Genomic DNA, 57,671 nt, shown 5'->3' on the forward strand with positions numbered 1-57,671 from the left:
GTCTTAAGTAGAAAATTCTACTTCTGATCGCGCTCTTTTTGTGGGGGGATTACCAAAATACTTCAGATTCTCAAGATGCTGCCGCAATGACTTAACGATCCCAAGAAGCTTTCCAGTTACCTTTGTCAATGCCTGAAGCAGAGCTTTATCGTACTTGGCGAACTTAACCGCACGCAAAAATTTCAAGACATCGCCCTTGATAAATTTTTGCAGGAAGAGCACGAGATCCACCAGCGCCGACGCTTTCTTAATAAGCATGAGCATGACACCACGCAGCGCGGCTGCAAGCTCGGAACCCGCGATCCCGGCAACAACAGCGCCAACACCTGCGGCGGCGGCACCGCCAGCTGCCATCGCTAGTGGCAGGGCAATGGTGATGAGGCAGGCACACAAAAGTACCCACTCCATCAGCTCCTCACGCTTTTCAGGATGATTAGCCAGCCTCAACACTACAGCGACAGCATCACGTGCACTGGTAACGATCACAACGCCTGGCAAGAAACTGACGAGCATGTCTGCAATCACAGCGGAGAGCGGTCGATTATCTGCAAACTCACCGAAGAATACTGATTTCAGCCAACTCATACCGCCAACGATATGATTCCAGCCCTCTTCCAGTATCGAGTCGGCATCTGACTGCGGAGGCTTCTTGCTCATACCTTCCCCTCCATACTGCCCGGCGTCCAGTTCAGCAACTCATCGATGTCCTCATCCATCTCGCACGACACCGTAGAACTTGCTTCCAGGGGCCGGTAGTCGTATTCGATCTTTGCCATCGTGCCGGCTGGGACACCGCTGATACGGGCTATACCTTCCGCGTCGAGCGTGCCTTTACGCGTACTGCCGTCGCTCAGCGTCGCTTTGAAAGCCGCGCCTGCCAGCGGCGCGCCCCAATCGGTCAGATGACGAAATTCGAGATCGGTCTTTTGCAGTTCCGATTTCTGCAGATGCGGCATCACATAATTGCTGGTCCCTGGCCCAGGCATCAGGTGCATCGACGCATTCGCAGTCCATTTGCCTGGCGTAGTGTTGGTGATGCCACTTGCATCGATCTTGATCGACGATCCTCCGGCGGAGATCATCACCTCATCCTTTGCATGGATTTCGATCCTGGATGTTGTCGACAGCAGGCGAAGTACCTTCTCTGCAATGATGTTCAGATCATCGCTCTGCGCCTGGACTTCAACCTTCCCTTTCGCCGCGAACAACTTGATACCTGCGTTGGCTGCGAACAGACTAATCTTCTCCGCCACACTTGCAAACAGGCTTTTACCAACAGCGATATTGGCATCCCGGCCGGACGACAAATTCACCGATTCGCCGGCGTGCACATGGGTGCTTTTGGTACTTGTAATGCCGATGTCCGATGCCGACGCTGTCAGCAATACCGGCTCTTTAAAACGATTTGCTTCCGTCTGGCCGTCGCCGGTGTAGCGGTCCTCTGTTGCATCGATAAATTGGTCTAGCGCCTCTTGTCCCGCCAATGATTCAGCGCCTGATTTGGCTGCCGCATCTGAAAGCGTTTTGGTCAGAGAAGCGCCGGACTTCAGCAACCCCGTGGCATCGGATGCATCCAGCTGGGTTCCTTGTGCACCCGGTCGGCCAAAGGTACTGATGTACAAGCCTTTATAGGTGACGATCGCGCCGAAATCATCGGTGCTGAGAGAGAACCCCGAACCGAAGAACCGTTGGCGCGCATTGCCGCTCTGGCTCACCAGGTAACCGAGGTTCAACTGCGTATGCGCGCTGGTGCTGTATAGCTGCACCCTGTTCTGACCTGTAGTGTCGTCAAGGACAAGCTGATTGAAGCCGCTCCCGTTAAATTCCTTCGACTTGACGCCGGAAAGCCTGCCGTTCGTGTGCCACTGTGGTCCCTGGTCTTCGTTATAGAGACGCCCGGTAATGACAGGCCGGTCCGCATCGCCACCCAGGAAGGTGACGATCACCTCTTGTCCTATGCGTGGCACGTTAATGCCGCCCCATCCCTGGCCGGCATTCGGGTAGCTGACCCGTACCCAGCAGGAGGCGCGTTCGTCGCCGGGATTCAGGCGATCCCAGCGCAAGCGGACTTTGACGCGATTCAGATGGTCGGTATATATCTCCTCCCCAGCCGGACCGACCACGACCGCGGTTTGCGGATGAACCTCCGGTTTGACGTGTTCCGTTGGACTGCGGTACGGTACCTTGCGTCGCTGGACCTCAAAGCGGTTGAAGCAATGGCCTGTCTGCCCGGTGTCGATCTTCCTCTCGCCACCTGGCTCAGTCTGACCGGCGCCTCGTCCAATGGCCAACTTGAAAGCGTTGACCTGCCGCAGGAGGCTTCCAGGGAAATCCCTGGACCGGTTCGACAATGGCAGATTATTTTCGATACACCATTCGACGGCAATGACGATAAACTCCCGGTCTTCCTTTACATCATCCTGGTGTATCGGATGATGCTCAAGCGAGAACCACTTGCCCACCGAAAGAGAACGTACGGCCGAGACGCCGAAGAATCGCTTCATGCTCGATTCCCACTCCTCCATGCGAATGCGCGCTTGCGGTCGCCCTGCTCCGGCAGCAAATAGGTATAAGCGCCGGTGTATTCGTACACCTCCAGTTGACTTGGCAAGTCACCATGTTCCGGGAGAACGGCGCTGACGCTCTCCTTGGGCGTGTTAGGAGATTTGTAATCGTCGGTCTTACTGGCATAGCGACTTGGCGCCAGGTTGCGGCTTGCACTCCAGTGCACGATTTTGTGTGCTTCGTCGACCGTGCCGGCACCGTGAAATTCGATGTGCCGCTGGCTGACCGGCTTGAGCTGGTCAGTTGTATCCGTGATAACCAGTATATGGCCTGCACCGGCTGCATCCTGCTCGTGGTAACCATACCACCCTTCCTCTTCCATCAGGCGGTGAGCAAAATGCCAGTCGGTTTCGTATTGCGTACAGTAGGACCGCGGGGTAGCGGGCCGGCTGAGATCGAAGCGGAAGTTACCCTGCGCTTGGGAATGTTTTGAAAATACATCGGTCAAGATGTCGTCGGCCGTCTTGTCCTGCCAGATGCGTGCGTCGCGCCGAAATCGCAGGAAATGCAGCCATGGTGCAATGGACATCTGGCAGTAGGTCAGCTGTCCATCGCTTCCGAGGCGTTTGACCGAGTATGCATAGCCGTGCACCGGCAGATAGCTGCGATCAGCCTGTTGAAGCCATAGCGTCACCGGTTTGGCGATCAGCGTCTTGAGTTCGATGTCATCGTGCACGCAAACGAGATCGATCGTGTACTCGTAGCTTCTGCCAAGCCGCTCATTGGCGAGCACCCGTTGCGGCAGGAGCACATCATCGCCGAGGACAGTAGTGAGTTTGATGAGGCGATTGTGCTGGCCAATAAGTGCTTGGCCAAGAGCGGCGAGTGTATTCAGATCGGCCATTGGAAGGATTACCCCACATGCAGATGTCGATGACGAGCGGCCAGCGAGCGCACCTGACGTACACGACACAGACCGAACGCTTTGACCAAAAATATAGCGAACGCATCGTACCGATCGGTTTTTTACCTGTCCATGCGATCTGAATAGAACAGTTGGCACAGTTGATCTAGCTCCGCATTTCCATCGAAAAGACAAATGATCAACAACAGGTCGAGGCAACTGGGAGGTGGTCCTCATCGCTGCAACAGCTTGCGCTGACCCGAACACTGAATATATGATTCGTATATGGATCATATAATCAGGAGAAATTCATGGGCATCGTAAACATCGACGACGAACTGCACGACCAGATGCGCAAGGCCAGCGTGGTCTCGTGCCGCTCGATCAACGCGCAAGCCGCGTTCTGGATCAAGATCGGCATGCTGTGCGAGATGAATCCGACCGTCAGCTTCAACGAGATCGTCGCGCGTGAACTGCGCGCCGCGGGCGTGGTGCCGCAGTCGGTCAAGGCCGCCTAGATGGTCAAGCGACCGGAAGAAATCGCGCTGATGGCGCAGTCGGGCAAGCTGCTGGCAGACGTGTTCACCCACCTCGATGGCCTGGACCTGATTGGCATGTCGACCATGCAGGTCAACGACCTGGTCGACGCCCTGATCGTCGACACGCTCAAGGCGCGCCCCGCCAGCAAGGGACAATACGGTTACGCCTATGCGCTCAATTCTTCGCGCAACCACGTGGTGTGCCACGGCGTGCCGTCCGATGCCGAGGTGCTGAAAAGCGGCGACATCGTCAACTTCGACATCACGCTGGAGAAGCACGGCTACATCGCCGACTCCAGCAAGACCTACCTGGTGGGCCAAGTCGGGCCGCTGGCGCAGCGCCTGGTGCAGACGACCTATCAGGCGATGTGGCAAGGGATCAAGGCGGTGCGGCCCGGCGCCAGGCTGGGCGACGTGGGGCATGCGATCGAGCGCCACGCGCGCAAGCACGGCTACTCGGTGGTGCGCGAATACTGCGGCCATGGCATCGGGCGCGAGATGCATGAAGAACCGCAGGTGCTGCACTGGGGCCAGCCGGACACCGGCATCGTGCTGCGCGAAGGAATGGTGTTCACCATCGAGCCGATGCTCAACCAGGGCCGGCGCGGCGTGCGCACCGAAGACGATGGCTGGACCGTCGTCACGCGCGACGGCCAGCTGTCGGCGCAGTTCGAGCATACCGTCGCCGTGACCCGCCACGGCGTGCGCGTGCTGACCCTGCGCCCCGACGAAAAGACGCCGCACTGAAGCGACGGCGCGCGTCGCTCAGCCTCCTTCCGGATCGGCGTCGCGCGCCACCAGCACCCGGTCGATCAGGCCATACCCGGCCGCGTCGCGCGCCGACATGTAATTGTCGCGGTCCGAATCCTTCTCGATCCGCGCCAACGGCTGGCCGGTGCGTTCGGCCAGCAGCGTGTTGAGGCGATGGCGCTGGTACAGCACTTCGCGCGCCTGGATCTCGATGTCGGCCGCCACGCCCTGCGAGCCGCCGTGCGGCTGGTGGATCATGATGCGGGCATTCGGCAGCGCGTAGCGTTTGCCGGTGGCGCCGGCCGCCAGCAGGATCGCGCCCATGCTGGCCGCGAAGCCGGTGCACAGCGTCGACACGTCGGGCCGGATGAACTGCATCGTGTCGTACACGGCCATGCCGGCGTACACCGAGCCGCCCGGCGAATTGATGTACAGCGCGATGTCCTTGTCCGGATTGTCCGACTCCAGAAACAGCAGCTGGGCGACGATCAGGTTGGCCGATTGCTCGGTCACCTCGCCTACCAAAAAGATTACCCGCTCCTTGAGCAGGCGCGAGTAGATGTCGAAGGCGCGTTCGCCGCGCCCGGATTGCTCGATCACGGTGGGCACCAGGCCCAGTCCGAGCGGTGGTTGTGGGGTCATGCCGGTCCTTTCGAGGAGAGTCGCGGATCGCGCTATCGATCCGATACCGCCATGACGCCCGCGAATCCTCGCGCGTGACGCCGAAAAAATATATGCTTGCCGTGTCACGTCCCGACGCTCCCATGCATCATGCAGCACCAGCCATGCAACCGGGAGACCCACGATGCCACGCACGCCAGACCCTGACGCCGCCCTGTTCGAGCAGCTGCGGCCGCGCTTGACCGCGATCAGCCGCCGCATCGTTGGCAGCCAGGCCGACGCCGAGGACATCGTGCAGGACAGCTTCATCAAGTGGCAGCACGCCGAACGCCAGGCGCTGGCGACGCCGGCCGCATGGCTGACGACCGTGGTGCGGCACGGATCGATCGACCACCTGCGCCGGCGCCTGCGCGAAGAGACCGCCCTGCACGGCGCCGACGCACCGGCCGCCGAAGCGCTCGTGCCCACGCCGGAAGACCGGCTGCTGCAACGCGCCGAGCTGGGCGCGGCGCTGGCGCGCATGCTGGCCTGCCTGTCGCCGTCCGAGCGCCTGGCGCTGGTGCTGCATGAGGTATTCGACTGTCCGCATGCCGATATCGCGGCGGTGCTCAGCACCAGGGTCGACGCCGCGCGCCAGCACCTGGCGCGGGCGCGCCGCCGGCTGCGCCAGGCCGTCAGTCGGGACGACGGCAACATGACGCCCGACGACAAGCTGTGCCGCGACCTGATCCGCCGCTTCCACACGGCGCTGGACGGCGCCGATATTGCCGCCATGACCACCCTGCTGGGTGGTGAACAACCACTGGTCATCAGCGATGCGCCGCAACCACGTGCGCATGCCGGCGCGTCCGCCAATGACGCCTGCTACCGGCTGGCCGTCATGGCTTGAGCGCGCACCAACACCTCCGCCTTGCGTCCAGTGCGGACGCCGCCTGCCTTCAAAACACGCCAGCCCATGCGGCATGCATGGCGCTCGCGTGCCCGTTTTTGCGCCAGCCCGCAATGTCCATTCAACATAATTGCAACAAGAAAATATTAACTTGCATTCAATAGAAATATAGCAATACTATTGCCCTACGCGCGTTGTATTGATTGCATCATCCGAGGCGCTGTCGCAGTACCACCGTAAGGCGTTCCACCGCAATACGTATCACCGCAATACGTATCACCGCACCACGTACCACCGCAGTACGTATCACCGCAGCAAGACAAAAAGACGGCAGCACGGAAAACCACACCCCACCAAAGCAGGACATCAGTCCCGAAAGGTCTACGCATGAGAACGAAGCCTTCGAGCTCGCCGCAACACGGCGCGCCGCATCAAACGCATCCCGCCCAGCGCACCAGCTCCACCCGCTACCGCACCCTGGCCCTGTGCATCGCACTCGCCTTCGCCGGCGCGGCGCCGGTGGCGCACGCCTTCCAGGCCGACGCCACGGCGCCGGTCACCCAACGCGCCGCGCCGTTCTGGCAGGACACCACCATCGCCCTGTCGGCGACCGCGCGCGGCAAGACGCCGGCGTTCAAGCTGCGCCGCCTGCGCGCCGCGACGCTCGACCTGGCCGGGATCCAGTCGCAGTTGGCTGGGGCACCGCTGGCGCGCGGCGAGCGCGCGCTCTCTGCCGGCCTCACCATTTCACTGCCGCATCCGGCCGGCGGCTACCAGCGCTTCACGCTGGTCGAATCGCCGATCATGGAGCCGGGCCTGGCCGCCAAGCACCCGGGCATCAAGACCTATAAGGGCAAGGGCGTCGACGATCCGGACGCGACGCTGCGCATGGACGTCACGCCGCTCGGCCTGCACGCCTCGGTGCGCTCGCCATCCGGCGGCTGGTATGTCGACCCGTACTACCAGAACGACACGGGCGTCTATGCCAGCTACAGCCGCGGCGACCTGCAGAACCAGCACGGTCCGCTGATCGAAGGCGACCTGGATGAAGCCAGCCTGAGCCTGTCGCGCTCGTTCTACAAGGAAGGCGAAGCGGTCGACATACGCGGCGCCGGCTTCGCGCCGGGCGCCTCGGTCACCCTGTCGGTGCGCGGCGAAGGCGACAGCGGCGCGCTGCACAACGTGAATGCCGTGGCCGACGAGAAAGGCAGCATCGCCGTCACCCTGCCGGCCGGCGCCGTCAGCCTGGGCGCCTTCGAGCTGAGCGCCAGCGATGGCCGCAACAGCACCAGCGCGCCGTTCCGCGTGATCGATGAAGAGATGTCGCCGCTGGCCGCGACCGGCAACGTGCTGCGCACCTATCGCCTGGCACTGGTCACCGACCCGTCCTACGCCAATTACTTCGGCGCCGCCAACGTCACCGCGGCCAAGGTCACCCTGATCAACCGCGTGACCCAGATCTACGAAGACGAAACCTCGATCAGCCTGGTGCTGATCGACGCCACCGACAGGCTGAATCTGAACACCGCGGCCGAGATGACCGGCACCGACGGCCCCTGCGGCGGCGCGGCCTGCTTCACCCCGAGCCAGGCACAGACCTGCAGCAGCAGCACATTGTCGCGCAACCGCGTGGTGGCCGGCCTGCTGGCGGGCGCCAGCAACTTCGATGTCGGCCACATCGCCCTGGGCCTGAACGGCGGCGGCATCGCCAGCCTGGGCGTGGTGGGCGGCAACGCCAAGGCGCAGGGCTGCACCGGTTTGCCAACCCCGGTGGGCGACTTCTTCGCGGTCGACTACGTGGCGCACGAGCTGGGCCACCAGTTCGCCGGCAACCACACCTTCAACGGCGTCAACGGCAGCTGCGCCGGCGGCAACCGCAGCGCGGCCAATTCGGTCGAACCGGGCAGCGGCTCGTCGATCATGGCCTACGCCGGCATTTGCAGCAGCGACAACCTGCAGCCGCACAGCGACCCGTATTGGTCGCAGCGCAGCTTCGACGAGATCGTCGCCCTTACCACGAGCCCGGAAAGCATCCTGAGCGAAGTGCAGATGGCGGTGCTGCGCGGCTTCGCCACCAACGGCCAATCGTTCCAGCTCAGCTACAACGGCAGCCTGTCGGCGCCGATCGTGCGCGGCGAGAACTTCAACATTACCGGTGTCAGGGCAGCAATCGAGGGCATTGCCGGCTGGCCGGCCGGCGCCATAGCGACCGTCAGCGTCCTTAGCGACACCGGCTTCACCATCAATTTCGGCGGTACCCTGGCCGGCATCAACGTGCCTGCCCTGGAGCTGGTCAGCTGCAGCGGCGATTGCAGCGGCTTCGTCGGCGAGATCACCGCCGGCGGCGCCACCACCCGCCGTGGCGCGGTCTCGGACAGCGGCAACAGCGCACCGGTGGTCAGCGTGCCGCAGGGCTACACCATCCCGGTGCGCACGCCGTTCGCCCTCACCGGCAGCGCGACCGATGCCGACGACGAAGCCCTCACCTACATGTGGGAGCAGAACGACCGCGGCGGCCCATCCGGCACCGGCCTGGTGAGCAACATCAAGACCAACGGTCCGCTGTTCCGCCAGTTCGGCACCCGCGCCGTGGTCACCAGCAGCGGCACGCTGGAATACTATTCGCCGGGCCAGAACCAGGTCACCACCAACCCGACCCGCGTGTTCCCTGACATGGTGCAGATCCTGGCCAACAACACCAACGCCGAAAGCGGCGCCTGCCCGGTGGCCAGCGCCACGCCAACGGCGGCGCAGATCGACTGCTTCTCGGAGTTCCTGCCGACCGCCGCCTATGTCGGCTACACCGGCGTGAACGCGTCGCCGGCCTCGCTCAACTTCAAGCTGACCGCGCGCGACGGCCGGGGCGGTGTCAACAGCGCCACCACGACCCTGGTGCTGGCGCCGAACGCGGGCCCGTTCCTGGTTACCGGGCTGGATAACGCGGACGTCGTGCTCGCTTCCGGCACCAGCCAGACCGTCACCTGGAGCGTGGCCAACACCAACACCGCACCGGTCTCCACCCAGAACGTGAAGATCACGCTGTCGGCCGACGGCGGCGCCACCTGGCCGTACGTGCTGGCCGAGAGCGTGCCGAACACCGGCAGCGCGACGGTGACCTATCCGGCGCTGGCGACGACGCAGGCGCGGGTCAAGGTGGAAGCGGTCGGCAACGTGTTCTTCGACATCAACAACACCAACTTCACGCTGCGCCTGGCGGGCGACGCCAACGGCGATGGCGCCATCAATTGCGCCGACCTGTCGCTGGTACGCGCTTCGCTCGGCAAGCGCACCGGCCAGGCCGGGTTCGACCCGCGCGCCGACGTCAATGGCGACGGCGTGGTCGATGCGCGCGACCTGAACTTCGTGGCGCAGCGCACCACCCCAGGCCTGTCGTGCTCGTAAGCGGCGGCGTGCATTAACGACGTTCCGCCGGGTGTGCGCACCTGGCGGTCTTGAACAAACATTCGCCTTCGGGCCAAGGAACACACATGAAACTCTGGAAAAATCTCGTCGCCGCAGCCTTGCTCGGCGCCTGCGCCCAAGCCTGGGCCGACCCGATCCTGTCGTTCGACACCGGCACCAGCCCGGTCACGCTCGGAAGCGTGCAGGACTACGCGGTCAATATCGCCGACGTGAGCGACCTGTACACCTACCAGTTCTCGATCAACTACGATGCGCGCTACCTGCGCGCGGTCGGCATCTCGGAAGGCGGCTTCCTGGGCACCGGCGGCAGCACCTTCGGCGAGCCCGGCACCATCGACAACGGCACCGGCACCATCTCGTTCGTCTTCAACACACTGTACGGCGGCGGTCCGGGCGTATCGGGCAGCGGCATCCTGGCCAACATCCGCTTCGAGGCGATCGGCGTCGGCACCAGCGCGCTGTCGTTCTCCGACCTGCTGGTGCTGACCAGCACCGGGACCGATATCGCGGTCACTGCGGCGGCGGCGCAACTGGCAGTGGTGGACGGCACGGCGGAAGTGCCGGAACCGGCCAGCATGCTGCTGATCGGCGCGGGCCTCGCAGGCGTGGCGGCGCTGCGCCGCCGCGGCATCGCCGCGCGCGCATAAGATTCGCTGAGGGAGTCAAGCCGCCCGCTGCGCATGCAGCGCGGCGGCTTTTTTTTATTGGCGCTGTCAACGTTAGATATGGATGAGGATTGAACTGCTGAGCTGATCAACGGTCCAACACCTATCGTCGTCGATAGGGGAGGATCGTGAAGGCGCCACGGTTTGCGAAGTTTTTCGCGCAGCTCCCACTGCTTAACCAGCCGCAGCGGCTGCAAGTGCTCGACGCCCTGCATCCGGCGGCTGGGCTCGATCGGATCATCGCTCTCATCGGAGAAATCCGCTCTGCCGGACGTCGCTGTCCCCGTTGCAACAGCGAACATTGGCACCGGCATGGCCGCGCCAACGATCTGCAGCGTTTCCGGTGCCGCGCCTGCGGCCGCACTTTCAACGACCTGACCGGCACGCCTCTGGCGCGGCTCAGGCTGAAAGGCAAATGGCTCGATTACCTGAGCGTCTTGCTGGACTCGCTGACGGTACGCGCCGCCGCCAGGCGGGTCGGCGTCCATCGCAACACCGCGTTTCGCTGGCGCCATCGCTTTCTCGAGCGCGTCAAGGACGACCGGCCGGCGCAGCTGAGCGGAATCGTCGAGGCCGACGAGACATTTCTTCTCGAATCGCAGAAGGGCTCACGCAAGCTCGACCGCATGCCGCGCAGGCGTGGCGGCAAAGCCGCCCTGCGCGGCATTTCGCACCACCTCGATTGCATCCTGGTGGCGCGCGACCGCAACGGCAACACCATCGACGCCGTTACCGGCCGCGGCGCCCTGAAGGCATCCCAGCTGGTCCGGCACCTGCTACCGAAGCTCGACGCTCAAGCGTTGCTCGTCACGGACGCCAATGCCGCCTACCGGCGCTTCGTACGTGAGTACGGCATCGCGCACCAGGCAGTCAATCTGCAAGCCGGCGCACGGGTGCGCGCGAGCGCCCGGGGCGCCATCCATGTGCAAAACGTCAATGCCTACCATCGACGGTTCAAGGAATGGCTGGCGCGCTTTCATGGCGTGGCCTCATGCCGCCTGCCGAACTACCTGGGCTGGCATTGGGCTCTTGATGGCGGCCGAATCGCTTCTGTCGAGCAATTACTGCGCATCGCATTCGGATTCATCCATATCTAACGATGACAGCGCCTTTTTACTTGGCCAGGTCGGCCAGCTTGCCCAGGCAGCGGCGCTGGAAGCCGTTCAGCCCATCGACCACCAGGCTGTCGTCCTCGTCGATGATCTCGGCATCCAGCAGCAAGCGCAGCTTGGCGATGCGGTCGCCCTGGGCCAGGGCCTGCGCCAGGTGCGAAGGGTCCGGGTCGCCCACGCGCGCGATGGCGTCGACCACGTCGGGCGGGAAGTCCCAGTGGCTGGCGATCACCGACGACAGCTCGCGGCTGGCGGCGAACAACTCGATCCCGAATGCGCCCGACCCGGGCACCTTGCCGCCTTCGCCGTGGCGCTCGGCGATGCGCAGCGCCACCTGCAGGCCGAGGTTCTGCATCAGCCCTGCCAGGAACGATTCGAACACGCCGGCCGCCAGGCCCGGCGCCATCACGCTGGACGCAAAGGCGCAGCGCTCGGCGTGGCCCCAGATCACCGGCGCCAGCTGGCGTGCCACGCCCTGGCTCTGGGTGCGCACCAGCGGACGGAAGGCGATCCGCGCCAGCAGCATGCGCAGACCGTTCAGGCCCAGCATCGTCACCGCGCCATCCAGCGTCTCGATCGGCGTCACCGGACGGTAATAGGCGCTATTGGCTTCGCGGATTACCTCGGCCACCAGCACCAGATCCTGCCCCACCTGGCGCGACAGCGCGCCGGTCGAGATGTTTTCGTCGGAGAGGGCGGTGAGCAGCTGCGACACCAGTTCGGGAATACGCGGCACCAGCTCGGACGCGGTGCCCGGATCGAGTGCCAGCGCCTTGAGTTCGGCGATGACCTGCTCTTCGGTTTCGCGCGGCGCGTTGTAGCCGGCGGATGCGGTGAGCCAGCGGTAGAAAGCGCCATCCAGGTCGGCGCTCAGCTGCTCCTGGTCGTCGCGCGACAGCGTCATGCTGGCCATGGCGCCGGTCTCGGTTTCTTTTTCTGTCCCGCTCAACAAGCGGCCAATCCATTTCTTCATAGCGCCCCGCCGTGCTTCAGCAAATTTTCCAATTGTAATGCCATCCAGAAACAAAAAGTCATTACACGAAAAAGATTTATTGTTCATTAGCAAGCTATGCGGTCTCTCTGGGACTGTGATGAGCTGCATCAAAGTCTTCATTACCCTATTGCGAACGAGAATCATTATCATTTAGTATACGTCGCAAATGAGAAGCATTCTCATTGAATGAAGCTCACTTAACGACGAGCCATCGATGCGCCTTCGGCGCCAGCGTGGCGTGTGATAACTCTTTCGACAGGACACCATGGCAGCCTCTCCTCCCGGCCTGCGCCTTCTTCCCAAGCTCATCGCTTCCACCCTGGTTTCGACCTTCGCGCTGGCCGCGCCGGCGCATGCCGGTCCGGCCGGCGAGACCGCTAACCATGCTGCCGACGTCGCCCCGTCGGCGACCGAAGCCGGCACCATCGTCGTCACCGGCCAGCGCCTGGACAAGACCGGCAGCGTGACCGTGCTCGACGAAGCGGCGCTGGCGCGCCGCGGCGTGACCGACATGCAGAACATGGCGCGCTACTCGCCGCTGGTCAGCGTGCCGGGCGCGGCCAGCGGCAGCGGCAACGTGTGGGATGGCGCCGGCAACACCGGCTTCAATATCCGCGGCGTCGAAGGCAACCGGGTTGGTCTGGAACTGGATGGCATCGAACTGCCCGAGGCGGCGCCGAAACCGGATGCGTCGACCCTGAACAGCTTCGGCGTCGGGCGCGACTACTTCGATCCCGAGACCTTCCGTTCGGTGACCATCGTCTCCGGCACCGCGCCGGCCGGCACCGGCGCCCAGGGGCTGGGCGGCAACGTCTTGTTCGTGACCAAGGCGCCGGAAGATTACGTCAGCGCCGACAAGCCGCTCTACGCCGACTACAAGTTTGGCTACGACGGTTCCAGCGAGATGCGCATGCATGCTGTCACCGGCGCCGCCCAGTCGGGCATGCTGCAGGCGCTGGCGGTGCTGGTGCACCGCGACGGGCGCCAGATGGAGTCAAAAGGCAGCGCGCCGGTCAATCCCGACGACTGGGATTCGGACGCGCTACTGGCCAAGCTGGCCTGGTCGCCATGGGCCGGCCACCGCTTCACGGCCACGGTCGATGCCTTCCGTTCGCACCACGAGCGCGAGTACCGCAACAAGCAAGGCAGCTCGTATCCGGACGGCTCCACCATGGATTCGCGCATCCGGCGCGACCGCGCCAGCATCGACCACCTGGTCACCGGCGGCGGCAGCTGGTTCGACACGCTGGAGAGCCGCCTGTACATCCAGGACAGCATCACGCAAGACAGCACGCTGGCGCGCTACATCACCGGCAACCAGCCGACGCTGCGCGACATCTACACCGCCTTCGACAACCGCAGCGTGGGCTTCGCCAGCAATGCGACCAAGCGCCTCGATGGCCACACGCTGGCCTATGGCTTCAGCGTGGAGAAAGCCGACATCAGCCGGCCGTGGCGCGAAGACCGCCTGATCATCGCCACCGGCGCGCATCAGGTCACCAACAAGAACCGCATGGCCGACATGGATTCGCTCAAGCTGGCCGCGTTCGTGCGCGCCGACCTGGCCGTCTCGAACTGGCTGACCGCGACCCCGGGCGTGCGCTACAACTGGCGCGAACTGAAACCCGACAACCTCGACAACTACGCGATCGGCATCCCCAGCGCCAGCCGCGAGCTGCAGAAGGAAACCGACGGCTACGCCACACCCAGCCTGAGCTTCACCGCACGCGTGGCGCCCAACCTGGACGCCTATCTGCAGTACAGCCGCGGCACCCGCCTGGCGTCGGCCTCGGACCGCACCGGCACCTACGATTCGCTCAGCTACACGGCGGTCGGCAACGCCTATGCAGTGATCGGCAACCCGAACCTGGACAAGGAAACCAGCAACGCCTATGAGCTGGGTCTGAAGGGCAAACTGGCGCGCGGCCTGCGCCTGCACGCCTCGGTGTTCGAGACGCGCTACAAGAACCTGATCGAGTACGCGATGCAGGCGCCGGACCCGGTCAACTACCCCACCATCACCTTCGGCCTGTACCGTCCCGAGAACATCGGCAGCGCGCGCACCTGGGGCGGCGAGCTGACGCTGGACGCGGACCTGGGCCAGTGGAGCGATTCGCTCACCGGCGCCAAGCTGACGCTGGCGAGCGGCGTCCAGCGCAGCAAGGCGCGCAACGACAAGACCGGCGTCGAAAGCGCGCTGGCCTCGACCCTGCCCAAGAAATCGAGCCTGATCGCGGCCTGGGACGACCCGGCACAGCGCGGCGGCGCCGCCTTCGCCGTGGTCTACGTCGGCGCCAAGCAGGCCGCGCCGGACCCGATCGCCGGCGTCTCCACCGCGCGCTTCGCGGTCCCGTCGAGCACCGTGATGGACCTGACCGCGTACTGGAATATCAATCGCCACGCCGCCATCACGGCCGGCATCTATAACCTGGCCGACCGCAAGTACTGGGACTACGCCTCGGTGCGCGGCCTGCCGGCCGCCACGGGCGCGACCTCGGTCGCGGCCGCCGACATCGAACGCCTGGCGCGCCCCGGCCGCTACGCCGCCGTCACCTTCAAACTGATCTACTGAACCGAGAGAGAGACCCATGAAAACCAATCGACATATCCTCGCCGTTGCATTGATGCTGGCCCTGGGCCAGGCCCACGCCGCCCAGCCGCTGCTGGACCAGTGGAACGCGCTGCGCGCCCAGCAGCCCAAGCTGCAGACGCGCGACGCTGCCCGTCAGCTCAACGTGTCCGAGGCCGAACTGCTGGCCACCGGCATCGGCAGCACCGTCGTGCGCCTGCGCGACACCGAGCACGCGCCGCGCGAGATCATGCGCCGCGCGCTCGACCTGGGCAAGGTGATGGCCCTGAGCCGCAACGAGAACGGCGTGATCGAAACTACCGGTGTCGCGCGCCGCATCAAGCGCGAGGACGAGACGGCGCTCGACAGCGCCGACGACACTGAGCGCCAGGCGCGCATGCTGAATATCGCCGGCGGTTATCTGGGCGGGCCGATCGACCTGCGCTTCCAGTTCGTGCAGTGGAAATATGTTTTCGCCGTCACCCAGCCAGGGCGCGACGGTGCGGTCAATCGCAGCCTGCAGTTCTTCGACGCCAGCGGCAATGCGGTGCACAAGATGTATGTGAGGAGCGAAGCCGGGGTGCCGGTGTTCGACAAGATCGTGGCCGACTACAAGAACCCGCGTCAGGATGCCAAGCTGGGTGTGACGGCCGCCACACCGAAGACGCCGGAGAAACCGGACAGCCAGATCGATGTCGCCGAATTCCATAACGCTTGGCAGGACATGACCGACGTCCACCAGTTCAACCGCATCCTCTCGGAATTCAAGCTCACGCGCGAACAGGCAATGCGTCTCGCGCCCGCCGGCATGACCACACGCGTGACGCCGCTGGCGGTGCGCAACCTGCTCGAGGGGGCATCCAAGAACGGCGTGGCGATCATGGCCTTCCTCGGCAACGGCGCGGTGACCCAGATCTACAGCGGCAAGATCGACAAGGTGGCGGCGGCTGAAGGCTGGTTCAATGTGCTCGATCCCGATTTCAACCTGCACCTGCGCGACAGCGCGTTCAGGAGCGGCTTCGTGGTGCGGCGCGCCGGGATTACGTCGGTCGAGTTCTATGACGACCGGGGCGATCTGGTGGTGACGTTCTTCGGCGTGCGCGAGCCGGGCAAGCCGCAGCCGAAGGCGTGGATCGATCTGGCGGCCGGTTTGCCGAAGGCGTAAATCACGCCGGTTCGAGCAGTGCTTCGACCTGCCGCATGCGGTGCGGCAGGTCGCCTTGCAACAGCACGTAGCCGATCCCGCGCGCGGCCAGCGTCTCGAGCAGCATGCTGTGCACGCGCTGGCGCACTTCTTCCGATTCGCGCTGCAGCCCGTCCGGCTCCCACGGCGTATCGGGCGCGGTGACCAGGGTCAGAGCGTAGTCGTGGCACGTGTCGAATGCTGCCAGTTGCGCATCCACCCTGCCCCAGTACACGCGGCTGTACAGCGCTGTCATCAACGGCGTGGTGTCGCAGAACAGGAAACGATTCGCCTGCGCTGCGGCCGCGTCTTCTCGCTCACGCTGGGTACGGGCGATGCCGAACTGGTCTTCCTCGTACGGGGTGCGGGCGTGGGTGTCGACGAACTCGCGCAGGTATTCCGGCACCCATACGGTATCGTAACGGCGCGCCAGCGCTTCGGCCAGCGTCGATTTACCGGACGATTCGGCGCCCAGGATCGCGATGCGCTGCACGTTCATGCGCGCTCCCGCGCCAGCGCCGACCAGGTGCGCAGGCCGGCGATCGCCAGCAGCACGAACACCCCGTACAGCACTGCGGTGAGCACCAGTCCCTTGTACAGGTACAGGCCCACGTACAGGATATCGACCGCGATCCAGACATGCCAGTTCTCGACCTTCTTCCTGGCCAGCAGCAGCTGGCCCACCAGGCTGCCCGCCGTGAGGAAGCCGTCCGCGTGCGGGACGTCGGTGTCGGTGAAGTTGTCGAGGAAGGTCGAGAGCAGCACGAAGCCGACCAGCCAGGCCGCCAGCGCCCAGACGCGGTGAGAGGACTTCAGGCGCGTGACCACCAGCGGCTGGTGATCCGAACCATGCAGCCACTGGTACCAGCCCCAGATCGAGGCCGCGACGAACACGAACTGCAGGCCCATGTCGCCGTACAGGCGGGCGTCGAAGAACACCGCCGCATAGGTGGCCGACGACACGATCGAGAACAGCCAGGCCCAGTGTTTCTGGCGGATGTTCAGGATGACGGTGACGGCGGCCAGGACGAAGGAGATCAGTTCGAGCGGTGTCGTGGTGAGGCCGGCGATGGTGAGCGTGTCGTTCATGCGATTGTATGAGCAGCTACAGCGGAGAAAACATCGTTAGCGTATAAACGTCATCCCCGCGGAGGCGGGGACCCAAGTCCTTTGCGTCGCCACTGCGCTTGATGTGAGTGGTGTACGTGCAAACTTGGGTCCCCGCCTTCGCGGGGATGACGTGCATAGTATGGCGACGGCAAGCCGGTTACCTCCCGGCCCGCATCGTCAGCCGACGATCACTTCTTCGGATACTTGATCGTCATTTCCTTCAACAGATTATCCGCCCGATCCACTTCCTTCATCACCCACAGCATGTAGCGGATATCCACGTGGATCGCGCGCGTGATCGCGGTGTCGAAGTACCAGTCCTTGGTGATCGATTCGTAGGTCGAATCGAAGTTCAGCCCCACCAGTTCGCCGTTCTTGTTCATCACCGCCGAACCCGAATTGCCGCCGGTGGTGTCGGCGCTGGACAGGAAGTTGACCGGCACCGTGCCCAGTGCACGGTCCTTGAACACGCCGAAGCGCTTCTGCTGGATCGCCTGCTTCAGGTTGGCCGGCACGATGAACGGATCCTTGCCGGTCTCTTTTTCCAGGATGCCGTCCACGGTGGTGAACGGGCCCTTGGTCAGGCCGTCGCGCGGCGAGTACGGCGAGACGGTGCCGTAGGTCACGCGCAGCGTCGAGTTGGCGTCCGGGTAGACCGGCTTGCCCTGCGACTTCTTCCAAGCGATGACAGCCGCCATGTACTGCGGGATCACGCGTTCCAGGTTACCGTCGATGTCGTTGCGGCGGTTTTCCAGTGCCATGCCGGCGTCGTGCAGGCGCACGGCGAGCTGGATGAACGGGTCGTTCGACAGGCGGAAGGCGTCCGGATCCTTGCCGATCCAGGCCAGGCGGCTGGCGGTGTTCGACAGGTCGCTGGCCTTGTACATCGCGGCCAGCATGTTCGCCTGCGGCAGCAGCGCGTCGATGCCTTGCGGGCGCAGCTTGGCGTCGATGCGGGCGTAGCGCGCCAGCGCAGCCTTGTAGCGCGCTTCGTCCACGCTCGGCACGAACGACTGCTCCAGGCGCGTCAGGCGCGCGCGGATGAACGACAGGTCGCGCTCCTGGTAGCCGGCTTCGCGCTGGGCGTCCGGCTTCTGGCGCTCGAGCGCCAGGCGGTACAGGGTGCGCGCGCTCCTCAAGAGGTCGCTGTGGGTAGCCTCAAGCCACGCCGCTTCCTGGCGCGACGCCGCCATGTCCTGGGCGATCACGCTATCCAGTTCCGCCAGCAGGTTGGCCGAACCGCTCGGGTGGCTCTTCTGCCAGGCGCGGAACTCGGCATCCTGCACATCCTTGATGGCGGCGATGTCCTTGCGCGCGAAGCCGTCCAGCAGGCCTTGCGTCTTTTTGAGCACGTTGTTCAGGCCCTTGGCCACACTGGCGTAGCGCACGTCCCAGGCCGGGTTGCCCTGGGTCGCGGCGGCGATCACGGACAGGTCGGCGGTGATGGTTGCCACCTTGGCCGGGAAGTCGACGTCGCGCGCGAAGCGGATTTCGCTCGGCAGCTTGTAGCGGCTGGTGCGGCCCGGGTAGCCGGCCAGCAGGATCGGATCGCCGTTCTTCAGGCCTTCGGCCGAGACCACCAGGAAGTCCTTCGATTTGTACGGCACGTTGTCCGGCGACGGATCGGCCGGACGGCCATCCTTGCCGACGTAGGCGCGCAGGAAGGAGTAGTCGCCGGTCTGGCGCGGCCATTCGTAGTTGTCGATGTCGCCGCCGTAGTTGCCGATGCGGTCCGACGGCGCGTACACCAGGCGCACGTCGCGGATCATCAGCTGCTTGATACGGTAATACTCGAGACCGCGGTGGAAGGCCGGCACCGAGCAGCGGTACGCCTTGTCGGTCTCGCACTCGGCCACCAGCGCCTTGACGCGCGACTCGACCAGCTCGTGGCGCTCGCGCCCCGACAGGTTCGGCGACAAGCCCTTGAGCACGCGGTCGGTCACGTTCTCGACCTTCTCGGTCACGTACACCAGGGTGTTCGGGCCGCCCGGCAGTTCCTCGGCGCGGGTCTTGGCCAGGAAGCCGTTGATGATGTAGTTCTTTTCCGGGGTCGCGTTGCGCTGGATGGCGCCATACGCGCAGTGGTGGTTGGTGACCACCAGGCCGTCGGGCGACACGAACGAAGCCGAGCAGCCGCCCAGCGAGACGATCGCGCTCATCGGATGCTTGGACAGGTCGGCCAGTTTCTCGGCCGGCATGGTAATGCCGATGCGTTTCAGTTCGGATTTCAGCTGCGGCAGCTGATGCGGTTGCCATTGGCCTTCGTCGGCGAATGCAGTGGCCGTGGCGCCCAACAGGACGACCGGCAAGACGATGGATTTGAACAAGGTGGACCCCAGGATGAAAAAAAGCAAGCCCGGAGTATATCGCCGTTGGGTTATAGTCGGGGGTGTTTTCTGGCGTAAAGACAATGCCCGGCGGCGCCCTTGACGGCGGTTTGAAGCGGCCTCGTCAGCACGGCGTCACATTCGAATGGCACTATCGAAGGTTAATTAATTTGACGTTATCGATAGAAATACCAGGAAGGCACCAGCACCATGACAAGCGACGCGCCGCTCTACCGACACCGCGTACATTTCCTGTCCCAGAACTTCTTCATCAAGGATCACCGCGCGGAATTGCTGCTGCACGCGCACAAGTACGACTTCGACATCGTCTTCTATAGTGAGCTGGCGCAGTTCGTCGCCGCGGTCGGGCTTGACACCGGCGCCAGCCTGTTCGTGATCGACCTCGACGCCCTGCACAATATGCAGTCCGACCTGGGAGACGGCCGCAAGACCCTGATGCTGGGCGAGCTGCTCGCGCGCCTGCCGCCGGGCCGCGAATACGTCTACCTGCAATCGGCGCGCCAGGGCGGGCGCTTTTTGCTGCAGCAGCGCCTGGTGGACAGCAACTGCCTGGCCTACGCCGAAAAGCCGATCGCCAATGACGTGCTGGTGGATAAACTGTTTAACCTGTTCGTGCAAAAGAAGCGCGGCGACACCGTGCGGCTGGTGGCGCTCGGCGCGGCCGGCGAACTGGACGACGCGGCGCTGCTGCGCCAGCAGGTCGAGGTGATCCACCACAAGGAAGCCACCACCCTGCACCTGCGCGTCAAGGAACTGCAGCCCGACCTGGTGCTGATCGGCGACAGCGAATTCGTGCGCCTGGACGCCATCGCGCGCGTGCTGCGCAAGAACATCGAAGCCGATCCGGTGCGCGAGACCGTGCTGCTGCAGCGCAGCCCGGACCCCGCCCTCACCCGGCGCGCGCTGGCGAGCGGCTTCGACGCCATTCTGCACCGCAGCGACCTTGATCTGCTCACCGCGCAACTGGTCAACCGCGCCGGCAAGATCCGCGTCAACAAGGACCTGATCGGCAAGGACCGCGCCACCGGCCTGTTGAACAAGATCGGGCTGCAGCGCAAGACGCAGGACCTGATCCGCCAGGCCACGCAGGAGAACAAGCCGCTGGCCTTCGCCGTGATCGACATCGACAAGTTCAAGACCATCAACGACACCTGGGGCCACCACTTCGGCGACATCGTGATCAAGCGCCTGTGCCTGTCGCTGGCGCCGCACATGGGCGAGCGCGACCTGCTCAGCCGCTTCGGCGGCGAGGAGTTCGTGGCGGTGTTCTGGGATTGCACTTTGCCGGCGGCGTGGCAGCGGCTGGATGCGATGCGCCAGGCCTTCGGCGCGATCGCGTTCCAGGTCGGGCGCGCCGAGACGCGCTGCTTCTCGTTCAGCGGTGGGCTGGCGGGTTTTCCGGAACAGCGCAGTGAAAACGAATTGTTCCTGCGGGCCGATGCGATGCTGTACACGGCTAAGGAGAGTGGGCGTAATCGCATCTGCCCTGCGCCGTGAGCGGGCCAATCGCCACCGCTTACTGCTTTTGCAATTAATGTTTAATGCAACGCGTCGGCAATGTGTTGTGTACTAATCACTTCCGATAATGAAGTGCGCCGCGGTAGCGTTGCAAGCAGGTGAGAGACAGTCGCTTGCAATCCAAAGCGGAAGTTTTGGAAGGCTTTCGGCGTGCTAGTCAGATGTCTGTCCTTTGGCCTAACTCCAAATTTCTTCAAGCTCAGCCGCAAGGTCATTGAATTCACTTCCCCAGCCGCACTCCATGGAAAGCTCTTGGAGATTTGCTGTTGGCAAAATTATAGACCTTACGCCACCCGTAGACGGGGAGGCCAGGATCGCATCAATATCTTGGATCGCCTTGCTGCGATCTCCGTACATGTACCCGTCTCCACCTGCTTCTACCCTCGCTTTCAGCTTGAGAAGGAGGGTTCACGTCGCTTCGTCAATATCCATACGGTCTAAAAAATAATGCTGCGCGTGATAAGAAACTATTCCGCTTTTGGCCGAATTTGGTAGTTAAACTCATCGTAAGTGGGAACCAACCCAGAAGACTTGCATACTGTCACAACGGGTTGGTTCTCACCGGAGAAGACCCGATGAACAGCCTAAGAGTCACAAGCCGGGCTCGATTCGCAAATTCGCTGAGCCCTTGTCAATAGCGTACATCGTTCGATGCCAATCGTCACGGGAAAGTCGATCAACGCCTTTCTAGCGATGTAGAAAATCCGGCCGTAGCAAACGCGCGTCAGATAGCCAACGCAGCTACACTGATCATTCTGATTCACGGCAAGCATGCCAACGCCATTACAGGCAGCGACTTCATACGGAAACCGATCATGCGCCGCAACCACTCAAGCAATTGCCGCACCTGCCCCACCCGACGTACGCTACCCATCTTACTGGCTTGCCTGTCGGCACTGACGCTACTGTCATCCGCCAGTATCGACGCCGTAGCACAGCCAGTGGCCGCCGATACGCGCTATGAACGCATCGCGCCCAGCCCGGATGGCATCGGCAAACGCTACATGGGCCGCGAGATCGCTGGCGTGATGGGATGGGAAGGCGCGCAATGGCTCGAGCGCGAGAGCCGCGCACACGAGGAGCGGCCCGAATTGCTGTTGCGGGAACTTGCGCTGGCACCCGGCATGACGGTGGCCGATATCGGCGCCGGCACCGGCTACTACACCTGGCAGCTGGCGAAAAAGGTCGGGCCCGGCGGACGTGTGTATGCAGTCGACGTGCAGCCGGAAATGATTCGCATGCTCGACAGCCAGATGGCAAAGCGCGGCGTGCGCAACGTGGTCTCGGTGCTGGGCAGCGAAACCACCGTCAAACTGCCGCCGTCCAGCGTTGACCTGGCAATCATGGTCGATGTCTATCACGAGCTCGCCTATCCCGCGGAAGTCCTCGACAGCATCGTCGCCGCCCTCAAGCCGGGTGGGCGTGTCGTCTTCGTCGAATATCGCGCCGAGGATCCGGCAGTCGCGATCAAGCCACTGCACAAGATGAGCGAGACGCAGATACGGCGCGAAGCCACGGCACATGGCCTGAAATGGGAACGCAGCATCAAGTCGCTGCCGATCCAGCATGCGATCGTGTTTCGAAAGCCTTGAGCGCAGAATGCGTTAGTCAGTAACGGATAGCTTGATCGACCTGCGACGTGACATTTGGTGAGCTTGGGCCAAAGTGCGCTTGTTAAAATCGCTCTTCCTCTTCGTTATGGCCCTATCGATGCGTCCGATCGCCCTCCCCTTTGTGCTGCCGCTCCTGTTCGTCTCTTCCATGGTCTGCGCGGCCAACACCACCCAGGTCTTTCACGATCAAAGTGGACTACATTATGTCGGTCCGCTCGACGAACAGGCTAATGCCAAACTGTTCGCCTTGTACGACAGCCTGAAGGACAAACCGGACACGCTGGCGATCCGAAGCAAGGGCGGGCCGACCACTGAGGGCATGGCGCTGGGCCAGTGGGTCCACGACCACAAGCTCGACATCAAGGTGCTGGAGTATTGTCTTTCGTCCTGCGCCAACTACGTGTTCCCGGCGGGGGCGCATAAGGTGGTCAGCAACTTTGCCGTCATTGGTCTGCACGGTGGTTTGAGCAGCACGAGCTTCAGCTACGGCGAATCCACAAAAAAGATGCTCGACGCGATGCCGCCGAAGGAATGCCAGACGCTGATCGATCAGATGACCGCGTCGATCAAAGGCGACGCCGTCAAGGAACAAGCCTATCTAAAAGCGCTCGGCGTGCGCGCGGATTACGTCACGCTGGGCCAGGAAGAGCGCTACCAGAAGCTCTACCGTGACGACCCGAAGGTACTCGGCTGGACCTACTCGCTGGAGGATTTTGGACGCATGGGCATCCACGACATCTCGGTCATCAACCCGCCCTGGCGGCCGGGTGCAGCGCTGAAGACCGTAACGTTCGCGGTGATCAAGCTCGACGAATAAGGCCTGGCGCAGGAATGCGCTCCGCTCTCAGTAAGGCCAGCGCCTGTTAGCTGGGCACAACCGCGCTCAGGCCAGCAAGCCCGCCAGCGCCGCCGGCGCACGATCAGGCGTGATCGCATGGTACTGGCGCCGCACCAGCGCCTCACCGTACTCGCGCTCCAGCCGGCGCAGCGCGAAGTGGCCGCGGCTCATGTTCTGGAAGTGGTCCATGAACAGCAGGTTGATGGTCGCGCCGCCGACCGCACCCAGCGCCGGCACCATCATGGTGGCGGCCTTCTGCGTCACATGCACCTGAAAGCGCGCGGCCACCACCGCGATCAGGCGCAGCAGCGCCGGCGCGGTGGCCACATTCACTGACTTGGCCGCCAGCGCCTGGGTGGCCTCGGTCACGGCGCGCGCCAGCGCGATGCGCATCGCAAAATATCCCGATTCGGCGGCGTCGTCGCCGTCGCTCGGCCCGCCCAGCGCCAGGATGCGCAGGCATTCGATCTGGGTGGCGGCCTCGCCCGGCGCTTCGCCGTTGGCGCGCGCGATGTCGGCGATCGAGCGCAGCATGATCACTGTCGACAGCGGCAGCTCGACCAGCAGACCGGGCAAACCGAACGCCCCGCCGACGCCGCCCGAAACGCTGGCCGCGAATTTGTGCAGGCGCGGTGACGCGGTCTTTTGTTCATCGTCGCCCAGGGTGAACAGCGCGCCGCGCATCGCGTGCTGCAGCGCGTTCTCGGTGGCGCTGCCGACGCGCTTTTGCCACGACGCCGGCAGACGGTCGATGGCCGACTCGATCGGCGAGCCGACCAGGTTGCTCATGCGGGCGGCCAGGCCGGGGTTTTCCAGCAGCCGCTTGGCTTCGCGCAGCTGCTTCAGGTGTTCGGTGCTCATCCTCATGGCGATCTCCTCACAAAGCCCGGCCGCGCGGCCGATTCTTCAGCCGGCGCCGTCCAGCGCGCCCAGCTTGCCCAGGCAGCGCCGCTCGAAATTATCCAGGCTGCCAGATACCAGCACGTCGTCCTCGTCCACCACGTGGGCGTCAAGCAGCAGGCGCAGCTTGGCGATCTGGTCGCCGCGCTCCAGCGCGCCGGACAGCGCGGTGGCATCGAGACGGCCGACGCCGGCGATGCCGTCCACCACGTCCTGCGGAAATTCCCAGTGTCCGGCGATGGTGGCCGACAGCTGGCGGCTGACGTCGAACAGGCGCCGGCCGAATTCGCTCGAACCGGGAATCTTGCCCTCGTCGCTGGCGCGGCCCGCCAGGCGCAGCGCCACGATCAGTCCCAGGTTCTGCATCAGGCCGGCCAGGTAGGATTCGAACACGCCGGCGCCCAGGCCGGGCGCCATCAGGCTGGCCGCCAGCGCGCATTTCTCGGACTGGTTCCAGATCGTCGGCGCCGCCTGGCGCGCGAAGCCGCCCTCCTGCATCTGGATCAGCGGACGGAAGGCGATACGCGCCAGCAGCATGCGCAGGCCGTTCTGGCCGATCATCATCAGCGCAGCGTCGAGCGACTTGACCGGCTGCAGCGGCCGGTAATAGGCGCTGTTGGCTTCGCGGATCACCTCGGCCACCAGCACCAGGTCGCGCTCGACCTGGCGCGCCAGGTCGCCGGCCGAAACGTTGTCGTCGGCCAGGTCGCGCAGCAGTTGCGGAATCAGTTCCGGGATACGCGGTACCAGGCCGGCGGCCGCCGCCGGGTCGGCCGCCAGCGTGCGCACCAGGTCGAGGATGTGTTCCTCGGCCTCCGGCGTGGCCTGGTAGCCGCTGGACGCGGTCAGCCAGCGGTAATAGGCGGCGTCGACTTCCAGGGACAGTTGCTCCGCGTCGGCCCCGGGTTCGGCGGCGGCCGGCGCTTCGCTGCGCGCCGCCTTGTCATCCCCGCCCAGCATACGATCGATCCATTTTTTCATAGCGTCAGTCCTGCATCAGATAGCGGCATTATATGCCCGCGGCATGGCCGCACGTGGTCACGCTGCCGCTTCGGCGCCGACGCCGGTGGTGACGAAGCGCTCGCGGTACATCTTGGGCGTGATGCCGAGTTTTTTCATGAACACGCGCCGCATGTGCGCTTCGTCGTGAAAGCAGGCGCGCGCGGCCACCGTCTTGAGCGGCAGGTCGAGACTGGCCAGCAGCCGGGTGGCGCGCTCGAAGCGGCTGGCCTCGATGAATTCCTGGGTGCTCATCCCGGCTTCCTGCTGGAACACGCGGGCAAAATGGCGCTCGCTCATCATCGCCTTCTCGGCCAGCTCGGCCACCGGCAGGCGCTGGTGCAGGTTATCCAGGATCCAGGCCTGCAATTCACGGATGTTCGGCCGCGCCGTGCGTTCGCTGAGCAGGTGCGCGCTGAACTGCGACTGGCCGCCGGGACGCTTCAGGAACACCACCATCTCCGTCGCGACCTCGAGCGCCAGCTCGCGGCCGAAATCGCGTTCCACCAGCGCCAGCGCCAGGTCGATCCCGGCGGTCACGCCGGCCGAAGTCCAGATGGTCCCCGAGCGGATGAAGATGGCGTCGGCATCGACCTCGACCGCCGGATACTGCGTGCGCAGGCGCTCGGCCACGCTCCAGTGGGTGGTGGCGCGCTGGCCGTCCAGCACCCCTGCCGCGGCCAGGAACAGCGCGCCCGAGCACAGCGCCGTGAGCTGGCCGATGCGCGGCGCGGCGGCGGCCACCCACTCCACCAGCGCCTGTCCTTCGGCCAGCGCTGCATCGATGTGGCGCGCACCGACAATGATCGCGTTGTCCGGCAGGGCCAGCGCGTCAAACACCTTGGTGGCATCGAGCGACATCAGGGTGTCCGAGCGCACCGGTCCGACGCGTTCCGAGGCGATGCGCACATCGTAGCCGGCCGGCTTGCCGCGCCGCTGCAGGTGCAGGTTGGCGTACTCGAACACCGACATCGGTCCGATCGCTTCCATGGCCTTGAAGCCGGGGTAGACGATGATGTCGACGGTGATGGCCGCCTTGATGATGGATCGGTGCATGGAGAGAAACGCGGCAGACTGACGATCCGGTCATTATTGCACCAAATCCTGCCATTCTCCGGCCCTGCCCTGGCGCCCGCGCGACGGCGGCGCCAGAATCGCGTCATTCCATTTGACTCGACACGAACAACCCATGAAGACCAAAGCAGCAGTAGCATGGCGCGCCGGCGCCCCCCTGACCATCGAAGAAGTCGATCTGCAGGGCCCACGCGCGGGCGAAGTGCTGGTGGAACTGAAAGCCACCGGCATCTGCCACACCGATTACTACACCCTGTCGGGCGCCGACCCCGAAGGCCTGTTCCCGGCCATCCTGGGACATGAAGGCGCGGGCGTGGTGGTCGATGTCGGCCCCGGCGTGACCACCCTCAAAAAGGACGACCACGTCATTCCGCTGTACACGCCGGAATGCCGCCAGTGCAAATTCTGCCTGTCGCGCAAGACCAACCTGTGCCAGGCGATCCGCTCGACCCAAGGCCGTGGCCTGATGCCCGACGCTACGTCCCGTTTCTCTCTCGACGGCAAGCCGCTGTTCCACTACATGGGCACTTCGACCTTTTCCAACTACATCGTGGTGCCGGAGATCGCGCTGGCGAAAATCCGCGAGGACGCGCCGTTCGACAAGGTCTGCTACATCGGCTGCGGCGTCACCACCGGTGTCGGCGCGGTGCTGTTCTCGGCCAAGGTCGAAGCCGGCGCCAACGTGGTGGTGTTCGGCCTGGGCGGCATCGGCCTGAACGTGATCCAGGCGGCCAAGATGGTCGGCGCCGACAAGATCATCGGGGTCGACATCAACCCGGCACGGGAAGACATGGCGCGCAGGTTCGGCATGACCCACTTCATCAATCCGAGGATGGACGACAATGCGGCCGGCAACGTGGTCGACGCCATCGTCCAGATCACCGACGGCGGCGCCGACTACAGCTTCGAATGCATCGGCAACACCACCACCATGCGCCAGGCGCTCGAGTGCACCCATAAAGGCTGGGGCCAGTCGTTCATCATCGGCGTAGCCGAAGCCGGCGCCGAGATCGCCACCCGCCCGTTCCAGCTGGTGACCGGGCGCGAATGGAAGGGCTCGGCCTTCGGTGGCGCGCGCGGGCGCACCGACGTGCCGAAGATCGTCGACTGGTACATGGAAGGCAAGCTCAATATCGACGACCTGATCACGCACCGCCTGCCGCTGGAACGCATCAACGAAGGCTTCGACCTGATGAAGTCGGGCGAATCGATCCGCTCGGTCGTGCTCTACTAAGTTTATTGAACCAGCGCCGCCTCGTTCCAGCCGCCGCCCAGCGACTGGATCAGCGCCACCGCCGCCGTCTGGCGGTCGGCCTGCACCTGCACCAGGTTGCGCCGCGCATTCAGCGCCGTGACCTGGGCCTGCACCACCTCGGTGTAGCTCACCTGCCCCGCCTTGTAGCGGTTCAGGATCTGCTCTTCGACCATCCCCGCCGCTTGCGCCGCCTCGGCGCGCAGCACCTGCTGCTGGGACAGCACGCGCGTCGCCGCCAGCTGGTTCTCGACATCGGCAAAAGAATCGAGCACCACCTGGCGGTAGCGCGCGACCGTTGCTTGATGCCTGGCTTCGGCCCCTTCCACGCTGGCGCGGGTGGCGCCGGCATTGAACAGGGTCTGCGCCGCCGACAGGCCGAACGACCAGGCCGCGGCGGAGGCCGAGAACAGATCACCCACGCGGCTGGTAGTGTTGCCGTAGGCCGCGCTCAGGCCGAAGTTGGGAAAGTAGGCCGAGCGCGCGATGCCGATGTCGGCATTCGCCGCCGCCACGTCGCGTTCAGCCGCGGCGATGTCGGGACGGCGCTGCAGCAGCGTCGACGGCACCCCGGCCGGCACCTCCGGCACCGCCACCTGCCACGGCGCGGGGGCGATCGAGAAGTCGGACGGCGCGCGCCCGACCAGCACCGCGATCGCATGTTCGAGCTGGGCGCGCTGGCGCTCCAGGCCGAGCGCGTCGCTGCGCGCGGTGGCAAGCTGGGTCTGGGCCTGCAGCACGTCGGAGCGCGCCGAGACCCCGGCCGCGAAACGGTTCGAGGTAATCTGCAGCACCCGTTCGTAGCCTTCGATGGTCGAGGCCAGCATCTCGCGCTGGGCGTCGGTCTGGCGCAGCGAGAAGTAGTTGATGGCCAGTTCGCCCTGGGCCGCCAGGCGCGCGCTGGCCAGGTCGGCGGCGGTAGCTTGCGCGTTCGCTTCGGATACCGTGACTGCATTACGCAGGCGGCCGAACACGTCCGGCTCCCAGCTGGCCCCGATCTGCACCCGGTAAGCATTGTCGGCGCTGCGCTCGCCGCCACCGGCACGGTCGGCGCCGGCGCTGAGCGACACCACCGGGAACAGCGAGGCGCGCTGCTGCGCCACCAGGGCGCGCGACTGTGCGTAATTGGCCACCGCCACCGCCACGTTCTGGTTCGCGGTCTCGACCTGGGCCGCCAGGCGATCCAGTTCCGGATCGGCGAACAAGGTCCACCACGGGCCGCGTTCGAGCGCATCGGCCGGCGCGGCCGGCACCCAGCCGGCGAGCTCCTTGAAGTTGGCCGGCAGCGTGCCGGCTTGCAGCGGCTCGGGACGCTGGTAGGTCGGCCCCACCGTGCAGCCGGCAATGGCGGCAGCGACGGCGAGAAGGGTCAGACGATAAGGAACAGTATTTCGCATAGAGATCAGGTTTTCGCTAGGGACGGACCGTCGTCCTGGTGGGGATGGCGGGTCAGGGCTGCTTCGCCCGGCTTCTTGGTGCGCAGCTTGTCCATCAGGACGTAGACCACCGGCGTGGTGAGCAGCGTGAGCAGCTGGCTGGCGATCAGGCCGCCGATGATGGCGATGCCCAGCGGACGGCGCAGCTCGGAGCCTTCGCCGAAGCCGATCGCCAGCGGCAGCGCCCCCAGCGCCGCGGCCAGGGTCGTCATCAGGATCGGACGGAAGCGCAGCATGCAGGCTTCGCGCACCGCCTCCATGGCCGAGAGGCCGCGCGCGCGCTCGGCTTCGAGCGCGAAGTCGATGATCAGGATCGCGTTCTTCTTGACGATGCCGATCAATAGGAACACCCCGATCAAGGCGATGATCGAGAACTCCATCTTGAACAAGAGCAGCGCCAGCACCGCGCCGACGCCGGCCGACGGCAGCGTGGACAGCACCGTCACCGGATGCACCAGGCTTTCGTACAGGATGCCGAGCACGATGTAGATGACGATGATCGCGGCCGCGATCAGCATCGGCTGCTCTTCGTTCGACTCCTGCGCCGCGCGCGCCTGGCCCTGGAAGCTGCCGCGTACATTGCTCGGCATGCCGATGTCGGCTTCGGCCTGGCGCACCGCCGCTTCGCCGTCGGCCATGTTGAAGCCTTCGGCCAGGTTGTACGACACGGTGGTGGCCAGCTCGCCGTCCTGGTGGCTGACCGAGGTCGGGGTCGAGCTCTCGGCGAACTTCGCCACCGACATCAAGGGCACCATGGTGGCGGCGCTGCTGGCCAGCGCCTGGCCGGCGGACGGGTCGCGCGCGGCGGTCAGGTTCGACGTCGAGGCGCCCGCGCCCGCGCTGCCGGTGGCGGCCGGGGTGCCGATGGTGCCGGTGGCAACACTCGTTCCCGTGCCGCTCGACGCCGTGGTGGTGCTGGCGCTGTTGCCGCGCGCCGGCACGTACACGTCGCGCAGCGCTTCCGGCGACAGCGCATAACGCTGCGCCACGCCCATCACCACGTGGTACTGGTTCAGTTCATCGTAGATGTTCGCCACCTGGCGCTGGCCGAAGGCGTTGTACAGCGCATTGGTGACGTCGCGCGTGCTGATGCCCAGGCGCGAGGCGGTCTCCTTGTCGATGGTGACGAAGGTCTCGACGCCGTTCTCGGCCTGGTCGGTATCGACATCGACCAGCGCCGGCTGCGCCTTCATCGATTCGGCCAGGCGGCTGGCCCACTGCTTCAGGTCTTCGGCATTGTCGCTCTTGAGCGTGTACTGGTAGGTGGAGTTGCTGGAACGCCCGCCCATGCGCAGGTCTTGCACCGGATTCAGGAAGATGGTGACGCCGGTGACTTTCGCCAGCTGCGGACGCAGGCGCGCGATCACGGCCTGGGCCGCGACGTCGCGCTCGTCCACGGGTTTAAGGTTGACGAACATGAAGCCACCGCCGGCGCGCCCGCCGCCGGTAAAGGCGACCACGGTATCCACCGCCGGGTCCTTGCGGATGATCTCGACCAGCTGGCGCAGCTTCTGCTGCATGGCCTGGAACGAGATGCTCTGGTCGGCGCGGATGCCGCCGTTCATCTGGCCCGAATCCTGCTGCGGGAAGAAGCCTTTTGGCGCGCTTGAAAACAAATACACGTTGAGCGCCACCGTGAACAGCAGGATGATCATCACCAGCAGTTTGCTGTCCAGCGCCCAGTCCAGTGCGTGCTCATACACACGCAGGATGCGGCCGAAACCGTTCTCCGACCAGCGTGCCAGGCGGCCCGGCTTCTTTTCCTTGTCTTCCTTGCGCAGCAGCCAGGCGCACATCATCGGCGTGGTGGTCAATGAAATCACCAGCGAGATCATCACCGCCGCCGACAGCGTCACCGCGAATTCGCGGAACAGCCGTCCCACCTGCCCACCCATGAACAGCAGTGGAATGAACACCGCCACCAGCGACAGCGAAATCGACAGCACCGTAAAGCCGACCTCGCGCGCGCCGAGCAGCGCCGCCTGCATGCGGTCCATGCCGTTCTCGATATGACGCGCGGTGTTTTCCAATACCACGATGGCGTCGTCGACCACAAAGCCGGCGGCCACCGTCAGCGCCATCAGCGACAGGTTGTTGAGCGAGAAGCCGAGCATCCACATCACGCCGAAGGTGCCCAGCAGCGAGACCACGGTGGCCACCGCCGGCACCACGGTGGCGCGCAAGCTGCGCAGGAACACGCTCACCACCAGCACCACCAGCACGATCGACAGGATCAGGGTGAACTCGATCTCGTGCAGCGAGGCGCGGATCGAGTTGGTGCGGTCCGAGGCCACCGCCAGGTTGATGTCGCCCGGCAGCTGCGCCTGCAGCGTCGGCAGCAGGTCGCGCACGCCGTCCACGGTTTCGATCACGTTGGCGGCCGGCTGGCGCGTGACCAGCACGATCACCGCCGGCTCGCCGTTGAACAGGCCCAGCGTATTGATGTTCTCGGGTCCATCGAACACCTGCGCCACATCGGACAGGCGCACCGCGGCGCCGTCGCGCCAGGCCACCACCAGGTCACGGTAGTCGGCGGCGGTGCGGCCGTCGCCACTGGTGGCGGGCTGCGAATAGATCTGCAGGCGGTTGCCGCCGTCGACGATCTCGCCTTTCGGGCGGTTCGGATTGCTGGCCTGGATCGCGGCGCGCACGTCTTCGCTCGAGACGCCATAGCGGTTCATCGAATATGGCACCAGCTCGACGCGCACCGCCGGCAGCGAGCCGCCGCCGATCTCGACTTCGCCCACGCCCGGCACCTGGGCCAGGCGCTGCTGCACCAGGTTCGACACCGCCTCGTAGATCTGGCCCGGGGTGCGGGTCTTGGAGGTCAGCGCCAGGATGATCACCGGCGCGTCGGAGGGATTGGCCTTGCGATAGGTCGGGTTGCTGCGCAGCGTGGCCGGCAGGTCGGCGCGCGCGGCGTTGATCGCGGCCTGCACTTCGCGCGCGGCCGAATCGATCTTGCGATTCAGTTCGAACTGCAGGTTGATGCGGGTCGAGCCGGTGCTGCTGCTCGAAGTCATCTCGTTGACGCCCGCGATCACGCCTAGTCTTCGTTCGAGCGGCGTGGCCACGCTCGACGCCATGGTCTCCGGGCTGCCACCCGGCAGCGAGGCCGATACCGAAATGGTCGGATAGTCGACCTGCGGCAGCGGCGACACCGGCAGCACGAAGAAGGCGGCGATGCCGGCCAGCGCCAGGCCCAGTGTCAAGAGGACCGTGGCGATCGGACGCCGGACGAAAGGAGCCGACAGGTTCATGCGCCCGCCTGTTCAGTTTTATGCGGAGCCTTGCCGGTCCAGCGCCGCGCGGTACGGTCGAACGCCAGATAGATCACCGGCGTGGTGAACAGCGTCAGCAGCTGGCTCAGGATCAGGCCACCGAAGATGGCCAGGCCCAGCGGCCGGCGCAGTTCGGCGCCCTCGCCCCAGCCCAGCATCAGCGGCACCGCCGCGAACAGCGCCGCCAGCGTCGTCATCAGGATCGGACGGAAGCGCAGCAGCGCGGCTTGGCGGATCGCGTCGAGCGGCGACTTGCCCTGCTCGCGCTCGGCCTCGATCGCGAAGTCGATCATCATGATCGCGTTCTTCTTGACGATGCCGATCAGGAGGATGATGCCGATGATGCCGATCACACCCAGCCCCTGGCCGCTGACCCACAGCGCCAGCAGCGCGCCGACGCCGGCCGACGGCAGCGTCGACAGGATGGTCAGCGGGTGGATGTAGCTTTCATAGAGCACGCCGAGGACGATGTAGACGCACACCACCGCGGCCAGGATCAGCCACAGCTGGTTCGACAGCGAAGCTTCGTAGGCGCCCGAGGCGCCGAGGAAGGTCATGCTCACCGATGGCGGCAGCTTGAGCTCTTCGGCGGCGGCGCGGATCGCATTCACGGCCTGGCCCAGCGATGCGCCGGACGCGGTATCGAAACCGACAGTGGCGGCCGGGTACTGCGCCACGTGGTTGATCTGCAGCGGCGCGGCACGCTCGCTGACGGTGGCGATCGCCGACAGCGGCGTGGGCGAACCGGAACCGGTGCGCAGCTGCAGGCGGCTCAGGGCGTCGAGCGACATCGCTTCGTCCTGCTGCGCTTCCAGGATCACGCGGTATTGGTTGGTCTCGGTGAAGATGGTCGAGACGATGCGCTGGCCGTACGCGCTGTACAGGGCGTCGTCGATGGCCGATGCGGTGATCGACAGGCGCGAGGCGGTGTCGCGGTCAATGTCGACAAAGGCGGCGGCGCCCACCGCGCCGGCGTCGGTGACGGCATTGCGCACCTCGGGCACGCTGCCCAGCTTCTGGGTGAGCTTGCGCGCCCACTCGTTGACGGTTTCGCTGTCGGCGCCTTCGATCGACAGCCGGTATTGGGTCGGGCCGCTTTCGGCGTCGATGGTCAGGTCCTGGGTCGGCTGCAGGAACAGCGTCAGGCCGGCGACGTTGGCCACACGCTTGCGCAGGCGGGTCATGATCTCGTCCTGGTTGCCGCGGTCGGCCTTCAGGTTGATCAGCATGGTGCCGGTGTGCAGCATGGAGTTGTTGGCGGCATCGACGCCGACATAGGAAGCGACCGAGGCGACCTCGGGGTCGGCCATGATCTGGCGCGCCGCTTCCTGCTGCAATTTCGCCATGTCGGTGTACGAGATCGACTGGCGCGCCTGCACGCGGGCCTGCAGCTGGCCGGTGTCCTGGGTCGGGAACAGGCCTTTCGGGATGACCATCCACAGCAGCGCGGTCAGCACCAGCGTGCCGAGCGCCACCAGCAGCGTCAGGCCCTGGCGCGCCAGCACCCAGCCCAGCGCCACGTCATATTTCTCGATCACGCGATCGAAAAAGGCCTGGAACTTGACGGCGAAACGGCTCGGCTTTTCCTGTTCATGGCTACGCAGCCAGCGCGCCGACATCATCGGCACCAGCGTCAGGGACACCACCGCCGAGATCAGGATCGTGATCGCCAGCGTCACCGCGAATTCGCGGAACAGCCGTCCCACCACATCGCCCATGAACAGCAGCGGGATCAGCACCGCGATCAGCGACACGGTCAGCGAGATGATGGTGAAGCCGATCTGCGCCGCGCCCTTGATGGCGGCCGCCATCGGCTTCTCGCCTTCTTCGATGTAGCGTGCGATGTTCTCGATCATGACGATCGCATCGTCGACCACGAAGCCGGTGGCGATGGTCAAGGCCATCAATGACAGGTTGTTCAGGCTGTAGCCGAGCAGGTACATCACGCCGAAGCTGCCGATCAGCGAGATCGGCACCGACAGGCTGGCGATCACGGTCGCGCGCAGGCTATGCAGGAAGGCGAAGATCACCAGCACCACCAGCACCACCGCCAGCACCAGTTCGAGCTGCACGTGGTGCACCGAGGCGCGGATGCCGGCGGTGCGGTCGCTCAGCACGTCCATGCGCAGGGCGGTCGGCAGGCCGGCCTGCAATTCGGGCAGGCGCGCCTTGATCGCATCGACGGTGGCGATCACGTTGGCGCCCGGCTGGCGCTGGACGTTGAGGATGATGGCCGGCTTCATATTGGCCCAGGCACCCAGGCGCACGTTCTCGGCGCTGTCGACCACGCGCGCCACTTCAGTGAGCTTCACCGGGGCGCCGTTACGGTAGGCGACGATCAGGTTCTGGTAGTCGGGCACCGTGACCAGCTGGTCGTTGGCGTTGATCGCGTACGAACGCGTGGGGCCGTCGAAGCTGCCCTTGGCGCTGTTGGCGTTGGCCGAGGTGATCGCGGTGCGCAGCGAGTCGAGGCCCAGGCCGTACGAGGCCAGCGCCTCGGTATCGGCCTGAATACGGACTGCGGGACGCTGGCCGCCGGACAGTGACACTTGCCCGACGCCCGACACCTGGCTGATCTTCAGCGCCAGGCGCGTGTTGACCAGGTTCTGGACTTCGGTCAGCGGCAGCGTGTCGGAAGTGATGGCCAGGGTCAGCACCGGCGCATCGGCCGGATTGACCTTGGCGTACACCGGCGGCGCCGGCAGGTCGGTCGGCAGCAGTGAGCCGCCCGCATTGATCGCGGCCTGCACTTCCTGCTCGGCCACGTCGAGGGTTTCGCCGAGGCCGAACTGCAGGGTGACGATCGAGACGCCCGAGGCGCTGGTCGAACTCATGCGCGTGAGGCCTGCCATCTGGCCGAACTGGCGCTCCAGCGGTGCGGTGACGGTGCGCGCCATCACTTCCGGGCTGGCGCCGGGGTACAGGGTCTGGACCTGGATGGTCGGGAAGTCGACCTGCGGCAGCGCGGACAGCGGCAGGAAGCGGTAGCCGACCAGGCCCGAGAGGACGATGGCCAGCATCAGGAGGGCCGTGGCGACCGGGCGCTGGATGAACGGGGCGGATGGGCTCATGCGTGGGCCTCATGCGGTGCGGCGGATCCGGCGCCGGCATGACCAGGGAACCACAACATCATTGCTGCGCTCCCTGCGCCGGACGGCCTTGACGTTGGCCTTCGCCCTGCGCCGCGCCCTGCCCCTGGCGACCGCCCTGTCCACCCTGCCCGCGCGCACCGGCCGGCTTATCGCCCGGCAGTACCACACTGGCACCATCGCGCAACCGGTCCGCGCCTTCGGTAATCACCTGCTCTCCCGCCCTCAGCCCGGTGCGGATCTGCACCTTGTCCACCGTCGATTCGCCGCGCGTCACATTGCGCAGAGAGACGGTACGCGCCTGTGGGTTGAGCACGTACACGAAGTCGCCGTTGGCGCCGTGGCGCAGCGCCGTCACCGGCACCATTACCGCGTCGGGGATGTTGTTGACGGTCAGGCGCAGGTTCACGAACTGGCTCGGGAACAGCTTGGCGTCGCCGTTGGCGAAGCGCGCCTTGGCACGCACGGTGCCGGTCTGGGTGTCGACCTGGTTGTCGAGGGCGATGAAGCTGCCGACGGCCAGGTTCTCGGTGCGGGTGCGGTCCAGCGCGGTGGCCGGCAGCTTGGCGTTCTGTGCGATGCGCTGCTGCAGCAGCGGCAGATTGTCTTGCGGGACCGCGAATTCGACGTCGATCGGCGCCAGCTGGGTGATCACGGCGATGCCATTGGCGTCGCCGCTGCCGACCAGGTTGCCGACGTCCACCGTGCGCAGGCCGACCCGGCCGCCGATCGGGGCGCGCACCGTGGCGTAACCCAGGTTCAGCTGGGCGGTGCCTTCGGCCGCCTTGTCGGTCATGACGGTACCTTCCAACTGCTTGACCAGCGCGGCCTGGGTGTCGACTTCCTGGCGCGCGATCGAGTCCTGTTCCAGCAGGGTGCGGTAGCGGCCCAGGATCACGCGTGCGCTTTCCAGCTGCGCTTCGTCGCGCTGGCGCTGGCCGCGCGCCTGCAGCAGCGCCATCTCGAACGGGCGCGGGTCGATCGTGGCCAGCACCTGGCCGGGTTTCACCAGCTGGCCTTCGGTGAAATGAATTTTCTGGACCACGCCGGATACCTGCGGGCGCACGGTGGCGGTGGCCGCCGCGACCACGGTGCCGAGTGCGTCGAGCGTGACCGGGATATCCGCCGTCTCGGCGGTAGCGACACCGACCGTGGTGGCCGGGCCGCCACGCCCGCCACCGGGCCCACCGCCGCCCGGGCCCCCGCCGCCGGGACCACCGGCACCCCTGCCCGCCCCTGCGCCGCCCGGGCCGACGCCAGGCCCGGCCGGCTGATGCGTCAGCGACCAGGCCAGCCAGCCGAGCGCCACCATCGCCAGCACGGCGATGACGCTGCCGACGATGCGGTTGCGGCGGGTGCGCGCGGGTCGGGTGCCAGGAGGAGTGATCGGGGAATGCTGGTCCATGCTTGTCCTTGTTCGTTCGATATGTATGCCAATTGCACAATACGGCTCACAATGACTTTAGCATGGGCCTTTCCAACGATATGTTTCGTAACGTACACTGAGTTGTCCAATAATTAGCCACTAAACTAGCCCGGCGGCCGACGCTTAACGCCGATTTACACCGTTCGCTGCCGAATGAACGACGTAAACGCAAAACGGGCGCGGAAATCCTCCGCGCCCGTTGTCACTTTGTATGATTCGGTTACAAAGTCGCTACATAACTTAGAGCTCGCCGCACAGGCAATGCACCACCGCCGCAAACGGCTTGCGCTCATCGCTCAGCGACGACAGGAAGGCCATGTCCTGCGCCACCTTGGTCACCGGGCCGGCCGGGATCGCATCGTCGATCAGGCCCAGCTTGACCTGGATCGTCATCGCCTGCGCCGCCGAGGCGCCCGCCATCTGCAGGAAGCGCTCGACCCGGGTCACCGGACGCTCGACATAAACCACGCGGTAATCCTTGTCCAGCTTGGCGCGGCCGGCGGCCGAGGCCAACGCATCGTTGTAGCTGCCCAGGCGGTCGACCAGGCCGCGTTCCTTGGCCTGGGCACCGGTCCACACGCGGCCCTGGCCGACTTCGTCGATCTTCGCTTGCGTGGTCTTGCGCGCTGCCGCCGCCTTGCCGGTGAACTCGCTGTAGACGTTGTTGATGCTGCTTTGGACCAGCTGGCCGAAGCGCGGGTCGAGCGGGCGCAGCGGGTTGTAGGCGTCGGCCAGCCAGGTGGTGGTCACGCCGTCGGTGTGGATGCCGAGCTTGTCGACCACCTTGTCGGCGGTCGGCAGCAGCGCGAACACGCCGATCGAGCCGGTGATGGTGGCCGGGTCGGCGATGACTTCGTCGGCCGCCATCGAGATCCAGTAGCCGCCCGAGGCCGCCACGCTGCCCATCGACACCACCACCGGCTTGCCGGCGGCGCGCGTCAGTTCCAGCTCGCGCCGGATCAGTTCCGAACCGTAGGCGCTGCCGCCGGGCGAATCGACGCGCAGCACCACGGCTTTCACCGAATCGTCCTCGCGCGCCTGGCGGATCAGGTTGGCCGTGCTGCGGCCACCGACCACGCCCGGGCCGCCGGAACCATCGGTGATCGAGCCCGCGGCCACGATCACGCCGACCGCGTCGCCAAAGGCGCGCTGCGGGTGGCGCGACAGGTAGTCGTAGAACGACACCTGGCGGAAGCTTTTGATGTCTTCTTCATAGACGCCGCGCTTGATCATCAGGGAGCGCAGCTGGTCGCGCGTCATCAGGCCGTCGACCAGCTTGGCGTCCAGCGCCACCTTGGCCGCGTTGCCACCGGCCGCTTCCATGCGCTGCGGCAGGTTCTCGATCATCGAGGCCAGCGCGCCGTCGGGCAGCTTGCGGTTCTTCTCGACCAGGCCGGTGTAGCCCGACCACAGCGCGTTGTACAGGTAGGCATCGGCTTCGCGCGCCGCCTGCGACGGGCCGTTGGCGATGTACGGCTCGGCCGCGCTCTTATAGGTGCCGACTTTGATCAGGTTGACCGTGACGCCAACCTTGTCCAATGCGTCGCGATAATAGTTGCGGCGACCGCCGAAGCCTTCGATCAGCACCATTCCCATCGGATGCACATAGACTTCGCTGGCGTGCGATGCCACCAGATAACGCTTCTGGTCGTACTGACCGCTCCAGGCCACCACCTTCTTGCCCGCCGCTTTCACGCGTCCCAGCGCGGCGCCGAACTCGCGCAGCATGGCCATGCCGCCGCCATCCATCTCGTCCAGGATCACCACCACGCTCGAGATGCTCGGGTCCTTGGCCGCGGTGTCGAGCGTCAGCAGCACGTCGCGCAGTCGCACGGTGCGCTTGCTGTCGCCGCCGACGTTGTCGAGCACGGTGTCGCGCAGCGTGGTCTCGTACTGCTCGACCAGGTCGCCTTTGACCTCAAGCACCAGCGCGGTGTTGCCGGCGATCGGCTTGACGCCGCCGCCGAAGAACATGGCGATGATGGCGATCAGGATCAGCAGGAACAGCAGATTGAAGAACGTACGGCGGGTGACGTCGAGCGCGGTCCACAGGAACACGAACCCGCGCCGCAGCGCACTCAGGGGCTTGAAGGCCATCGAAACTCCATTAGAAGGTTGGTGCAAACATAAAGCAACACGGGCAGCTGTGCGTTTCTATGCAGAGGCCGCCGCCGGACGTTCGCCGGCCGGCATGCGGCGCGAAATCGCCAGCAGGCCGGCAAACACCAGCGCCCCGTTAACCATAAGCAATTCCAGCCCGAGTCGGTAAGAGCCGAGCAGGTAAGCTTGATTGTACTCAAGGATTGCGCACAGCAGTGGTGCGCCGACTGTGACAAACGGTACAAAACGGTCGATCGGCATCCGCCGCGTCATCATGCCGAAGGCGAACAGGCCCAGCAGCGGGCCATAGGTGTAGGCGGCCAGTTTCAGAATCACACCGATCATGCTCGGGTTATCAGCCGCCTTGAAGCCCATCACCAGCAGCAGGAACAGGAAGGCGAAGCCCAGATGCACGCGGCGGCGCAGGCGCTCGGCAGCGTGCTGGCTCAGGTCGCTGCGCCGCTTGATGCCGAGGATGTCGATGCAGAACGACGAAGTCAGCGCCGTGATCGCACCGTCCGCGCTCGGGAACAGCGCCGAGATCAGCGCGATCAGGAAGATGATCTGCAAGGCCGCCGGCATGTGCCCCATCACCACGGCCGGGAAGATCTTGTCGCCGCTGGCACTCAGGCCGACGGTCGGCGCGTACAGATACAGCAGGCCGCCCAGGAACAGGAACGACAGCAGCACCACCACCAGCACCGCAGTCAGGCTCAAGAGGTTCTTCTGCGAGTCCTTCAGGGTCTTCACCGAGATCGTCTTCTGCATCATCTCCTGGTCGAGCCCGGTCATGGCGATGGTGATGAAGGCGCCTGCCAGAATCTGCTTGAGGAAGAAGTTGGGGCTGTCGATGTCGAAAGTGAACACATGCGCCAGGCCCTGCGCGCGCATGCGCTCGAGGCTGTCCGGCACCGACAGGTTCAGTTCGCCCAGCAGGAACCAGGCGCAGGCGAACAGGCCGAACAGCATGCAGCCTGTCTGCAGGGTATCGGTCCAGACGATGGTCTTGACGCCGCCCTGGTAGGTGTACATCAGGATCATGCCCAGCACCACCAGGGTAGTGATCCAGAACGGTATGCCCAGGCTGTCGAGGATGACGGCCTGCAGGATGTTCACCACCAGGTACAGGCGCGCGGTGGCGCCTAGCAGGCGCGAAATGATGAAGAAGCCGGCGCCGCTCTGGTAGGCGCGTCGCCCGAGGCGCAGGTCGAGGTAGTGGTAGATCGACGTCAATTGCAGCCGGTAGTACAGCGGCAGCAGCAGCCAGACCACGGCCAGGTAGCCGAGCACGTAGCCGATCAGGATCTGGGCGTAGCCGAAGCCGTCGAGGCCGACCGCGCCCGGCACGCTCACGAACGTGACGCCGGACAGCGTGGTGCCGACCATGCCGAAGGCGACCAGCATCCAGTTGCTGCTCTTGTTACCGATGAAGAAGCTGTCGTTGTTGGCGCCGCGCGAGGTGACGTGGGCGACGCCGAGCAGCAGCAGGAAGTAGGCGATGAGGATGCAGAACAGGAGCAACGGGGACATGGTGACGCGGGGAGGAATCGTTATTTTGCCCGGCAATATACAGCAAACGGAGTTCCCGTTCGCGGCCGCCCTTCCCTGCCTGCGATGCTTACGCTTCTTCGCCGGTGACGCGCTCGAACGGACCGATGCACATCTCCATCGACTCGTCGGCGCACATCACGAACAGCGCGCCGGAGGGATGAAAGCGGACGAAATTGGTGACGCTTTTACCAACCGCCATCACCTCGCCGGAGCAGTCCTTCTTGCCGTTGTCCTTGACGATCTTGTCTTCGAGCCGGTAGAACCCCTTGGCGCTGGGACGTTCGGGGATCGAAAACCGGCTCTCGGACACTTCGGCCGCGCTGGTGACCAGGGTGGTGCCGTCGGCGCGGAAGCGGTAGGTTTCGGTACAGCTCAGTTCGGGCAGGCTGAGGCGCCAGATGCCGACGATCGGGTGGCTGGGCGATAGCGCGGGCGCCGCCGCGGCCGGCGTGCTCAGGGCGAACAACAACACTGGTGCGGCGAACAGCGCAGGCAAACGCATGGCAGGCTCCGAATCGGAAATGCCTGCCCGACAATCGGACAGGCGAAGCCATTATTGCAGCGGTGCTGCGGAGGCGGCGCACGCGCCGCCTCCTGGTCAAACGGCCGGGATCAGCCGTTCTCGGTGCCGGCCTTCGGCTTGGCCGGGCGGCGGTTGCGCGGGGCGGCTTTGCGGGCCGGCGCCTTGTGCGACGGACGGGCCGACTTCTTGCGCGCCGGCTTGGCGTCGTCGCTGTCGGCAGCGGCGTCGGCTTCAGGTGCCGCTTCCTCCACCACAGGCGCTGCCTTGGCGGCAGGCGCTTGCGGCACCTCGGCGACGCTCGGCACGGCCACGACTTCTTCCGCCACCGGTGCTTCGGCCACTGCCGCCACCTTCTTCGCCGCCGGCTTGCGCGGCGTACGGCGGCGCTCCTTGACCGGGGCCGGCGCTTCCTCGACCACCGCGGCCGCTTCCGGCTCGGCGTCGACGGTCACCGGCGTCGCTTCCACGACCTCGGCCGGTGCGGTTTCCACCGTTTCCGGCGCTGCGGCCACAGGCGCTTCGACTTCCTGCGCCACCGGCTCCAGCAGTGCCGGAATCGCCTGGCTGGCCAGGGCTTCGCCACGACCACCCTGCTTGCGGCCACGGCCGCCACGGCCACGGCGGCTTTCCTTGGCCGGTTCTTCGCCGGTGCCTTCGACCGGCGCCGCGGCGTCGATCATGTCCTGCACCACGGCGTCCGGCGCCTGGGTGGCATCGGCAATCGCAGCATCAGTCGCCGGCACGGCAGCCGCCGCGCCCGCGCTGCGGTATACATAGGTACCCGACTTTTCATCGCGGCCGAACTCGAACAGCCCGCGCGTCTGCGCTTCTTCCAGCAGGTTGCCGAAGGTGCGGAAGCCGTAATAGGTTTCCGAGAATTCCGGACGGCGGCGCTTGAGTGTGTCCTTCAGCAGCGAGGCCCAGATTTTGCCGGTGTCGCCGCGCTCGGATACCAGCGCGTCGAAGGTCTCGACCACCATTTCCAGCGCCTGCACCTTGCGCGCCTCGAGTTCTTCCTTGCGCTTGTCGTCGCTGGCGCTGCCGCGCTTGGCCGCCTGCGGCTGGCTCTTGCGTTCGTCGCGTTTGGCAGCCGTGCGGCGCTGCTCGCGCACCAGGTCGTCATAGAAGATGAATTCGTCGCAGTTGGCCACCAGCAGGTCGGAGGTCGATTGCTTGACGCCGACGCCGATCACCTGCTTGGCGTTTTCGCGCAGCTTCGACACCAGCGGCGAAAAGTCCGAGTCGCCGCTGATGATCACGAAGGTGTCGACGTGCGACTTGGTGTAGCACAGGTCGAGCGCGTCGACCACCAGGCGGATGTCGGCCGAGTTCTTGCCCGACTGGCGCACGTGCGGGATTTCGATCAGCTCGAAGTTGGCTTCGTGCATCGGCGCCTTGAAGGCCTTGTAGCGATCCCAGTCGCAGTACGACTTCTTGACCACGATGCTGCCCTTGAGCAGCAGGCGCTCGAGCACCGGACGGATGTCGAATTTCTCGTAGTTGGCGTCGCGCACGCCCAGTGCGACGTTTTCGAAGTCGCAGAACACCGCCATGCTGATGTTGTCGGAAGATGAGGCCATGAGTTGTTGTTTTCTAGTAAATATGAAACGAGCTTCCAGCGATTATACGCAAGCCGATCCGTTATCCGTCATATGGCGCTGTCGTACGCGGCGCGGTTGCTGCCGCCCGGCCCGCGCCGGCATCAGGCAGTACCGCGCTTTGCAGGCTTTGCCGCAGCAGTTCGACCGTGCGCCGTACCGGTTCGCTCTGGCGCGCGCCAGCGAACAGGCCGAAGTTGGCCTTCAGCGGCGGTTCGCCCGGCGCCGCCAGTGCCAGCGTACGCATGGTGTCAACGCGTATGCATTCGGGCGGCAGCAGCGCCACGCCCAGGCCGCTTTCAACCGCCGCCGTCACCGCGCTGATGTTCTGGCTGGTGAAGGCGACCCGAAAGTCGCGCCCGGCGCGCGCCAGCGTGTCGAACATCACGCTGCGCTACGCGCACGGCTCGCCGAACACGACCAGGTCGAGCGGCGCATCGGGATCGAACGGCTCGTCGATCGCACACGCCCACTGCAGCTCGACGGTCCAGGCATGCAGCGGATCGAGGTCGAACGCCGAAGCGACGCCGACCGCGATATCCAGGCCGCCGTCGCGCCAGCGCGTGGCCAGCGCTTCGCCATGGTCGATGAAGATCTCGAGTTGCAGACCGGGACAGGCGCGGCGCAACCTGCCCAGCGCGGCCGGCAGCGCCGTCACCGCGATGTCGTCCGACAGCCCGACCCGCACCAGGCCGGCGACCGACTGCTCGCTCAGGCGCGCCGCCGCCGCATCGCCCAGCGCCAGGATGCGGTTGGCGTAGCTCAGGAACAGTTCGCCGTCGGTGGTCGGCACCATGCCGCGCCCGGTACGGTGCAGCAGGCGCTTGCCGGTCAGGCGTTCGAGGCGCCGGATCTGCGTGCTCAGGGCCGATTGCGCCCGGCCCGCCTGGTCGGCCGCGCGGCTCAGGCTGCCCTGCTGGCAGACCGACACGAAAGCGCGCAGCAATTGTGGTTCGAAAGCGTCTGCTATCACATTGAGATAAAGTCTGAATCAACGTTTTCAGTCTAGTTATATAACTGGCCCTTGTCTATGCTGGCGTTTCCGATCGCTGTCGATCGACCAAAGGAGAATCCATGACCGCCCTGCAAAACCGCCGCATCCTGCTCGCCGCACACCCTGACGGCCGTCCGCTGCCATCCGACTTCCGTACCGAGACCGTGCAGGTTCCCGAACCGGGCGACGGCGAACTGCTGCTCGAGATCCTGTACCTGTCACTCGACCCCTATATGCGTACCCGGATGAACGCCGGCGCCACCTATGCCGAATCGGTGCCGCTGGGCGGCGTGATGCTGGGCGCCACCGTGGCCCGGGTCAGGCACTCGCGCCACCCGGACTGGCGCGACGGCGACATCGTGCTGTCCTACTCGGGCTGGCAGGAATACGCGATCTCGGACGGCAGCGGCCTGCGCCGCATCGATCCGTCGGTCGCGCCGATCTCGACCGCGCTGGGGGTGCTCGGCATGACCGGCTTCACCGCCTATGTCGGGCTGGAAGAAATCGGCCGTCCGGTGCCGGGCGAGACGGTGGTGGTCGCCGCCGCCAGCGGCGCGGTCGGCTCGATCGTCGGCCAGATCGCCCGCATCCGCGGCGCGCGCGCGGTCGGCATCGCCGGCGGCGCCGCCAAGTGTTCCTATGTGAAGGACGAACTGGGATTCGACGCCGTGATCGACCACCGCGCGCCCGACTTCGCCGAGCAACTGCGCGCTGCCTGCCCGGACGGCATCGACGTCTATTTCGAGAACGTGGGCGGCAAGGTGCTGGAAGCGGTCAAGCCGCTGCTGAACCAGTTCGCCCGCATTCCCGTGTGCGGTCTGATCTCGCAATACAGCGACCAGGCGACCGACGCCTCGATCAGCCTGTCCGACACCTTGTTCAAGAGCTTGACCGTGCGCGGTTTCATCCAAACCGACTTCATCGAGCGGCACCAGGCGGCGTTCCTGGAACAGGCGGCGCAGTGGATCAAAGATGGCGAGCTGCGCTGGCGCGAGGACGTGGTCGATGGCCTGGACAGCGCGCCCGCGGCGTTCATCGGCATGCTGGACGGGCAGAACTTCGGCAAGCTGGTGGTGCGCGTGCGCGACTGACCGATCGCACTTGCCGGCAGGGGCGGCGCTATACTTTCCGGTTTGCAATCGCACGACGAACCGTATCCATGGCCGCCCCTACCCTGACCGAATCCGCCACAACGCTCAACGACCGGCTGTTGCAGCGCTATGTCGAAGCAGTCGATGCGGAAAACTTACGACTGCTCTACCAGGACACGCGCCTGTCCGGCCTTTTCGTCGCCACAGCCAGCGAAAGCTATCTGCGCAGCAAAGTGCGGATCATGATCGTGGGACGCGACACCGCGGGTTGGAAAGGCGCGGACGCCGTGCCCGCCACTGGCGCGCAGATTGACGTCGCGGCCTACCTCGAACGACAAATGGCGTACCACAGGAAGAAAGTCGGCACGGTGAAGGCAACGTCGACTTTCTTCCAGTTCTACCGGCGCGTGGCGCAGATGGTCGCCGCACCCGATGACCGCCATTTGAAGGATGCGCCCGTGTGGGCCAATCTGTTCTGCGTCGACAGGAACAAGTCGCGGCCGGACCGCGCGCCAGGACCGGCAAGCGCCAGGATCCTGGACCTGTCGGCCCGACTGCTGCGCATCCAGATCGCCGTACTGAGACCGGAGCTGATCGTCTTCACCACCGGCAGCAGCTGCGACAGCTACCTCAAGTCGCATTATTTCGACAGCCTGCTGAATTCCGAAGTCCACAACCCCAAGCGCTTGTGGGAGTTCCATATTGCGCTCGCCGACGACACCGGCAACGCCTTCACGGTGCGCGCTTTCAGGACGCCTCACCCGCGCCACCGTGCGTCGGACGATGCGCGCGCGGCGGTGGTAGCCGAAGCATTGTCTCCCGGTGCGATCGCGCGCTACAAGGAGTCGGTCGGGCGCCCGTCGATCAGTGGCATTGGGCTAACGCCACCAATCGCGTAAAGCCCAGCCAGCAGCACTGCGCCGCACCCGAATTCGCCCAGATTGTGACTCACACAATTGCTCGATTAACACGATCCGCTTCTGCCCTATAATGCGCCATCGCTAACCGGCAGCAGAAACGATGCTTCCCCCAGACCTTTTCGAGTCCGCCTTCAACAATTCGCCGTTCGGGCACTACCTGCTGTCGCCCACGCCCGATGCGGTGATCCTCGCGGTCAACGACGCCTTCCTGAGGGCGTCCAGCCGCACGCGCGAGGAACTGGTCGGCGCCAGCCTGTTCACAGCATTCCCGAGCAATCCCGACGATCCGGAAGACACCGGCGAAGCGCGCCTGCGCGCCTCGTTCGCCAAGGTGCTGGCGAGCGGCCAGCCGGATACCCTGCCGGCGGTGCGCTACCCGATTCCGGTCATCCTGCCCAACGGCGAGAGCGGCTTCGAGGAACGCTTCTGGACCGCGACCAGCACGCCGATCTTCGGCGCCGACGGCAGCATCGTCTGCATCTCGCACAGCAATAACGACGTCACCGAACAGGTGCGCTCGGAGGCCGCGCTGCGCGAGAGCGAGCGGCGCTACCGGGCGCTGACCAATGCCACGGCCGAAGTCATCTATCGCATGAGTCCCGACTGGAGCCAGCTGCGCCACCTCGAAGGGCGCGGCTTCCTGAAGGATGCCGCCGCGCCACGGGCCTATTGGGTGGGCGACTACGTGCCGCCCGAGGAACAGGAACTGGTCAACCGCGAGATCGCGCGCGCGATCCGCGAGCGCTCGATGTTCGAACTCGAACACCGGGTGCGGCGCGCCGACGGCAGCAGCGGCTGGACGCTGTCGCGCGCGGTGCCGATGTTCGACGCCCATGGCACGCTGGTCGAATGGATCGGCGCCGCCAGCGACATCAGTGAGCGCAAGGCGGCCGAGGAACGGCTGCGCGAAGCCGACCGCCGCAAGGACGAATTCCTGGCCATGCTGGCGCACGAACTGCGCAATCCCCTGGCGCCGATCGGCGCCGCCGCCGCGCTGTTGCAGCGCATGAAGCCGGACGAAGCGATGCTCAAGCGCACCAGCCAGATCATCGGGCGCCAGGTCGGCCACATGACCGAACTGATCGACGACCTGCTGGACGTCTCGCGCGTCACGCGCGGGCTGGTGCAGCTCGATAACGCACCGCTCGACATGGACGGCGTCATGCACGAGGCGGTGGAACAGGTGATGCCGCTGGTGCAGGCGCGCCGCCACCAGCTGTCGCTGCAGCTGCCGCCGGCCGGCACGCGCGTGCTGGGCGACCGCAAGCGCCTGGTGCAGGTGCTGGCCAACCTGCTCAATAACGCCGCCAAGTACACGCCCGAGGGCGGGCGCGTGGCGCTGAACGCGGTGGTGCGCGCCGGTGAACACGGCGACGATCTGTGCGTCGAAGTGCTGGACAACGGGATCGGCATGGCGCCCGAACTGGCGGCGCGCGCCTTCGAGCTGTTCGCGCAGGCCGAGCGCTCGTCCGACCGTTCGTCGGGCGGCCTCGGACTCGGGCTGGCGCTGGTGCGCAGCCTGGTCGAACTGCACGGCGGCAGCGTCGCCTGCGAGAGCGGCGGTCCGGGCGCGGGCAGCCGTTTCTCGGTGTGCCTGCCGCTGCTGCAGGATGATGCCGCCACCGCGCCCGATGCCGGGCATCAAGCGGCGCCGGCCGCCGCCGGCGCGCTGAGTGTGATGGTGGTCGACGACAATGTCGATGCAGCCGTCACGCTCGGCATGCTGCTCGAATCGCAGGGGCACCGGGTGCTGGTCGAACACCACGCCCACGACGCGCTGGCACGGGCCCAGGCCGACGCGCCGCAAGCCTGCCTGCTCGACATCGGCCTGCCCGACATGGACGGCCTCGAACTGGCGCGGCGCCTGCGCGCGCGGCCGGAAACCGCCGGCGCGCTGCTGGTGGCGGTTACCGGCTATGGCCAGGAAAAGGACCGCGCCCAGGTGATGGCGGCCGGGTTCGACCATCACATGGTCAAGCCGATCGACACCGAGCGCCTGTTCGCGATCCTGTGCGACGCGGTGCAGCGCGCCGGGCAGCCCGTCATCCACTAAGCTTTTATTTCACGCGGCGCCAGGCGGCGTCGACGAAGCGCGCCAGGTCGCGGTTGAAGCGCTGCGGCTCTTCGATGAACGGCGCATGGCCGGACTCCGCATACAGCACGCTGCTCGCGCGCGGATTGAGCTGGCGCACCCGCGCGATCGCGGGCCCGGCGTTGACCAGCGCATCGCGCTCGCCGTACAGGAGTAGCAACGGCACCTTCATCCGCGCCAGCCCCGCGGCGGCGGCAGCCGACTCCATCCTGAACACGCCGCGCTGCATGTCCCACGACGCCAGCGCGGCGTTGGCCAGCAGGCGTTCGAACACGGCCTGGCCCGGCTGGGTGTGGAAGCACAGCGCCAGGAAGGCGCGCTGGGCGTCCAGCCGGGTGCGCAGGTCGGCGGCGTTCAGGTCACGGTAGATCTCGGGATGGGCGGTGATCTGCTGCGGGTTGCCCAGTTCGATCACGCCATCGACATACACGGCGCCGGCGATGGCGTCGTCGCCGTAGGCGGCAAGGTAGTTCGAGATCACGGCCGCACCGAGCGACCAGCCGGCCAGCACGGGTTTTCTTGCCGACGCCGCGTTATTGCGCGTGGCGGCGATCACCGCCGCCAGGTCGTCGGCCCAGCGCCGGCCGTCGCTGTAGGCGGCCTCCCCCGCCGGCTTGCCCGACAGGCCGTGGCCGCGCAGGTCGTAGCTGATCAGGCGATAGTGCTGCAGCGTCGGATCGGCGCGCTGCGCGTCCCAGTTCAGGTGGCTGCCGAGCAGGCCGTGGATCAGGATCAGCGGCGCGCCTTGCGGGTCGCCCGATTCCTGCACCGCCAGCTGCACGCCGTCGGGCGCGCTGACCGTGTAATGCCTGATAGCGGCCTGTAGCCAGGAAGACATCGTCAGCAGCAGCGCGGCGAGGAAGAAAGATGAAAAAGCGTGGCGGCGCGCACGCGGTAACAGCAGGTTCATGGCTCACTCCGAAAAGATGGAAGTGCTATCCTGAAGCCTGACATTAATGTGAGAGTCAAGCGAATGACCCACCCTGCCGCTACCACGCTGCTGTCGATCGGTGACCTGGCGCGCGCCACCGGCGCCAGCGTGCGCTCGATCCGCCACTACGACGAACAGGGCCTGCTGCCCTCGCACCGCGCCGCCAACGGCTACCGCGTGTTCGCCCCGGACGCGGTGACGCGGGTGCGCCAGATTCAGCGCCTGATCGCGGCCGGCTTCAACCTGGCCGAGATCCGTGCCTTCCCCAACTGCATGCTGGCGGTCGAGGGCGCGGCCATGTGTCCGGAAACCGCGCCGGCCCAGCACCGGCTGCTGGCCGCGATCGAATCCGAGATGGCCGGCCTGGAACGGCGCCGCGCGCGCCTGCGCGCGCTATTGGCCGGCGGCTCGTCGGCGCAGCCCGATTGAGCCGGATCTTTCACGCCGCGTGCCGAGCGGCGATAATGCGCCTTTGCTTCCACTGCCTCACTTCGCGCCACCATGAAAACCTCGAAAGTCCATTACATCCAGCTGCGCCCGCACGCCGACCTGCCCGACCTCAAGCACCTGGAGCCGTTCATGGCGATCGCCGTGATCGACGACGACAGCGACGAGATGTGGCGCTGGGACGTGGCGCGCTGGCTGGTGGCGTCCGGCTGCCGCTTCCTGCTGGCCTGGGGCAAGGAATGCGAAAGCTGGCGCGACGCCATCGACGATGCCGCCGATGAAACCATCGACGGCGACGAGGCCGCGCCCGAGCAGGCCGTGATGGGCACCTCGCACGAGGACGAGGACCTGGAAGAAGTGTTCTGGTTCGCGCGCCACCGCGCCAGCCACCCGGCGCTGCAGTTCACGGATACCGTGATCCTGCACGTGGCCGCGATCGGCCGCGGCGAAGAGCTGCTGGAACAGTTCGCGGACGCCTGACCCTCTCCAAGCCTAGAGCCGCGCCAGGGTTTCCGGATCCGGCTCGCCGTCGAAGTACTTGTCGATGCAGGCCTGGAACACCGCTTCGTCCGGCGCGGTGTCGGCGAACAGCGTCATCGACGAGCGAAACTTGACGTCGTCCGGATCGCCGAAGATGTCGTTCGCGCTCAGCCCTTGCTGCGACAGCACGATGTTCGCGCATTCGCGCAGGCGCGGCCCCAGCACCGGATGCGCCAGGTAGTCGGCCGCCTCGTCGTCGTTGGCGATGGCGTAGCGCTGCGCCATGCTGCTCCTTCCGAGCCCGGCGATCTGCGGAAAGATGAACCACATCCAGTGGCTGCGCTTGTGGCCGGCGCGCAGCTCGTCCACCACGCCGGCATATACCGGATCTTGCGCCTGCACGAAGCGCTCCAGGTCGTATTCGCTATTCATATCCCCTCCCTTCTGTCATCCAAATGCTACAACGTCGCCGTTGTTTGCTAAAGTGCCGCACGATGAACGCTGAACACCTGCAATTGCTCCTGGTCCGTGAAATGCCCTATGGCAAATACAAAGGCCGCAAGATCGCCGAGCTGCCCGGCCACTACCTGGGCTGGTTCGCGCGCGAAGGCTTTCCGCACGGCGAACTGGGCCAGTTGCTGGCCTTGATGTATGAGCTCGACCATAACGACCTGCGCGCGCTGCTCGACCCATTGCGCGGACGCGGGTTTCCATCTACGATTGGTTGATGTCGAATAGCAACAAACTGTTCAATTGCAGTCTGTTATCTGGACGCCCGTCATCGGTATAATCGCGTCACCTCTTTACACAGCCATCATGCATAACGAACAAGCTCCCGCACCGCTGGTGCTGGTCGTCGAGGACGACGATCACATCGCCCAGGTTTTGCGCTTCATGCTCGAACGCCAGGGTTACCGCGTCACGCACCTGGCCGATGGCCGTGCGGCGAGCGACTACATCACCGGCGCCGGGAGTGCCGACATCCCGCTGCCCGACCTGGTCCTGCTCGACGTCATGCTGCCCTACATCGACGGCTTCGAACTGGTGGCCCAGGCGCGCGTGCGCGCGGAATGGGCCGGCGTGCCGATCCTGATGCTGACCGCCAAGAACACCGAGCGCGACACCGTGCGCGCGCTCGACGCCGGCGCCAACGACTTCGTCATCAAACCGTTCCAGCCGAACGAACTGCTGGCGCGGGTGCGGCGCTTCCTCAAGCTCGGCGCCTGACGCGCCCCACCGCATCCGGCACGTGGCGCTCGTCCAGTCGACCGATCCCTTCGTCACCATCGCGGTCTGGACCGGCACCATCGCGCTCGGCGTGACGCTGCTGCTGGCCTGCCAGATCATCCTGCTGCGCATCGATCTGCGCCGCCACCAGGCGCGCAATGCCGAGGCGGTGGCGCGCTGGCGTCCGCTGCTCAACGCCATCATCGTCGGCGAAAGCCCTGCCCTGCCGCTGCTGCCGGCGCACGAACGGATCCACTTCATGCGCCTGTGGGTGCACCTGCAAGGGTCGCTGCGCGGCGAAGCCACCGACGCGCTCAACGCCATGGCGCGCGAACTGGGCGTGGATGCGCTGGCGCGCCGCATGCTGGCGCGCGCCCCGCGCGACGAACGCCTGCTGGCGGCGCTGGTGCTGGGCCATCTGCGCGACCGCGCGGCCTGGGACCGCCTGCTGCCGCTGGCGCAGGCGCCCGACAGCGCGCTGTCGCTGACCGCCTTGTGGGCGCTGGTGCGGATCGATCCCGACGCCGCCGCCGAGTACCTGACGCCGCTGTTCATCGAGCGCGACGACTGGGCGCTGTCGCACGTGGCCGGCATCCTGCAGCAGGCCGCGGCGCCGACCGCCGCGGTGCTGGGCCGCATCCTGCCCGGCCTGCCCGAAGAACGCCTGCCGCGCGCGCTGCGCATCGCAGAGGCCCTGCGCGTGCCGCTGCCGGGCGCGGTGCTGGCCGGGGCCTTGAGCAGCGGCGCGGTGCCGATCGTGATCGCCGGCCTGCGCGGTGTGATGACGCCCGAGACCATCGATGAGGTGCGGGCCTTGCTGGCGCATCCCGACTGGCAGGTGCGGGTGCAGGCGGCGCGCGCGCTGGGCCGCATCGGCAACCGCGACGACGCGCCGCGCCTGACCGCGCTGCTGGGCGACCCCCAGTGGTGGGTGCGCTACCGCGCGGCGCAGGCGCTGCGCGAACTGCCGGCGCTGTCGCGCGCCGACATGCAGGCGGTGCGCGCCTCGCTCACCGACCGCTTCGCGCTCGACATGCTGGACCAGGTGCTGGCCGAACAGGAGACCGCATGAAGGAGATGCAATGAGTTTCGACCACCTGCTGGTGGAGTTCATCACCTGGTTCGTGTTCTGCTACTTCATCGCGCTCAATGTCGGCTACCTGACCCTGAACGGCTTCGCCTTGCGCGCGCTGCGGCGCAAGGGCCAGGAGATGTTCATGGCCGAACTGCCGCGCGCCTATTCGGGCCTGGAACCGCCGGTCAGCATCCTGGTGCCGGCGTATAACGAAGAAGCCTCGATCGCGGCCTCGATCCGCTCGATGCTGCAACTGAGCTACGCCGAGTTCGAGATCATCGTTGTCAATGACGGTTCCACCGACGCTACGCTGGAAGTGCTTAAGCGCGAGTTCGCGCTGCTGCCCTTCCCCGAAGCCTACCGGCGCCAGATTCCTACCCGCGAAGTGCGCCAGGTGTACCGCTCCACGCGCTACCCGAACGTGCGCGTGATCGACAAGGTCAATGGCGGCAAGGCCGACTCGCTCAACGCCGGCATCAACGTCTCGCGCTATCCGCTGTTCTGCGGCGTCGACGCCGATTCGATCCTGCAGCGCGACAGCCTGTCGAAAGTCACCGAGCCGTTCCTGCGCGACCCCACCGTGGTGGCGGCCGGCGGCACGGTGCGGGTGGCCAACGGCTGCCAGGTCAGCGGCGGCTTTTTGACCCGCGTCGGCCTGCCGTCCAACACGCTGGCGCTGTTCCAGGTGGTCGAATACCTGCGCGCCTTCCTGTTCGGGCGCCTGGGCTGGTCGGCCATGAACGGCATGCTGATCATCTCGGGCGCCTTCGGCGTGTTCCGCAAGGACGCGGTAGTGCTGGCCGGCGGTTACCGCGTCAACACCATCGGCGAAGACATGGAGCTCGTGGTGCGCATGCACCGCCTGCTGCGCGCGCGCAGGCAGCCGTACCGGATCGAGTTCGTGCCCGATCCGGTGTGCTGGACCGAGGCGCCGGAAGACCTGCGCACGCTGCGCAACCAGCGCATCCGCTGGCAGCGCGGCCTGGCCGAGAGCCTGACCGCCAACTGGGGCCTGATGTTCTCGCGTAACGGCGGCGTGCCGGGCCGGGTCGCCTTTCCGTTCATGCTGCTGTTCGAGTGGCTCGGGCCCCTGGTGGAACTGGGCGGCTACGCCTTCATGATCTTCGCCTTCTTCACCGGCCTGATCTCGTGGCAGGCGTTCGGCGCCTTCCTGTTCGTGGCGATCGGGCTCGGCATCCTGCTGTCCGCGTCAGGACTGCTGCTGGAAGAGATGTCGTTCCACATCTACCCGCGCGGCAAGCAGCTGCTGGCGCTGGGCGCGATCGTGATCCTGGAGAATTTCGGCTACCGCCAGATCAACGCCTGGTGGCGCCTGATCGGCATGTGGCGCTGGGCCACCCAGCGCGAAGCCAGCTGGGGCGCGATGCAGCGGCGCGGCACGGTCAAGGATGCCGAGCGCGCCGCGGATGGCACCAAGCCTCCGAACTGAGCGCGCGCCTTGCGCCGTGCGCGCTAGACTGCGATCCATGTCCGCTACCGTCCACCGCTATCTGCTGCCGATGCTCCTGACCATCGCTCCCGCCCACGCCGCGTCCGTGCCGGCGGGCGTCGATCCGGCCCAGGTATTGGCCGTGTACCCGCTGCCGCCGGACGCCCGTCCCGAACAGCAGATCCTGCTGCAGGGTGTGGACAAGGACGGCCGCTTCGAAATCAGCGAGCACACGCTGCCGGCGGCGAATCCCGCGCCCGAGGCGCCGGGGCCGATGCCGCTCGGCGTCAACCTGCTGGGCGCGATGACGGCGCGTGGCTTCGGCGTCGAGGAGCGCGTGACCACGACGCTGGAAGATGGCCGCCTGCGCATCGCCTGCCGGCCCGGGTCACGTCCGGCCGGCGTGCTGCTGCAGGGGCCGTGGTATCTGTCGCGCGCCGACGTGGTGCTGCAGGCGGGGTTGTCGGGCAGCGGACGTTTTGTCTGGCAAGTGGCCGATGCGCGGCTGGCGGCGCGCGAAGCTGCGCTCGACATGGGCGTACTGGCCGACGGCGCGCGCCTGGCGCTGCCGTCCAATATGGATCGCGCCGGCTGGCGCCAGTTCACGGTCCTGTGTCCGCAAGAGGGTGGCAAGCTGACGCTCGACGCCCTCACGCTGGAACCGGCGGCGTCGGTCAGTGCACCGCGCTCGACCTGGGCCTGGGACCGGGCCGAGTGGCGCGAGCGCGGCGATGCGCTGATCAACTGGGCCGTCGGCCAGGGCCTGGACGAAGTATTCGTCACGGTACCGCTGCGCGATGGCCGGGTGGCCGAACCCGAAGCGCTGGCAACATTCTTGCAACGCGCCAGCGCGCGCGGCGTCGCGGTGACGGCGGTCGAGGGCGATCCGCACATGGTGCTGCCCGCGCAGCACGCGCCCAGCGCCGCCCGCGCACGCGCCTACGCCGCCTATAACGCAGCGGCCGCACCGGCGGCGCGATTGACAGGCATGCAGTTCGACGTCGAACCCTATCTGCTGCCGGCCACGGTGCTCGACCCGGCCCAGCGCGACCGGCGCTTCCTGGAACTGGCCGCCGCCCTGCGCCAGGCGGCGGGTGCGATGCCGCTCGAATTCGTGGTGCCGTTCTGGTGGGACGGCAAGCGCGAGCTGCTGCGCGAGCTGGCGCGCCATGCGGACGGGCTGGCGGTGATGGACTACCGCACCGATCCCGCCCAGATCCAGCGCTTCGCGGCGCCGTTCCTGGACTGGGGCGTGGAGCACGGCAAGCGGGTGCGCATCGCGCTCGAAGCGGGGCCGATCGCGGCGGAGGAGCAGCGCCGTTACCGGCGCGTCGAAGCGGGTGCGAAAGGCGATCTGCTGCTGGCCGAGGTGGAAGGGCGGCAGGTACTGGTGCTGCTGCGTTCTCCGGCGGCGCATCCGCAGGGGCGGATGTATGCGTTCAGCGGGAGCCGCACGATCGATGGATCGGCGACCACGTTCCATCGCGATAAGGCGGGGATGATGCGGCTGTTGCCGCAGCTGGAGCGGGTATTCGGGGCGTGGAAGAGTTTTGGCGGGATGGCGCTGCACGAACTGCGGTAATCGCACGCAACACGCGGCCACGCGGCCAATCCTTGATCCGCTAACCTATGATCCGTCATTCCCGCGAAGGCGGGAATCCAAGTTCGGTGCGCACCACTATCGTTTGAAGCAGTGAGCTGATCGAGCAAAACTTGGATCCCCGCCTTCGCGGGGATGACGGGCAAAAGCAGCGGGCCACAATCGTGCTGATGGCAGCTCGAAACGTCAAGCCAGCGGCAACTCCACCGTAAACCTGGTCCCCAACCCCGCATGCGTCTCGAACCCGATCGTCCCGCCATGCTCCTCGACGATCGCCTTGCTGATGTTCAGCCCCAGCCCCGACCCGCCCTTCGGCCGCGAATCGGCCGCATCGGCCTGCGCAAAACGCTCGAACACGCGCGGCTGGAATGCCGGCGCGATCCCCGGCCCTTCATCGGTCACGGATAAACGCGCCCACCCCGGCCGCTGCGCCAGCCCGATCGTCACTTCCTTGCCCGACGGCGTGAACTTGATCGCATTCGACACCAGGTTGGTCAGCACCTGCACCATGCGGTCGTGGTCGATCTCGGCCTGCACCCCGTCCGATCCCGGCGGCAGGTCGAGCTTCATCTTCACCCGCGTCAGGTTGGCGTGGCCGGCCATCGCTTCGGCCACGTGGCGCAGCAGCGGCGCCAGCGGCTGGGCGGTGCGCTTGTACTCCATCTGGCCGGCTTCGATCTTCTGAATGTCGAGCAGGTCGTTCACCATCCGCATCAGGCGTTCGCAGCTCTGGCTGGCGATGCGGATCAGACCTGCCACGTCGGCCGGCAACTCGCCCGCCATGCCCTGGTCCAGCATCGACAGCGAGGCGTGGATCGAGGTCAATGGCGTGCGCAGCTCGTGCGAGACGGTCGAGACGAATTCGGTCTTCATGCGGTCGACCTTCTTGCGCTCGGAGATATCGTGCAGGAAGATGCTGAAGAAGGCGTCGCTGCCCACCCCGGCCAGCGCCACCGTGGTCTCTACCGTGAACTCGGCGCCCTGGCGGTTGATCACGGTGCGCTCCATGCGCCGTCGCACCTGCGCGTCGGGCGCCAGCTGGCGCAGCGAATGCAGGGCCTTGGCGATGCTCGGGCGGTAGCGCTCGGGCAGGATCATCTCGGCCATCGGCCAGCCCACCGCTTCGTGCGCCGCCCAGCCGAACATGCGTTCGGCGGCCGGGTTCCAGTCGATGATCATGCCGCGCTGGTCGACCGCGATGAAGGCGTCCTGCGCCGCCTCGACGATCGCCGCGATGCGCTGTTCGCTGGCGCGCACCGACGACAGCGCGCGTTCCAGTTCCACGGTGCGCTGGTCGACGCGCTGCTCGAGCGTGTCGTTGAGCGATTGCAGCTCGGCGCGCCGTTGCACCAGCGCCGCCACCAGCGCGTTGAGCGCGCCGGACAGCTTGCGCACCTCGGTGTAGCCACGGCCGCCCGGCACCAGTTCGGTGCTGTCGCCGCGGCGCAGGTGGTCGGCCGACGTCGCCAGCGCTTCGAGCGGACGGGTGATGCGGCGCGCCACCAGTACGCCGGCCAGCGAGAACAGCAGCGCCAGACCCAGGCCGCTCCACAGCGCGCGCCGGCGCAGTTCGCGCACCGGCGCAAAAGCGTCCTGCACGTCCTGGCGCACCAGCACGTACCAGCCCAGGCCCGGATAGTCGCCGCGTCCGCGCGTGGCGCCGTAGCCGACCAGGTAGTCGCGCCCGTCCGGCCAGCGCTCGACCGCGTAGCCGGTGCGGCCCTGGCGCGCTTCGCGCAGGCTGGCCACGTCGATGGTCTTGTCCTGCAATCCCTCCGGGCCGAGCAGCACCACGCCTTCGGCGCTCACCAGGAGCGCCTGCACCTTGTTGCGGGTCTGCACCGGCGCGATGATCGAGCGCTCGACGTCGCGCGCCCATTGCCACGACAGGTGGGTGCCGAGCACGCCGGCCGGCTTGCCCGCGGCGTCCAGGTACGGGAAGGCGACGTCGACGAAGCGGCGCGGCTCGCCTTCCTGCACCGGCAGCAGCTTGGCCAGCAGCACCGCCTCGTGCACGTCGCCGACGTAGTTGCCCTTCAGCGCATTGCTGAACCAGGGCCGCTTGGCCACGTTCTTACCCTCGAGCATGCCGCGCGCCTCGACCAGCACGGTGCCGTCCAGGCCGGCCATGCCGATCCATTCGTAATAGCCGTAGGTGGCCTGCATGTCGCGCAGGATGGCGCGCCGCTGTTCCTGGCTGGCGTTGGGAGAAATCAGGTCGTTGCGGCGCGCCATCAGGCGCACTTCGCGGTAGCGCTCGTACATCCCGCTGTCGAGCTTGTCGGCGGTCTGGTTTGCCATTTCGCCGAGGCCATAGCCGATGCTGCTCTTGACCTGGCTGGTGGCGGCGCTCTCGACCACCTCGACCAGCAGCAGCGTCAGCACGACGGTCAGCAGCGAAAAGGCCAGCGCCAGCCAGGCGCCCAGTCCGCGGGGCGTGAAACGATGGATGAAACGGCGCGAATGCGGCATGTTAAATGCGTCTAATTTGGATATCACAGAATATCACAGCGCCTTTGATGCGAAGCAAGAAACTCTCTGGTTATCCGGCAAG

General features: G+C 65.8%; 44 protein-coding genes and 2 pseudogenes. 23 read left to right on the plus strand and 23 right to left on the minus strand.

Translation table 11 applies throughout. The features are described 5' to 3' along the window. Nucleotides 1–3 precede the first annotated feature (3 nt). The 3 genes and pseudogenes from RTQ83_RS01865 to RTQ83_RS24260 form a co-directional block, all read right to left on the minus strand. Complete coding sequence (locus RTQ83_RS01865) at nucleotides 4–657, minus strand: hypothetical protein (protein WP_312510879.1); 654 nt, start codon at nucleotides 655–657, stop codon at nucleotides 4–6. Continuing rightward, entirely contained in the window at nucleotides 654–1,553 is a 900-nt protein-coding gene (locus RTQ83_RS24255) for a DUF2345 domain-containing protein (RefSeq protein WP_409456072.1), read from the minus strand. Before RTQ83_RS24255 ends, RTQ83_RS01865 begins: the two co-directional genes overlap by 4 nt. A gap of 12 nt (nucleotides 1,554–1,565) precedes the next feature. Beyond that, nucleotides 1,566–3,244: pseudogene (locus RTQ83_RS24260) on the minus strand (type VI secretion system Vgr family protein); the annotation flags it as partial. A 182-nt stretch (nucleotides 3,245–3,426) separates the two neighbouring features. Here RTQ83_RS24260 and RTQ83_RS01880 point away from each other — a divergent pair. The 3 genes from RTQ83_RS01880 to map all read left to right on the plus strand — a co-directional run bounded on the left by RTQ83_RS01880 (nucleotide 3,427) and on the right by map (nucleotide 4,695). Beyond that, nucleotides 3,427–3,552, plus strand: a complete 126-nt coding sequence (locus RTQ83_RS01880; protein WP_312510882.1) for a hypothetical protein — start codon at nucleotides 3,427–3,429, stop codon at nucleotides 3,550–3,552. 168 nt (nucleotides 3,553–3,720) lie between these two features. Then, on the plus strand, nucleotides 3,721–3,927 hold the full coding sequence (locus RTQ83_RS01885; RefSeq protein ID WP_312510883.1) for a ParD-like family protein: 207 nt from the start codon (nucleotides 3,721–3,723) through the stop codon (nucleotides 3,925–3,927). Next, complete coding sequence (gene map, locus RTQ83_RS01890) at nucleotides 3,928–4,695, plus strand: type I methionyl aminopeptidase (RefSeq protein ID WP_312510885.1); 768 nt, start codon at nucleotides 3,928–3,930, stop codon at nucleotides 4,693–4,695. An 18-nt stretch (nucleotides 4,696–4,713) separates the two neighbouring features. Here the strand turns inward: map and clpP are convergent, their stop codons facing one another. Next, on the minus strand, nucleotides 4,714–5,340 hold the full coding sequence (gene clpP / locus RTQ83_RS01895; RefSeq protein ID WP_312510886.1) for an ATP-dependent Clp endopeptidase proteolytic subunit ClpP: 627 nt from the start codon (nucleotides 5,338–5,340) through the stop codon (nucleotides 4,714–4,716). Between the two features lie 163 nt (nucleotides 5,341–5,503). On the opposite strand from clpP, the gene RTQ83_RS01900 reads away from it, so the two are divergent. The 4 genes from RTQ83_RS01900 to RTQ83_RS01915 all read left to right on the plus strand — a co-directional run bounded on the left by RTQ83_RS01900 (nucleotide 5,504) and on the right by RTQ83_RS01915 (nucleotide 11,393). Then, nucleotides 5,504–6,208, plus strand: coding sequence for a sigma-70 family RNA polymerase sigma factor (locus tag RTQ83_RS01900; RefSeq protein WP_312510887.1), 705 nt, complete (start codon nucleotides 5,504–5,506; stop codon nucleotides 6,206–6,208). 387 nt (nucleotides 6,209–6,595) lie between these two features. After that, nucleotides 6,596–9,610 (plus strand): M12 family metallo-peptidase, encoded by a 3,015-nt coding sequence (locus tag RTQ83_RS01905; protein WP_312510888.1) that lies wholly within the window; start codon nucleotides 6,596–6,598, stop codon nucleotides 9,608–9,610. Between the two features lie 86 nt (nucleotides 9,611–9,696). Continuing rightward, entirely contained in the window at nucleotides 9,697–10,278 is a 582-nt protein-coding gene (locus RTQ83_RS01910; RefSeq protein ID WP_312510889.1) for a cohesin domain-containing protein, read from the plus strand. 146 nt (nucleotides 10,279–10,424) lie between these two features. After that, nucleotides 10,425–11,393, plus strand: coding sequence for an IS1595 family transposase (locus RTQ83_RS01915; RefSeq protein ID WP_312510890.1), 969 nt, complete (start codon nucleotides 10,425–10,427; stop codon nucleotides 11,391–11,393). Between the two features lie 16 nt (nucleotides 11,394–11,409). Here the strand turns inward: RTQ83_RS01915 and RTQ83_RS01920 are convergent, their stop codons facing one another. After that, a complete protein-coding gene (locus RTQ83_RS01920; RefSeq protein WP_312510891.1) occupies nucleotides 11,410–12,381 on the minus strand; it encodes an HDOD domain-containing protein in 972 nt (323 codons plus the stop codon). Nucleotides 12,382–12,667: 286 nt separating this feature from the next. Here RTQ83_RS01920 and RTQ83_RS01925 point away from each other — a divergent pair, with 286 nt between their 5' ends. Together RTQ83_RS01925 and RTQ83_RS01930 are read left to right on the plus strand one after the other, a co-directional pair. Then, nucleotides 12,668–14,974: a TonB-dependent receptor domain-containing protein gene (locus RTQ83_RS01925; RefSeq protein ID WP_312510892.1), complete on the plus strand. Its 2,307-nt coding sequence runs from the start codon at nucleotides 12,668–12,670 to the stop codon at nucleotides 14,972–14,974. A gap of 16 nt (nucleotides 14,975–14,990) precedes the next feature. Further along, nucleotides 14,991–16,136 carry a ChuX/HutX family heme-like substrate-binding protein gene (locus tag RTQ83_RS01930; RefSeq protein WP_312510893.1) on the plus strand — a complete coding sequence of 382 codons (1,146 nt, stop codon included), beginning with the start codon at nucleotides 14,991–14,993 and terminating at the stop codon, nucleotides 16,134–16,136. 1 nt (nucleotide 16,137) lies between these two features. Here RTQ83_RS01930 and RTQ83_RS01935 read toward each other — a convergent pair whose 3' ends face one another. The 3 genes from RTQ83_RS01935 to RTQ83_RS01945 form a co-directional block, all read right to left on the minus strand. Continuing rightward, entirely contained in the window at nucleotides 16,138–16,653 is a 516-nt protein-coding gene (locus RTQ83_RS01935) for an ATP-binding protein (RefSeq protein ID WP_312510894.1), read from the minus strand. Next, nucleotides 16,650–17,243: a nicotinamide riboside transporter PnuC gene (gene pnuC / locus RTQ83_RS01940; protein ID WP_312510895.1), complete on the minus strand. Its 594-nt coding sequence runs from the start codon at nucleotides 17,241–17,243 to the stop codon at nucleotides 16,650–16,652. The genes RTQ83_RS01935 and pnuC overlap by 4 nt, the downstream gene beginning before the upstream one ends. 209 nt (nucleotides 17,244–17,452) lie before the next feature. After that, nucleotides 17,453–19,591 carry a S46 family peptidase gene (locus tag RTQ83_RS01945; RefSeq protein WP_312510896.1) on the minus strand — a complete coding sequence of 713 codons (2,139 nt, stop codon included), beginning with the start codon at nucleotides 19,589–19,591 and terminating at the stop codon, nucleotides 17,453–17,455. 210 nt (nucleotides 19,592–19,801) lie between these two features. Here RTQ83_RS01945 and RTQ83_RS01950 point away from each other — a divergent pair, with 210 nt between their 5' ends. From RTQ83_RS01950 to RTQ83_RS01960, 3 genes are all read left to right on the plus strand, one after another. Further along, complete coding sequence (locus RTQ83_RS01950) at nucleotides 19,802–21,109, plus strand: GGDEF domain-containing protein (protein ID WP_312510897.1); 1,308 nt, start codon at nucleotides 19,802–19,804, stop codon at nucleotides 21,107–21,109. Between the two features lie 836 nt (nucleotides 21,110–21,945). Continuing rightward, on the plus strand, nucleotides 21,946–22,722 hold the full coding sequence (locus RTQ83_RS01955; RefSeq protein ID WP_312510898.1) for a class I SAM-dependent methyltransferase: 777 nt from the start codon (nucleotides 21,946–21,948) through the stop codon (nucleotides 22,720–22,722). A 118-nt stretch (nucleotides 22,723–22,840) separates the two neighbouring features. Next, the gene (locus RTQ83_RS01960) at nucleotides 22,841–23,560 is read left to right on the plus strand and encodes a hypothetical protein (RefSeq protein WP_312510899.1); all 720 of its coding nucleotides are present in this window, start codon (nucleotides 22,841–22,843) and stop codon (nucleotides 23,558–23,560) included. Nucleotides 23,561–23,626: 66 nt separating this feature from the next. On the opposite strand, the gene RTQ83_RS01965 is transcribed toward RTQ83_RS01960, so the two are convergent. The 3 genes from RTQ83_RS01965 to RTQ83_RS01975 are packed head-to-tail and all read right to left on the minus strand — an operon-like array spanning nucleotide 23,627 to nucleotide 26,536. Beyond that, complete coding sequence (locus RTQ83_RS01965) at nucleotides 23,627–24,448, minus strand: EcsC family protein (protein ID WP_312510900.1); 822 nt, start codon at nucleotides 24,446–24,448, stop codon at nucleotides 23,627–23,629. Between the two features lie 39 nt (nucleotides 24,449–24,487). Beyond that, complete coding sequence (locus tag RTQ83_RS01970) at nucleotides 24,488–25,462, minus strand: HDOD domain-containing protein (RefSeq protein ID WP_312510901.1); 975 nt, start codon at nucleotides 25,460–25,462, stop codon at nucleotides 24,488–24,490. A gap of 57 nt (nucleotides 25,463–25,519) precedes the next feature. Then, complete coding sequence (locus RTQ83_RS01975) at nucleotides 25,520–26,536, minus strand: GlxA family transcriptional regulator (RefSeq protein WP_312510902.1); 1,017 nt, start codon at nucleotides 26,534–26,536, stop codon at nucleotides 25,520–25,522. 133 nt (nucleotides 26,537–26,669) lie between these two features. Between RTQ83_RS01975 and RTQ83_RS01980 the strand changes: the two genes are divergently transcribed. After that, nucleotides 26,670–27,788 (plus strand): S-(hydroxymethyl)glutathione dehydrogenase/class III alcohol dehydrogenase, encoded by a 1,119-nt coding sequence (locus RTQ83_RS01980; protein ID WP_312510903.1) that lies wholly within the window; start codon nucleotides 26,670–26,672, stop codon nucleotides 27,786–27,788. Between the two features lie 2 nt (nucleotides 27,789–27,790). Here the strand turns inward: RTQ83_RS01980 and RTQ83_RS01985 are convergent, their stop codons facing one another. The 9 genes and pseudogenes from RTQ83_RS01985 to RTQ83_RS02025 all read right to left on the minus strand — a co-directional run bounded on the left by RTQ83_RS01985 (nucleotide 27,791) and on the right by RTQ83_RS02025 (nucleotide 43,783). Beyond that, nucleotides 27,791–29,203: an efflux transporter outer membrane subunit gene (locus tag RTQ83_RS01985; protein ID WP_312510905.1), complete on the minus strand. Its 1,413-nt coding sequence runs from the start codon at nucleotides 29,201–29,203 to the stop codon at nucleotides 27,791–27,793. A 5-nt stretch (nucleotides 29,204–29,208) separates the two neighbouring features. Further along, nucleotides 29,209–32,502 (minus strand): efflux RND transporter permease subunit, encoded by a 3,294-nt coding sequence (locus tag RTQ83_RS01990; protein WP_312510907.1) that lies wholly within the window; start codon nucleotides 32,500–32,502, stop codon nucleotides 29,209–29,211. Then, nucleotides 32,499–35,594, minus strand: a complete 3,096-nt coding sequence (locus RTQ83_RS01995) for an efflux RND transporter permease subunit (protein WP_312510909.1) — start codon at nucleotides 35,592–35,594, stop codon at nucleotides 32,499–32,501. Before RTQ83_RS01995 ends, RTQ83_RS01990 begins: the two co-directional genes overlap by 4 nt. A gap of 58 nt (nucleotides 35,595–35,652) precedes the next feature. Then, nucleotides 35,653–37,017 (minus strand): efflux RND transporter periplasmic adaptor subunit, encoded by a 1,365-nt coding sequence (locus RTQ83_RS02000; protein ID WP_312510910.1) that lies wholly within the window; start codon nucleotides 37,015–37,017, stop codon nucleotides 35,653–35,655. 261 nt (nucleotides 37,018–37,278) lie between these two features. Next, complete coding sequence (gene sppA / locus RTQ83_RS02005) at nucleotides 37,279–39,135, minus strand: signal peptide peptidase SppA (protein WP_312510911.1); 1,857 nt, start codon at nucleotides 39,133–39,135, stop codon at nucleotides 37,279–37,281. A 57-nt stretch (nucleotides 39,136–39,192) separates the two neighbouring features. After that, complete coding sequence (locus RTQ83_RS02010) at nucleotides 39,193–40,668, minus strand: sodium:solute symporter (RefSeq protein WP_312510912.1); 1,476 nt, start codon at nucleotides 40,666–40,668, stop codon at nucleotides 39,193–39,195. Nucleotides 40,669–40,756: 88 nt separating this feature from the next. Further along, complete coding sequence (locus RTQ83_RS02015) at nucleotides 40,757–41,191, minus strand: hypothetical protein (RefSeq protein ID WP_312510914.1); 435 nt, start codon at nucleotides 41,189–41,191, stop codon at nucleotides 40,757–40,759. A 110-nt stretch (nucleotides 41,192–41,301) separates the two neighbouring features. Next, on the minus strand, nucleotides 41,302–42,792 hold the full coding sequence (locus RTQ83_RS02020; RefSeq protein ID WP_312510915.1) for an NYN domain-containing protein: 1,491 nt from the start codon (nucleotides 42,790–42,792) through the stop codon (nucleotides 41,302–41,304). A gap of 61 nt (nucleotides 42,793–42,853) precedes the next feature. Further along, nucleotides 42,854–43,783 (minus strand): annotated as a pseudogene (locus RTQ83_RS02025) (LysR substrate-binding domain-containing protein). A gap of 101 nt (nucleotides 43,784–43,884) precedes the next feature. Between RTQ83_RS02025 and RTQ83_RS02030 the strand changes: the two are divergent. The 3 genes from RTQ83_RS02030 to RTQ83_RS02040 all read left to right on the plus strand — a co-directional run bounded on the left by RTQ83_RS02030 (nucleotide 43,885) and on the right by RTQ83_RS02040 (nucleotide 47,868). Further along, on the plus strand, nucleotides 43,885–44,895 hold the full coding sequence (locus tag RTQ83_RS02030) for an NADP-dependent oxidoreductase (protein ID WP_312510916.1): 1,011 nt from the start codon (nucleotides 43,885–43,887) through the stop codon (nucleotides 44,893–44,895). A 68-nt stretch (nucleotides 44,896–44,963) separates the two neighbouring features. Then, nucleotides 44,964–45,794, plus strand: coding sequence for a hypothetical protein (locus RTQ83_RS02035; protein WP_312510917.1), 831 nt, complete (start codon nucleotides 44,964–44,966; stop codon nucleotides 45,792–45,794). A 121-nt stretch (nucleotides 45,795–45,915) separates the two neighbouring features. Further along, nucleotides 45,916–47,868 carry an ATP-binding protein gene (locus RTQ83_RS02040; protein WP_312510918.1) on the plus strand — a complete coding sequence of 651 codons (1,953 nt, stop codon included), beginning with the start codon at nucleotides 45,916–45,918 and terminating at the stop codon, nucleotides 47,866–47,868. A gap of 4 nt (nucleotides 47,869–47,872) precedes the next feature. On the opposite strand, the gene RTQ83_RS02045 is transcribed toward RTQ83_RS02040, so the two are convergent. Beyond that, nucleotides 47,873–48,817, minus strand: coding sequence for an alpha/beta hydrolase (locus tag RTQ83_RS02045; protein ID WP_312510919.1), 945 nt, complete (start codon nucleotides 48,815–48,817; stop codon nucleotides 47,873–47,875). A 63-nt stretch (nucleotides 48,818–48,880) separates the two neighbouring features. On the opposite strand from RTQ83_RS02045, the gene RTQ83_RS02050 reads away from it, so the two are divergent. Next, complete coding sequence (locus RTQ83_RS02050) at nucleotides 48,881–49,267, plus strand: MerR family transcriptional regulator (RefSeq protein ID WP_312510920.1); 387 nt, start codon at nucleotides 48,881–48,883, stop codon at nucleotides 49,265–49,267. A gap of 72 nt (nucleotides 49,268–49,339) precedes the next feature. Next, nucleotides 49,340–49,765: a hypothetical protein gene (locus tag RTQ83_RS02055; RefSeq protein WP_312510921.1), complete on the plus strand. Its 426-nt coding sequence runs from the start codon at nucleotides 49,340–49,342 to the stop codon at nucleotides 49,763–49,765. Nucleotides 49,766–49,777: 12 nt separating this feature from the next. Here the strand turns inward: RTQ83_RS02055 and RTQ83_RS02060 are convergent, their stop codons facing one another. Continuing rightward, the gene (locus RTQ83_RS02060) at nucleotides 49,778–50,197 is read right to left on the minus strand and encodes a DUF1810 domain-containing protein (protein WP_312510923.1); all 420 of its coding nucleotides are present in this window, start codon (nucleotides 50,195–50,197) and stop codon (nucleotides 49,778–49,780) included. Between the two features lie 62 nt (nucleotides 50,198–50,259). Between RTQ83_RS02060 and RTQ83_RS02065 the strand changes: the two genes are divergently transcribed. From RTQ83_RS02065 to RTQ83_RS02085, 5 genes are all read left to right on the plus strand, one after another. Then, entirely contained in the window at nucleotides 50,260–50,493 is a 234-nt protein-coding gene (locus RTQ83_RS02065; RefSeq protein ID WP_312510925.1) for a DUF3820 family protein, read from the plus strand. Between the two features lie 88 nt (nucleotides 50,494–50,581). Further along, nucleotides 50,582–50,992: a response regulator transcription factor gene (locus RTQ83_RS02070; RefSeq protein WP_312510927.1), complete on the plus strand. Its 411-nt coding sequence runs from the start codon at nucleotides 50,582–50,584 to the stop codon at nucleotides 50,990–50,992. Nucleotides 50,993–51,014: 22 nt separating this feature from the next. Next, nucleotides 51,015–52,064, plus strand: a complete 1,050-nt coding sequence (locus tag RTQ83_RS02075) for a HEAT repeat domain-containing protein (RefSeq protein ID WP_312510928.1) — start codon at nucleotides 51,015–51,017, stop codon at nucleotides 52,062–52,064. A 10-nt stretch (nucleotides 52,065–52,074) separates the two neighbouring features. Next, nucleotides 52,075–53,517, plus strand: a complete 1,443-nt coding sequence (locus RTQ83_RS02080; protein ID WP_312510929.1) for a glycosyltransferase — start codon at nucleotides 52,075–52,077, stop codon at nucleotides 53,515–53,517. 37 nt (nucleotides 53,518–53,554) lie between these two features. Continuing rightward, nucleotides 53,555–55,099 (plus strand): hypothetical protein, encoded by a 1,545-nt coding sequence (locus RTQ83_RS02085; protein WP_312510930.1) that lies wholly within the window; start codon nucleotides 53,555–53,557, stop codon nucleotides 55,097–55,099. Nucleotides 55,100–55,303: 204 nt separating this feature from the next. On the opposite strand, the gene RTQ83_RS02090 is transcribed toward RTQ83_RS02085, so the two are convergent. After that, nucleotides 55,304–57,589 (minus strand): ATP-binding protein, encoded by a 2,286-nt coding sequence (locus RTQ83_RS02090; RefSeq protein ID WP_312510932.1) that lies wholly within the window; start codon nucleotides 57,587–57,589, stop codon nucleotides 55,304–55,306. Nucleotides 57,590–57,671: the final 82 nt, after the last annotated feature.

The sequence above is a fragment of the Massilia sp. genome (genome assembly GCF_031995545.1).
GTDB lineage: Bacteria > Pseudomonadota > Gammaproteobacteria > Burkholderiales > Burkholderiaceae_D > Telluria.

Coding starts and splice junctions, on each gene's coding strand:
- RTQ83_RS01865 (WP_312510879.1), bottom strand. CDS start 657: ATGAGCAAGAAGCCTCCGCAGTCAGATGCCGACTCGATACTGGAAGAG.
- RTQ83_RS01880 (WP_312510882.1), top strand. CDS start 3,427: ATGCAGATGTCGATGACGAGCGGCCAGCGAGCGCACCTGACGTACACG.
- RTQ83_RS01885 (WP_312510883.1), top strand. CDS start 3,721: ATGGGCATCGTAAACATCGACGACGAACTGCACGACCAGATGCGCAAG.
- map (WP_312510885.1), top strand. CDS start 3,928: ATGGTCAAGCGACCGGAAGAAATCGCGCTGATGGCGCAGTCGGGCAAG.
- clpP (WP_312510886.1), bottom strand. CDS start 5,340: ATGACCCCACAACCACCGCTCGGACTGGGCCTGGTGCCCACCGTGATC.
- RTQ83_RS01900 (WP_312510887.1), top strand. CDS start 5,504: ATGCCACGCACGCCAGACCCTGACGCCGCCCTGTTCGAGCAGCTGCGG.
- RTQ83_RS01905 (WP_312510888.1), top strand. CDS start 6,596: ATGAGAACGAAGCCTTCGAGCTCGCCGCAACACGGCGCGCCGCATCAA.
- RTQ83_RS01910 (WP_312510889.1), top strand. CDS start 9,697: ATGAAACTCTGGAAAAATCTCGTCGCCGCAGCCTTGCTCGGCGCCTGC.
- RTQ83_RS01920 (WP_312510891.1), bottom strand. CDS start 12,381: ATGAAGAAATGGATTGGCCGCTTGTTGAGCGGGACAGAAAAAGAAACC.
- RTQ83_RS01925 (WP_312510892.1), top strand. CDS start 12,668: ATGGCAGCCTCTCCTCCCGGCCTGCGCCTTCTTCCCAAGCTCATCGCT.
- RTQ83_RS01930 (WP_312510893.1), top strand. CDS start 14,991: ATGAAAACCAATCGACATATCCTCGCCGTTGCATTGATGCTGGCCCTG.
- RTQ83_RS01935 (WP_312510894.1), bottom strand. CDS start 16,653: ATGAACGTGCAGCGCATCGCGATCCTGGGCGCCGAATCGTCCGGTAAA.
- pnuC (WP_312510895.1), bottom strand. CDS start 17,243: ATGAACGACACGCTCACCATCGCCGGCCTCACCACGACACCGCTCGAA.
- RTQ83_RS01950 (WP_312510897.1), top strand. CDS start 19,802: ATGACAAGCGACGCGCCGCTCTACCGACACCGCGTACATTTCCTGTCC.
- RTQ83_RS01955 (WP_312510898.1), top strand. CDS start 21,946: ATGCGCCGCAACCACTCAAGCAATTGCCGCACCTGCCCCACCCGACGT.
- RTQ83_RS01960 (WP_312510899.1), top strand. CDS start 22,841: ATGCGTCCGATCGCCCTCCCCTTTGTGCTGCCGCTCCTGTTCGTCTCT.
- RTQ83_RS01965 (WP_312510900.1), bottom strand. CDS start 24,448: ATGAGGATGAGCACCGAACACCTGAAGCAGCTGCGCGAAGCCAAGCGG.
- RTQ83_RS01970 (WP_312510901.1), bottom strand. CDS start 25,462: ATGAAAAAATGGATCGATCGTATGCTGGGCGGGGATGACAAGGCGGCG.
- RTQ83_RS01975 (WP_312510902.1), bottom strand. CDS start 26,536: ATGCACCGATCCATCATCAAGGCGGCCATCACCGTCGACATCATCGTC.
- RTQ83_RS01980 (WP_312510903.1), top strand. CDS start 26,670: ATGAAGACCAAAGCAGCAGTAGCATGGCGCGCCGGCGCCCCCCTGACC.
- RTQ83_RS01985 (WP_312510905.1), bottom strand. CDS start 29,203: ATGCGAAATACTGTTCCTTATCGTCTGACCCTTCTCGCCGTCGCTGCC.
- RTQ83_RS01990 (WP_312510907.1), bottom strand. CDS start 32,502: ATGAACCTGTCGGCTCCTTTCGTCCGGCGTCCGATCGCCACGGTCCTC.
- RTQ83_RS01995 (WP_312510909.1), bottom strand. CDS start 35,594: ATGAGCCCATCCGCCCCGTTCATCCAGCGCCCGGTCGCCACGGCCCTC.
- RTQ83_RS02000 (WP_312510910.1), bottom strand. CDS start 37,017: ATGGACCAGCATTCCCCGATCACTCCTCCTGGCACCCGACCCGCGCGC.
- sppA (WP_312510911.1), bottom strand. CDS start 39,135: ATGGCCTTCAAGCCCCTGAGTGCGCTGCGGCGCGGGTTCGTGTTCCTG.
- RTQ83_RS02010 (WP_312510912.1), bottom strand. CDS start 40,668: ATGTCCCCGTTGCTCCTGTTCTGCATCCTCATCGCCTACTTCCTGCTG.
- RTQ83_RS02015 (WP_312510914.1), bottom strand. CDS start 41,191: ATGCGTTTGCCTGCGCTGTTCGCCGCACCAGTGTTGTTGTTCGCCCTG.
- RTQ83_RS02020 (WP_312510915.1), bottom strand. CDS start 42,792: ATGGCCTCATCTTCCGACAACATCAGCATGGCGGTGTTCTGCGACTTC.
- RTQ83_RS02030 (WP_312510916.1), top strand. CDS start 43,885: ATGACCGCCCTGCAAAACCGCCGCATCCTGCTCGCCGCACACCCTGAC.
- RTQ83_RS02035 (WP_312510917.1), top strand. CDS start 44,964: ATGGCCGCCCCTACCCTGACCGAATCCGCCACAACGCTCAACGACCGG.
- RTQ83_RS02040 (WP_312510918.1), top strand. CDS start 45,916: ATGCTTCCCCCAGACCTTTTCGAGTCCGCCTTCAACAATTCGCCGTTC.
- RTQ83_RS02045 (WP_312510919.1), bottom strand. CDS start 48,817: ATGAACCTGCTGTTACCGCGTGCGCGCCGCCACGCTTTTTCATCTTTC.
- RTQ83_RS02050 (WP_312510920.1), top strand. CDS start 48,881: ATGACCCACCCTGCCGCTACCACGCTGCTGTCGATCGGTGACCTGGCG.
- RTQ83_RS02055 (WP_312510921.1), top strand. CDS start 49,340: ATGAAAACCTCGAAAGTCCATTACATCCAGCTGCGCCCGCACGCCGAC.
- RTQ83_RS02060 (WP_312510923.1), bottom strand. CDS start 50,197: ATGAATAGCGAATACGACCTGGAGCGCTTCGTGCAGGCGCAAGATCCG.
- RTQ83_RS02065 (WP_312510925.1), top strand. CDS start 50,260: ATGAACGCTGAACACCTGCAATTGCTCCTGGTCCGTGAAATGCCCTAT.
- RTQ83_RS02070 (WP_312510927.1), top strand. CDS start 50,582: ATGCATAACGAACAAGCTCCCGCACCGCTGGTGCTGGTCGTCGAGGAC.
- RTQ83_RS02080 (WP_312510929.1), top strand. CDS start 52,075: ATGAGTTTCGACCACCTGCTGGTGGAGTTCATCACCTGGTTCGTGTTC.
- RTQ83_RS02085 (WP_312510930.1), top strand. CDS start 53,555: ATGTCCGCTACCGTCCACCGCTATCTGCTGCCGATGCTCCTGACCATC.
- RTQ83_RS02090 (WP_312510932.1), bottom strand. CDS start 57,589: ATGCCGCATTCGCGCCGTTTCATCCATCGTTTCACGCCCCGCGGACTG.